This window comes from Lentzea californiensis (assembly GCF_024648825.1).
GTDB classification, from domain to species: domain Bacteria; phylum Actinomycetota; class Actinomycetes; order Mycobacteriales; family Pseudonocardiaceae; genus Lentzea; species Lentzea californiensis.
The window spans coordinates 57,209-112,940 of sequence record NZ_JANBBE010000006.1 but is presented as its reverse complement, the minus strand read 5'-3'; the positions used below and the strand labels follow the sequence as shown (position 1 = coordinate 112,940).

Here is a 55,732-nt window from a genome sequence, read left to right as displayed (position 1 = left end):
GTGTGCTGTCGTGCGGGCCAGTTCAGTGCCAGACCGGCGGCCACGGCTACTACGGAGCCGAGTGGGAGCCCACCGAGCTGTGGAGCAGCCATCACGTTCCTGGGCTGTGCGCTTTGTCCATGATGGCGGGCAACGCGGACGAGCTGCGGCGCAACGTGCGCGAGGCGTTCCGGCGCGGGGCGTCGTTCCTGAAGCTCTGCGTGACCGGCGGAGTCGTGGGCGGCGCGGACCGGCTGACCGACACCCAGTTCACCGTCGAGGAGATCGCCGTCGCCGTGCAGGAAGCCGCGGCGCGCGGCACCTACGTGACGGTGCACGCCCACAACAACGAAGGCATCCGGAACGCCGTCGAAGCCGGGGCGCGCTGCGTCGAGCACGGCACGGATCTGGACGACCCGACAGCCGCCCTGATGGCCTCTCACGGGGTTGCGCTCGTGCCCACGTTCGCCGTCGTCGAGCGGCTGCTGCACGACCCGGCCGCAGCCGGCCTGGACGAATCGGCACGCGATCGTGTGGCAGGGGTGCGGGAACGGATGGCCAGGGCGCTCGCCGTCGCCAAGGAGGCCGGCGTGCGCGTCGGGCTGGGTTCCGACCTCATCGGCCCGGCCCAGGACCGCCGCGGCGTGGAACTCGGACTGCGCGCACAGCTCGAGACACCGATGGAAGTTCTCGTGGCGGCCACGAAGACCAACGCCGAGATCCTCGGTCTGCCCGAGGCCGGCGTCATCGCTCCCGGTATGCAGGCAGATCTCGTGCTCTGGAACGGAAACCCGCTCGAAGACCCGAACATCTTCACCGACCCCGTCAACGCCGTACTAGTCGTCCAATCAGGACGTGTTGTGAAGGACCTCCGATGAGCACCATGTGGCACGGCTGCCTCGCCGACACCGACTACTTCGAGCTGCGTTCCAGCGGCGGACACGACTACGGCGTCTGGGTCACCAGGCCGCCGAACTACGACCCGGCCACAGCGCAGGCACCCGTCGTCTACGTGCTCGACGGCAACTGGGCGGTGGGCTTGACGGCCCCGCTCATCATCACCCAGCAGGACCCCATGCAAAGGATCAAGCCGTACATCCAGGTCAGCGTCGGCTACGCCGGCGAGGAAGCGGAACACTGGGCAAGGCTGCGCAACAGGGACCTCGTGCCCCCAGGCGAGCCCGTAGCCCAGGAGTTCCTAGACGCGGTGGAGATGGGAGTCCAGACGGGCACCACGACCCGCGAGCAGGCCGACGCCTACGTCGCCGAACTGCGAGACACCCAGGGCGACGCGTTCCTGAACTTCCTGACCTCCGAACTGCACCCCCGAATCGAACGCGACTACCGCACGGCGTCAAGCGGCCACGGCCTCTTCGGCTACTCCTACGGCGGCCTCTTCAGCCTCTACACCTGGCTCACCGGCACCACGCTCTTCGACACCATCGGAGCGGGCAGCCCAGGCGTCGCCAGCGAGAACAGCCAGGTCTTCGCACAAATCCAGGAACTGGGCGACCAGCCGGCCAAACTCCACCTGACCTTCAACGACCGGGAAATCCTCGGAAACGTGCCCATCTACCAGAACCTCACGAAGAACGCGGCCACCGTCCTGCACCGCCTGACCTCCCGCGGCGCGGCCGTCACCAGCGAGGTGCTGCGCGAAACGCACGTGACCGGCCTGCAGGCCTCGTTCCTCAGCTACCTCAGGACCTGCCGCGCCCTGTGACCGCCAGAACGGCTGAGCCACGGCGATCACGCATCGCCGTGACCGCGATGACGGCCTGATCCCGTTGGTCCAGCCGCGCAGCGCTGCTGTCCCAGCGCGCAACGCCGATGTCACCGACGTCGGCGAGTGGCCAAGCTGACCGCATGAGCAAGTTGAGCCCCGAGCAGATCGCCCAGCACGCCCGCGCCGCCGGGTTCGAAGGCCAGGGCCTCACAATCGCGATCGCCGTAGCTCTCGCGGAGTCCAGCGGGAACCCACGAGCGCACAACGACAGGCCCCCGGACGACTCCTACGGCCTCTGGCAGATCAACATGCTGGGCGCCATGGGACCCGAGCGCCGCAGGCAGTACGGGCTCGACTCGAACCGCGACCTGTTCGACCCGCGCGCCAACGCCGAGGTGGCGAACGCGCTCTCGAAAGACGGCAAGTCGTGGACTCCTTGGTCCACCTACACCAACGGTGCCTACCGGAAGTACCTCGACGTCGCGCGCCGGGCTGCACGGGGCGCCTCTGCCAAGCCACCGTCACGGCCGGGTGGTGTGCGGGGAGGCGACGGGTTCACGGCGGACCCGGCCGTGCTGGACCGATACGTCAGGCAGGGCAGGGACATCGCGGACGACCTCGCGTCGATCGGCACCAGGCACGTGCGGCAGGTCCGGGAGATCGCCGGCGACAGCTTCGGGCGGATCGGCAAGGAGACGGGCTTCGCCTCGGCGCTCGAAACGTTCGGAGCCGCGCTGCACCGGCAGGTGAACGGGGCCGGCCGCAACGCGGACCGCCTGGCGCGCTCGACCGGGCGCATGGCACGCGCCTATCGCGCGCAGGACGACGCGATCGCCGACGACTTCAAGCGAGGATGACGTGGACACACGAGCGATCGCGCTGCAGTTCGCCAAGAGGATGGTCGGGCACCGCAACGCGTTGGCAGGCAAAGCCGACGACGCGATGCGCGTGCAGTTCGCGTTGCACCAGGCGAGCAGCGCGCTGGGGGACCAGCAGGACGCCGTGCGCCAGGCCGCGGGCGAGGTACTCGGCCACTGGGACGGCGCGACCTCGGAGCAGTTCCAGCGACGCTCCGATCGGCTGGCCGATCAGATCCGGGTGACGGCGGCCATCAGCACGCAGGCCGAGAAGGTGGTGGCGGGAGCGAGCAGCGCGCTGGTCACCGGCCACACGGCCGCGCAACGACTGATCGACGAGTACGTCACCAAAGCCGCGGCATTGCTCGACGCAGGTGTCGCGAGTGGATCGCGGGCCGCGCTGATGAAGGCGGTCGCCGCCGCAGCCGATCTCGAGCCGCGGTACATGCGGGAGTCGGTCCGCAACGTGCGGCTGGTCAAGGCCGAGCTCGGTGAGGCGAAGCGGAAGCTCCGAGCGCTGGAAAGGGAGATCGAGGACGACGGGATCGCCGGCCCCCGCGTGGTTCGGCGCGAAGGTGGCGGTGGCGCGACCAGGCCGTCCGGTGCGAAGGCGCGCAAGATCGTCTCCGCCGCCCGCGGTGAGATCGGCACGCGGGAGAGCCCGCCGGGCAGCAACCGGAACCCTTACGGGCCGACGACCTACTGGTGCTCGTCGTTCGCCACGGCCATGTGGCGCAAGGCCGGTGTGGACATTCCCGTCCTGCCGTTCACCGGTGACGTCTACCGCTGGGGACAGCGGCACGGCAAGGCTTACGGGAACGGCGATCTGGTGCAGAACGTGCGGCCCGGCGACGTGCTGCTGTTCGGCACCGGGCCGCAGAGCCCGGCGACCAGCAAGCACATCGGCATCGTGGAGAAGGTCGACGGCGACACGGTCACGCTGATCGAGGGCAACTCCGGCGACCAGGTGCGCCGCAACACCCACCAGCTCAGCAGCACGAAGTTCTACGGAGGAGTGCACCCGTGATCACCGGACACGCGCATCACAGCACGGGCACCGCGGTCGAGGTCGGCGTAGGTGGCGGGATGCGCGCCATCACGCTGACCGAGCGGTCGATGCGGCTCGGGCGCGCGGCGCTGGCGGACGAGATCCTCACCCTGGTACGGATCGCGACCGCCCGGGCGAACGAGCGGGCCAGGCACGCGCTGGGCGACGAGCACCTGGAGGCGCTCGGCATCCGCCCCGACGCCGAACTCACCGAGGAGATCGAGTCCACCACACCCGAAAGCTGGATGGTCCGATGACGCTCGAGCCGCCGACCATCGAGGAAGTGCCGGCGGAGGACGAAGAACGCGGACCGCTCGAAGCGCGTGCGGCACTGGACGCGATCACCCGCACCGCGCGTGAGGACGACGTGGTGGTGACGGTCGACCTGCACGGCAAACTGGTCGGGCTCGAGCTCGGCCGGCGCGCGATGGCGTTGCGGCCCGCCGCGCTGGCGGCCTGCCTGGACCGCCTCACCGCCGTCGCCGCCGAGGCCGCGCTGGCCGCGGGCGCCGAGGTGCTGGCAGCGGTGCTGGACGAACCGGCCGCGGCGGAACTCGGCCTGTCCTAACCGGCCTCGGCCACCATGTCGGTGAGGCGTCGGGTGATCCAGGCCAGGTCGGCGGGGACCACCCGGACCCACTGCTCGTCGCGGACGTCCTCGGTCGTGATGACGTACCGGCCCGCCTTGGTGTCCGACCAGGTGAGCACCGGCGAACGCCCCCGGCTGCCGTTCACGGCCAGCTGCCCGGCACCGAGCCGGCCCGCCTCCGCGATGGTGATCAGCGGGCGCATCGCGCTGCCGCGAACCCCCGCGTCGGCCAGCGCCCGTTCCAGGGCGTCGTAGCCGATCTCCGCGTATCCCCGCAGTGCCGCCGAATACGCCGGCCGCGGCAGCCGCACCTGCTCACCGGGCCCGGCGGGGCGATCACCGAGCACCTTCACCACCGCGCGCACCAGATCGTCGCCGGAGATCGGTTCGAGCGCCAGCTCCTCGTCGTTGAGCACGGCGAGCACGCCCCGGCTGCCCCGGACCGCGGCGAGCACCCGCCACGGTTGTTCCCCGAAAACCAGCGCGTCGACGGACACCGTGTGGTGGTGGAGCATCCCGAGCAGTTCCTCCAGTTCGGGAACGACGTCGTCCTGGTCGTCGACCAGACCGGCACGCACCAGCGTCTCGAACACCTCGGCGCCCAGGCGATCCCGGTCAGCCTCCGTGGCGCCGTGGGACGGCACGTCGAGCGCCAGCGGAAGATCACCGAAACCGAGGTCCTCCCACACCAGGTCGAACTCCAGGTGGGACAGGACGACCGAGCCGGTCGCGGGTGAACGCCGTGCCATGAACACTCCCGTGGTTAATCTTGACCGCGTGCAGCACGACGCGGAGGTAGTGAGCGGTGTGCTGGTCGTGCGTGCTTCCGGGGCGGCAGCGGCGAAAGCCGCCCTGACCGGCTCGCCGTCCGGACGGACCCCCGAGTCCATCCAGTTGCTGATGCGGTGCCCGGTGCACCGCTCCCTGCCGGAGGACACCCACGTGTTCGGCGACTGCTCGCTGCACGTGCTGCCCGTCGGCGCGATCATGCTGACCGTGCCGGAAACCAGGCTCTCGACGGGTTTCAGCGACCTGCGCCCGCTGATGTTCCAGCCCGTCGAGGTGAGCGCCGGCCTGCGCAACGCGTTCTCCAGCGCGGTCGGCCACGCCATCGCCTCGCGTGACGTGCTGGATTCCGTCGGCGTGGCCCACCACCTGGTCGGACTGGCCGAGCTGGTGCTGCGCAGCACGTTGCGGGAGAAGCTGCGGCGCGCCGACATCGCCACCGAACACCGGCGCGCCGCACTCGAGCACATCCGCGCGCACCTCAGCGAGCCGTCCCTGACACCCGGCCAGGTCGCCAAGGCGCTGAACATCTCGCTCCGCCGCCTGTACCAGGTGTTCGAAGGGGAGCCGAACGTCGCCGAGCGCATCAAGACGTTGCGCATCGACCGCGCGAAAGCGCTGCTGGCGGATCCGGCGAAAGCCGGCCGCGGCGTCGGTGAGATCTCCCGCGACTGCGGGTTCGTCAGTGCGACGCACTTCTCCCGGGCCTTCCGTGCGCTGGTCGGGCAGCCGCCCACCGAGTACCGCCGCCACGCTCTGCCGAGGTGAACTCCACGCCGTTGACGAACCGCCCGGCGATGCCCGCCAGTTCCAGCCATCCACGCCCGGTGGGGGAGTGCAGGGTGAACACGGCGATCCTCGGGTGCGCGGGATCGGGCACGACGATCTGGAGCTGCGCCCCGACGCCGTCCGCCGGTATCCGCTCGACGATCACCACCGGGTAACCGTTGCCGGTCGTGCCGCTGGTCATCTCCTTGATGCCGGGGCCACCGGCGTCGGCGAGGTGGAAGCACAGCTCCCCGGCGGCTTCCGGGGTCAGCGCGCGCTCCACCGCGACCAGACCGGCCACCAGAACCGCCGGGTCGGCGTCGGGGTGCTCGACGATCGCCACGACGCCGGCGTCGTGGCGCCGGGCCAGTTCGGCGGCCTGGCTCGCCGCGATCTCCAGTCCGGGATCGCGCGCCCGGTCCGGGCCGCGCATCTGCCGCAGCACCGACAACAGCTCGGCGGACGTCGCCTCGGTCGAGCTCACCGAAACCGGGGTGACGCCCCGTACCGGAGTGAGTCTCACCGCTCACCGAGTTCCGCGGCGAAGGCAGCCGCCCCACCGGCGGGGGTGCTGGAGGTACGTGGTGCGGCGAGCAGCGTCCCGGCCAGTGCACTGCCCAACGCCGAAAAGTCGGTCAACGCGCGGACGACACCACCGAACATCTCCTCGCGGCTCGGCACCCGCCCGGCCGCTTCGACCCCGCCGGTGAGGAGCAGGCGCAACCGCTCCGCGGCCCGCCGCGCGGCGCTGCGGTGATCGGCTTCCAGGTCTCCGGCGGCTGCCAGCACACCGTCGAGCTCACGGCGCAGCCCGTCGAGCCGCGCCGAGGCCGCCACGTGCTCCGGCCCGCCCCGGAAGGACGCCAGAACCACGTCGTTGTCCGCGTCCTCGATCGCGTGCCGCAGTTCCCGTGCGCGTCTGTCGAGCTCGTCCGCCCTGCGCTGGTTCGCCAGCACCGTCCCCGCCCAGTCGTCCAACGTGTCCGCGGCCGCGCCCATGGTGCGCTGCGCCGTCTCGAGCTCACCGCGCATCTCCGCCAGCCGCGCCGCGAACGCCTCCGCCGCGGCACCTTCCCACCCGGCGGGCGGTGCTGGGATCTCCACCTGCGCCCGGCAGCGCTCGCTCGCCGCGGCGACGGCTCGCGCGTCACCCGGCACCGGATCGAAACCGAGGCCCCGGTGGTCACTCATGGCGCAACTCTTCGGCGTCGAGGTAGGCCGCACCGGCCGACCGGAGGTCGCCGGCTGCGTCCGCGAGCGTGGCACGAAGCGCGGCCATCCTGTCCGCCCACGACCGCAGGAGCTCGTCGGCAGCCGCCGTGACGCCCGGCCCCAGATCTCCGCCGCAGCCCTCACCGAGCGCGGCGGCCACCGCGTCGACCTCGGCGGCCGTGTCGTCCAACCGCTGCGCCGTCACGGACACGGCGGCGACGTCGACGACGTACCCGTCGCTCATCCGCCCAGCACGGGCGGCGCACCCGGTGGAATGTCGTCCAGGAGATCCATCTTCTCCGCGTACCGGTTGGGGTGGTGCCGTTCTTCGTCCGTGCCGCCACCTGCCGGCGGCGGCATCATGCCGTATCCCGGCGCACCGGGCACGGCTGTCGCGCCGCGGCCGCTCAGACCCGCCGACGTGCCACGTCCGGCCTGCTGGCCGAGCACACCGGTGGCACCACCCGGAGTTCCAGGGCCGGCGCTGCCCGGCAATCCCGCGGTGGTGCCGCCTGACATCCCCGGCATGGCGCCATGGAGGCCGCTGGTGCCACCCGGTCCGCCGAAGGTCGCCGAGCCGTTGGAGGCCCCTGCACCCGTGGGACCGAAGGCGGCAACCGTTGTGCTTTCGGTGTTCACCGGTTCCGGCGGTCGAACGCCGGGCACCGGTGACTGCTCCGGTGGCCGTGGCGCCGGTTCCGGTCCCGGTGGGGGAGCAGGGCTCGCTGCAAGCGGCGGTGGGGCAGCCGGACCCGGTTGCGGTTGCTGCGCGGTCGGCGGCGCCGTGTCGAACACCGGAAGGGTGCCGCGGGTGCTCCTGCTCTCGTTCTCGTAGACCTGCATGACGGCCACCGCCTCCGCCTTGGCGTTGCGCGCCTCGGCCTTGCTCGGCATGTGGTCGTCGATCAGCTGGTCGAGCAGGTTCACGCCCTGCGGCCCTTCGGCCACCTTGACGTCGTACCCCTCGTTGAAACGCCGTTCGGCCCAGTAGTGCACGGGTTCGGGCAGCCGCCGCTTGGTCTCCTGGAGCAGGGTCGTGTAGGTCTCGAGCCCGCTGGCGACCCTCTCGGCCGAGTCCCCGACCGTCTCACCCCACGAGGTCAGCGCCGACGCTGCCTGGGCTGCCAGCTCCGCCGACGGGCCGCGCCACGACGAGGTGAGTCTGTTGACGATGTCCTTCACCGAGCGCGACGTGCTGCGCAGCTGGGGCACGAGGTCCTGCCACTGGCCGCTCCGCACGGACATGCCCGGCAGATCCGCCGAGTGCACCATGTCCCACATCTGCTGGTGCGTGTACGCCTCCCAGCGGATGGTCCCGGAGTCGAACGCGTCCTCGCGCAGATTCGCGCGGCGTTGTTCCCTGAGCCTGCTCTGGCGTCTGACCTGCTTCGCGGTCGGCCGGTGCTCCTCGGAGAAGTAGCCTTTGTCCCGCCTGCTCATGCCTGCCTCTTGAAGGTCGCGGCAGCGGTCTCGTCCACGGCCACGTGCGTCGTCTTCACGTTCTCCAGCGCAGCGATCACCAGGTCGAGCTGCTGCACGTAGGACTGCAACGCGGCCCGGACGCCACCCTCGACATCCCTCGCCCGCAGGCCGAACGCCTTGCGCATCCGAACCGCGACCGGCCCCTTGCCGTCAGGCAGCGGCGCGGCCAGAACAGCGCTGTCCGCCAAGTGCCCCGCCAGTTCGTCGCGGCGCCGGTGGAGGTGCCGGATCGCCTGGTCGAAGTCATCGGGATCGACCTCGATGCGATCCGCGCCGGTCGCGGGAATGCCCACCAGTCCGACGCCGGTGACCGACCCCACCACTTCCACGGCGCGCCGGTCCCGCAGCGACTCCCTCAGGCGCTCGGCCTCGTCCATGCTGCCCACCCTGACCACGGGCGCACACTCCCTCGTTTCGGCGGCTCGCGAACATACTGGTCGGACATGGCCGTGAGATCCAGTGCCCTGTGCACGGACGGTCACGAAAGGTGCGCCCCCAGGCAAGGCCGGCCTTCCGCTGCCGTTCTCGTGCACCAGGCGCGAATCGGGCCGCCGCAGGAAAACGCAGCCGCCGTTGTCGCGCTTCGTCCAGAACTACACGCCGACATCGAAAATACTGTGCCGGGTCGTTGGTGGTCATACGACCGTCCTGGACCTCGATCAAGAATTGCAATACGTCCCGGTGAACGTGCCCGCAACGACAACGCGGTCTACACGCTGTTGCCGGAGGAACAGGTGAAGGTGGTCAACTCGTGCACCCGTGCGGATGGCGGTGTCGCATCGCTGGAGGTCAGGGCCCGTCAGGAGAGTCCTGGCTCAAAGCGGTCGCTGAGTCGGCGTGAGCGCGGTCAGGCCGGGTGCGTTCATCGTGACGACGCCCGGTCCCAGGCCGAAGACGAGCGTGCCGCGGCCACCGATGGCCAGACAGTTCACCGCTTCCGCGAGGCGCACCACGTCCGAGCGTTCCCGGGTTTCGAGGTCCCACAGCCGGATCGTCCGGTCCTTGCTGCCGGTGATGACGGCCGGCCTGCCGTGCAGGCTCGCCATGATCACGCCGGTGATCGCGTCCTCGTGCCCGGAGAGGCCGCGACCGTGTCCGCGTCCCGCGCTCAGGTTCGAGATCAGGACCGTGGAAATCGGCGGTGCCGTACCAGCCGAGGACCTCCAGGGTGCGCGGGTCCCGCACCCACAGCTGCTGGCCGTTCCAGCCGTCAGCGCTGTGCGTCGTCACGGCCACCTGGCGGTGCCCGTCGTCGGCGATGTCGATGAAGCTGACCCGTCAACTCCGTCTGGACCGGGGATCACCCCGACCACGCGGTCTTCGACCGGATCCCAGAGCCGCACGGCTCCGTCCTGACACCCGACAAGCGCGATCGGCACACCTTGGCGCACGGTTGCGGCGAGCGCCGGGAACACACCCTCGAACCTGCCCATCTGGCGCATGTCAGCCAGATGCCACGCCCGCACCCCGTCGTAGCCGGAGGAGAAGGCGGTCGCCTGCTCGTCCACGCCCACGACGACCAGCCGGCTGATCATGTCAGCATGGCCACCGTGGCAGGAGATACCCCGTGTCCGGTGGCGAACCGGACCTGCCATTGCGCTGTGGCCAGCGCGTTGAACTTTCCCAGCAGGTCGTCCACGCCGTATCTGGCCGCGTCGATCGCGAGCTGAAGACGCCTTGTGTCCGGATGCGCCTCCAGGTGCTGGGAGGCCCGGTAGACGGAGGACACCAGCTGTCCGTGCCGGGTTCTGTTGTGTCGCAAGGAAGTCAGCAGGCCGAACGGTTCGGCGTGGACGAGGAAACCCGCATCGTCGAGCAGGTCGTCCAGGACCCCGGCCGCCACGGCGTGCTCGGGCAGGTGCCGAAGCACGTACGGCGAGGCCCGCTGCCAGTTGCCGGTTTCCACGAACGCGGCGGTGATGGCGTGTTCCGGTGACCGGATGTGCTCCTGGAGGTGTTCGTTGAGCGCGTGGTGGTAGAGCCGGTAGTGGCCGTCGTGCCGTTCGACGAGGTAATTCGCGGCGCTTTGGAAGACCGTGTCCAGGTCGAGAAGTGTGTGCTTGTGTCCACTGTGGAGCGCGTCGGCGATGGTGAGCCAGGCGCTGTCGCGGGACAGGCCCTCGCCGCGGGCGAACGCGAGCGCGGTGAGCACTCGCCGCACCAGTGCTCGGTCGGGCCCGCAGGCGTCGAGGTACCTGTCCATGGCCTGGCCGGCGGTCTCGGGTAGATCGGAGACGTCGAACCGTGCTCACCGCGCGTCCTCGGCGTTGCGGGGCGGCGAGGTCGGCGCCGGCGTAGCGCGCCTGGAGGTTGGTCGCGCTGCCCGCGCCGTAGACGAACAACGCGACGAACAGCAGCACGGCGTTGTCGGTGGCGGCAGCGATGACGACGCCGAGCGCACCCACCGCACCGGTGAGGTAGCCGCCGGCGCGTCTGCCGCGCAGGCCGGAGACGCGGGCGATCAGCAGGGCCGCGAGAGCGGAGCCGATGGTGAACAGTGCCGCGGGTAAGCCTGCCGCGCTGGTGGCGCCGAGCATGTCCTGGGCGAGCAGCGGGCCGACGGTGATGCCCGCGGCCAGGCCGGCCCCGCTGAGGACCTGGGCTGCGGCCAGCACCGTCAGGATGCGTCGCTGGGCAGGGTGACGAGTGATCAGAGTGTCCGTTTCTCGGGCGTCAGACCGCGACGGGGAGTTCGGCGAGGCGCCACTCGAGCATGCCGTCGGCAAGGCGGCGGGCCGTTCGTCCCTGCGCGGTGAGCAGGCGGACGGCGTCGTGGGAGAGCACGCAGTAGGCGCCGCGGCAGTACGCCACGACCTCCTGGTCGGCCGGGAACTCGGCCAGCCGGTCCGCCAGCTCGTCCAGTGGAACGGACACGGCACCGGGGATGTGCCCGGCGGCGTACTCCTCGGCGGGCCGCACGTCGATCACCGTCGCACGTCCCGACCGGACGCGTTCGAGGAGCTCCTCGCGGCTGACTGCGTCCGTGTCGTCGCCGAGATAGGCCTCACGCGCCGTGCGAACGTCCGGCAACCGGTCATCCGCGACGGTGCGCAGCAGTGCGAACAACGCGGCGACGTCGTCCCCGGCCAGCCGGTAGAAGATCTTCGTGCCTTCACGCCGGGTGATCACGAGATTGGCCTGCTTGAGGGTCTGCAGATGCGCCGACGCGGTGGTCAGCCCCAGTCCCGACGACTTCGCGAGCGCGTCGACCGTGCGCTCACCCTGTGCGATCAGGTCGAGCAGTTCCAGCCGCTTGCCGCTCGCTAGGGCCTTGCCGACCCGAGCGAACTGGTCGAACAACGCGTTCTTGGCATCCCGGTCACCCATAGTTCTCCAATCATCCTTGGAATAGTGTAGAACACTGGATGTGGGAAGGAGACGATGGCCATGCCTGAGGTAGTCCCGCTTGTCGACGAGGGACTGGGAAATTCCGCGTATCTGGTCGACCTGGGAGACGGCCGGGCGCTGGTGGTCGACGTGAGCCTCGACCTGAGGGAAGTCAGCAGCGCCGCCCAGCGACGTGGGCTGAGGGTGGCGTTCGCCGCCGACACACACCTGCACGCCGACTTCCTGTCCGGAGCCCGTCAGCTTTCCGCGACCGAGGGCACCCGCGTGCTCGCCTCCGCGGCCGGACACCGCGAGTTCGCGCACAGCGGGCTGCGTGAGAGCGACGAGGTCGACCTCGGCGGCTTACGTCTGCGGGCGTTGGGCACGCCCGGTCACACCGACGAGCACCTGTCGTTCCTGCTGCTCGACGGCGACCGTCCGCTCGGGGTGTTCACCGGCGGCTCGCTGATCGTCGGCGCCGCCGCCCGCACCGACCTCGTCTCACCCGACCGGACCGAGGAACTCGCTCGCGCCCAGTACGCGTCGCTGCGCAGGCTCGCCGAGCTGCCCGACGACGTGACCGTCTGGCCCACGCACGGCGCCGGATCTTTCTGCTCCGCCCCACCCGGTGCGGATCGCACCAGCACGATCGGCCGGGAGAAGGCGACGAACCCGTTGCTGCGCGCGGCTGACGAAGACAGCTTCGTGAAGGAGCTGCTCGGCTCGCTGGGCAGCTATCCGCCGTACTTCCGTCGGCTCGGCGAGATCAACCGCCAGGGCGTTCTCACGGGAACACCTGAGCTGCGGCCGCTGGATGTCGGTGCGGTGCGGCGACTTCTGGCCGACGGCGCGCGGTTGATCGACGTCCGGCCGGTCGACGAGTTCGCTGCCGCGCACGTGCCTGGCGCGCTGTCGATTCCGCTGCGGCCGGTGTTCGCATCGTGGCTCGGCTGGCTGGCACCGCACAACCGGCCGCTGGTCGTGGTGCGCGGCGCCGACCAGGACCCCGCGGAGATCGCCTGGCAGGCAGCCAAGATCGGCTACCTCGACCTCGCGGGCGAACTCGACGGCGGAATGGATGCGTGGACTGCCGCCGAACTTCCCACGACCACAACCAAGTTGGTGCGCCCGGATCAGGTGAGCGGACCGGTGCTGGACATCCGGCAGGAACCGGAGTTCACCTCCGGGCACCTGCCGGGCGCGCAGCACGTCGAACTCGGCAACCTGCCCAGCCGCGTCGACGAAGTGCCTCAGGAGCCATTGATCGTGATGTGCGGACACGGCGAACGTGCCATGGGTGCCGCGAGCCTCCTCGAACAGGCAGGACACCGCGACGTCGCCGTACTCACCGGCGGACCTCAGGACTGGGCCGACGCGACCGGCGGACGCCTGGAGAGTGGCCGGTGAGCCTCCAACTCGGCCTGCGCGCCAACCTCGCCCAGTTCAGCCTGCTCATCGCGGTCAACGCACTGGTCGGCGGCGTGCTCGGACAGGAACGCGCGATCCTGCCGCTGCTGGCCAAGGACGAGTTCGGCCTCACCGGCTACACCTTCGTACTCACCTACGTGGTCGCCTTCGGCCTGACCAAGGCCGCCACCAACTACTTCGCCGGCACCTGGTCCGACCGCTTCGGCCGCCACCCGGTACTGCTGGCCGGCTGGCTGGCCGCGATCCCCGTCCCGCTGATGCTGATCTGGGCACCGTCATGGGGCTGGGTGATCGCGGCGAACGTGCTGCTCGGCATCAACCAGGGCCTGACCTGGTCCACCACCGTCATCATGAAGATCGACCTGGCCGGACCGTCCCGCCGCGGCCTCGCGATGGGCCTCAACGAAGCCGCCGGCTACATCGCCGTCGCGGTCACCGCCCTCGCCACCGGCTACCTCGCCGCCCGCTACGGGCTGCGCCCGGCACCGTTCCTGCTCGGGCTGTCCTATGTAGTCCTCGGGATCGGATTGACCGTCTTCGCAGTGCGAGAGACCCGAGAACACGCACGACTTGAAGCGACACAGCACCCCGCTGCCGCTGAGGGCATGCCGAGTGACCGGGAGATCTTCACCCGCACCAGCCTGCGAGAACCCGCGCTGTCCGCGGCCAGCCAGGCCGGGATGGTCAACAACCTCAACGACGGCCTGGCGTGGGGCCTGTTCCCGATCCTGTTCGCCACCGCCGGCCTCTCGATCGCCAAGATCGGCGTCCTGGCCGCCGTCTACCCGGCCGTGTGGGGTCTGGGGCAGCTGGTCACCGGTCCGCTGTCGGACCGCTGGGGCCGCAAACACCTGATCACCGCAGGCATGCTCGTCCAGGCCGCCGCGCTCGCACTCGTCGCGGTCGCGGACACCTTCACGGTGTGGCTGGTCGCGGCCGTGCTGCTGGGCGCGGGCACCGCCATGGTCTACCCGACCTTGCTGGCGACGATCGGCGACGTCGCGCACCCGGCGTGGCGCGCGCGAGCGGTCGGCGTCTACCGGCTCTGGCGCGACGGCGGCTTCGCGGTAGGTGCCCTGCTCGGCGGCGTCGTCGCCGACCTCTGGGGCCTGCGCGCCGCGGTGTGGGTGGTCGCCGCACTCACCGCGCTGTCCGGAATCGTGGTGGCCGCGCGCATGTATGAAACCCACTCGAACAGGAAGGTCAGCACGTGACCGTCCCACAGGGACTCCTCGATGGACCGATCTACCTCGACTACAACGCGACCACACCGATCGACCCAGTCGTGGCCGAGTCGATGCTGCCGTACCTGACCGCGGAGTTCGGCAACCCGTCCAGCACCCACCACTACGGCCGCGAGTCCCGCATCGCGCTGGACCATGCCCGTGAACAGATCGCAGGGCTCCTCGGCACCTCAGCTGAGCGGATCGTGTTCACCGGATCAGGCTCCGAGGCCGACAACCTCGCCATTCGCGGCATCGTGCTCGCCGCCGGTGTCGCCCGGCCGCACGTGATCACCCAACCCACCGAGCACCCCGCCGTGCTCCAGGCGTGCGAGTCGTTGCGCCGCTGGCACAACGCGGAGGTGACGTTCCTGCCCGTAGACAGCGACGGCCTGGTCGACCCGGCCGATCTCACCGCGGCGATCAGCCCACGCACCGTCCTCGTGTCCGTCATGGCGGCGAACAACGAAACCGGTGCCCTGCAACCGATCGACGAACTGGCCCGCGTCTCCCGCGAGTACGGCGTGGTGTTCCACACCGATGCCGCCCAGGCGATCGGCAAGATCCCGTTCGACACGACCGAGCTCGATCTCGTGACGGTGGTGGGGCACAAGATGTACGCCCCCAAGGGAATCGGCGCCCTGTGCAGCTGGCCCGGTGTACCGCTGGAACCGCTGGTGTACGGCGGCGGCCAGGAACACGGCCTGCGCGCGGGCACCGAGAACGTCGCGCTCGCTGTCGCACTCGGCACCGCCGCCGAACTCGCCGCTAAAGACCTCGCCTCGGGCGGCCACGACCGCATCCGCGAGCTGCGCGACCGCCTGCACCACCAGCTCACCACCGCGCTGCCCGGCCGAGTCCACCTCAACGGCCCCGAGACGGCCCGGCTGCCCAACACCCTCAACATCAGCATCGACGGCATCGCCGGACACGAACTGCTCGACGCCACAACGGCAATCGCCGCCTCCACCGGCTCGGCGTGTCACAGCGGCAACCACCAGCCCTCACCCGTGCTCACCGCCATGGGCATGCCCAGCAACCGCGCGATAGGCGCCCTGAGGTTGTCGCTAGGCCGCTGGAGCACCGCCGAGGAGATCGACCACGCCGCTCACCACATCGTCACCGCCGCCAGCTGACAGCACGGACTTGGAGGTTTCCGCGCGACCTCGTTCAGAGCGCCGAGCTGCTGAGGAGAGGATGCGTCACACCGCAAGCCCTGCTGGTCGCAGCGGAAGAACGGGACGCCGGGGGAGCTCGTACGACAAGGCGCGACCGTGCACGGCTTCGTGGAGCCGATCGGGGTCGGTGACATTTGGCCGCTGAAGGCCCACCGGTTCAGCAAGGACCTCGACTTGTTCTGCGATGTGGTTCAGGTGCCGCACGACCTTCGATTCCGGTGTCCGCGATGCGCCGAGTCCACAATTCTGAACCGCTCAATCGGGTCCGCAACGATTCGGCCCGCCGCGACGATTCATCCATGAGGGGGAACGCGGACGTGCGGAGGTACCCCCATGCATGCGACCAGACGGCTCACCGCGGCTGCGGCGGTCGTCCCTCTGATCTTCTTCAGCACCGTGACCGGGGCATCGGCGGCTCTCTTCTCCGCCGGACCCGACGTACTGGTCAGCGGCCCGTCGACGCTGACCGGCTGCCCCTTCGGCGCGTCGGCGGACTTCGCCACCGCCTACGACAACACCGAGGTCGAACCGCAGGTGGCGGTGAACCCGGCCAACCCGAGCGAGATGATCGGCGCGACCCAGCAGGACCGGTGGCCGGACGGAGGCGCGCGCGGCTTGTCCTCGTGGATCACCCACGATGGCGGCGCGAGCTGGACCAAGCTGCCGGACGTGCCGTGGAGCGGCTGCCAGGGTGGCCCGGCCCGGTTCGGCCGGGTCACCGACCCGTGGGTCACCTACGACAAAGCCGGTAACGCCTACTTCATCGGCCAGCCGATCGACTCGGCGGCGCTCGGCCTGTCCGCGATCGCGGTCACGAGTCTCGACCGGACGACCGGGGCCTGGCGGTCGCCGCAGATCATCCAGGAGGACGCCGGCGACCGGGGTGTCTTCAACGACAAGGTCTCCATCACCGGAGATCCGACCCGCCCCGGCTACGCCTACGCGACGTGGCTCCGCGGGACTTACCCCAACGACGGCCGACAGCACCCGATCGCGGACCTGCACTCGTTCGCCTATCGCGGGAAGGCGATGTTCTCCCGGACGACCGACGGTGGGCTGACGTGGTCCACTCCGGTGCCGATGCGCGACTCGAACACCTACTTCCAGGGCAACCAGATCGCGGTCGGCCCGGACGGAACGCTGTACAACGTCGCCGCGAACCTGTTCACCGGCGCTGGGTTCAACGACAAGGGCGTGTACATGGGCGTCATGACCTCCCGCGACGCCGGGCTGCACTGGTCGGCGCCGACGAAGATCGCGCCGATCACGTTCGGTCAGCTGTTCGTGACCGACGACAACTTCCCGATTCGAGCCGAGGACTACCTGCCCGACATCGCGGTCGACATGACCACCGGCGCGGTCTACGTCGTGTGGGCTGACGGGCTCGGCACCGCCCTGAACAAGGTCGTACTGGCCCGCTCCACCGACGGCGGCCGGCACTGGAGCGGGCCCACCGTGGTCGCCACCGGCGGCCCGGGCGTGCAGTCCTACAACCACGCGATCGACGTGTCGGACACCGGCATGGTCACCCTGACCTACTGGGACGACCGGAACAACGTGCCCGGTGACGGCATCGCCACCACCGACATCTGGGTCCGCCACTCGCACAACGGCACCCAGACCTGGGAGCCCGAACAGCACCTGCACGGACCGTTCAACCACTACACCGCCCCGGTTTCGTACTTCGCCCCAGGCGATCCGAGGGGACTGTTCCTCGGCGACTACATGGGACTCGAAACGATCTCGGGCAACAACACCATCGCGTTCTTCACCTCGACCAGCAACGACGGAGCCGACGTTCACGCCGTGCGCCTGAACCACAGCTGACGGTGTGACGGGTGCGGGCGGCCGAACGGTCCGCCCGCACCCGCGCTGCGCTGCGTGGACCCGGTCGCCGAACCACACGACCGTGCACGGTGGTCGAGGAAGCGATGTCGTCGTGTGCCCGTTGCCGGGGAAGTGCAGCTGCGCGGTCGGCTCCTCGTGGCCGGGAGCGAGGCGTCTGCTGCCCGAGTAGGTGACAGTTGTAGTCACGCAGTTTGACTGGCCGGCGTGCTCAGGATGCTTCGTACTCGATGGGGCTCAACCGACCGAGGGTGGCTTGGCATCTGCGGCGGATGCAGGTGCTTGTCACCGTCGAAGCCGCGCCGAACCCATCGGCCGCTTGCGGTGAGACCGTGTGCGTGGCTTGATCGAGCCTGGACCTGGACGCGCCCGGCTGGGTGCGCCTCTACCCGGTCAACTTCCGCGACCTGGAGTCCACTCAGCGGTTCAAGAAGTACGACATCGTGTCGATCAAGGTGAAGCCCGCCCGCAGCGACCCTCTGGAAACCGGACATGACCAGTCTCCAGGTGCAGGACTACCTCAAGCCGTGGAAGCGGCGGCGGCCGATGGTCGATCCATACATCGCGGAGTCGATGTGCGAAGTGCTGAATGCGGTGAGGGCCCGTCCGCCGGCGCGCTCGTTGGCCGCGGTTCGTCCGGCTTCGGTCCAGGGCATCGACCTCGAGCCCATCCGGGGTGGACGGCGGACGAGCAGGAGAAGATCAACAGGTATGTCGGCCAGATCGACATGTTCGGCACCGATCGCACTGCACTTGGCGAGTTCGACGAGTTGGTCCAGCGCGGCCTCTGCTGCCTCGTCGGTGAGCAGTGCCGCGTACCGGTCGCGGACTTCAGCGAGCTCCTGCAGGGTGCCCCCGAACCCTGCGCGGTTGGTTTTCGGGTTGCCCAGATCACGAAGGTGCAGGTAGCCGACATCGGCTGAGGTGACGGCGTTCGACAGCGTGGTCTTGCTGAAGCCCCGTTTGCGGGAGATCGGGGTCAAGCGGACGTCGACGAGGACGTCGATCCGCTCTTCACCGAGGCGCGTGAGGAACGCGTCGAGATCAACTCCTTCGTACCCGGTTCCGACGATGCCTGGTGCCGTTCCGCGCATGCGCGGAACTTCTCACAACCTGTATCCGCTTTGGCGGCGACATATCGATGGATGTTGAGATGACGCTCACCGAATCCTGTTCCAATGTATCAACGAACGTTAGGATGAGCGCGTGACTGACGAACGCCGGGACAGCTGTGACCTGTTGTGTCTGGACCTGCCGCACGCCGAGAAGATCCGGACGGGTCTGCCGGAGCTGACTGCGGTGGAGTCGGCCGCGGCGGCGGCACGAGCGCTGGGTGATCCGACGCGGTTGCGGATCGCGGTGGCGTTGCTGACGGGCGGGGAGTTGTGCGTGTGCGACGCCTCGTGGGTCGTGGGCGCGGCGCAGAACCTGACCTCGCATCACCTGCGGCAGCTCAAGATCGGTGGTCTGGTGTCGTCGCGTCGTGCCGGTCGGTTGGTGATGTACGCGCTGACCGGTCGTGGCCGGGCGTTGATCGCGGCAGTCCTGGTCGAGCACAACGAGGAGGCCGCGCCCGCAGTGGCAGGTGCGGCAGGCAGCGGAACACTGGAGGGGTGAGTCGTGGCTGACGAGTGCTGCGGACCGCAGGAGCCGCGTTCGAGGACGACGACGGTGCAAGGCGACCAGCAGGTCGACGACCACGGCGGTGATCACGGCTCCGAAGAGGGGTCCGGAAGCTTGTGGCAGGTTCGCGAGTTGCAGCTGGCTGCCGTTGCGGCCGTGTTGCTGGCGGCTGGCTGGTGGGTCGGTTCCGCGGGCCCGGAGCTGGTGGGCGACGGGCTGACGCTGGCCTCTGCGGTCGTGGGGGCGGCCTCCTTCGTGCCGGGAGCGGTGCGCGGCCTGCTGCGTCGCCGGGTCGGGGTGGCCACCCTGATGACGATCGCTGCGATCGGCGCGGTCGCGCTGGGGCAGCTCACCGAGGCGGCCATGCTCGGCGTTCTGTTCTCGATCGCCGAGGGTCTGGAGCACTACGCCATCGTCCGCACTCGCCGGGGCCTGCGTGCGTTGCTGGGGTTGGTCCCGCCCACCGCCTCTGTCCTGCGGGACGGGTCCGAGCTGCAGGTCGCGCCGGACGAGCTCGTGGTCGGCGACCGGATGGTGCTGCGGCCTGGTGAACGCGCCGCGACCGACGGGATCATCCGCTCCGGCCACACGAACCTGGACCTGTCCGCGATCACCGGTGAGTCGGTGCCGGTGGAGGCCGGACCTGGCGACACCGTGCACGCCGGCGCGATCAACGGCGGCGGTGCGATCGAGGTCGAGGTCGCCGCGCGGGCCTCGGACTCTTCGCTGGCTCGGATCGTGCACATCGTCGAGGAAGCCCAGGACCGCAAGGGCGTCGGGCAGCGTCTGGCCGACCGCATCGCCCGCCCGCTAGTTCCGGCGATCATGATCCTGGCCGTGCTCATCGCGGGCCTCGGAGCGCTGCTGGGCGACCCCGTGGTCTGGCTCGAACGCGCGCTGGTCGTGCTGGTGGCCGCCTCTCCGTGTGCGCTGGCGATCTCCATCCCGCTCACCGTCGTCGCCGCAGTCGGTGCGGCGAGCAGGCAGGGCGCGCTGGTCAAGGGCGGTGCCGCGCTGGAGGAACTGGGCCGCATCGGCACTGTCGCGCTGGACAAGACCGGCACGCTGACCCGCAACGCACCGCGCGTGGTGGACGTCCTGCCCAACGGGGACAACACCCGTGAGCTGGTGCTGGCCGTCGCCGCCGCCCTCGAGGCGCGCAGCGAGCACCCGCTGGCCCGCGCGATCCTGCAGGCTGCGGACACCGTGCCGGCCGCGGACGACGTCACCGCGGTACCTGGCCGCGGCCTGACCGGCGCCCTCGACGGCGTCCCCGTGCGGCTCGGCAAGCCCGGCTGGGTCGACGCAGGCGCGCTGCGCGGCGAGGTCGAACGGCTTCAGCAGGCAGGCGCCACCGTCGTGCTCCTCGAGCGGGACGGAACCCTGCTCGGCGCCGTCGCGGTCCGCGACGAACTGCGGGACGAAGCACCCGAGGTCATCAGCAGGCTGCGCGGCCTGAACATCGACACCGCGATGCTCACCGGCGACAACACCGCCACCGCAACGGCTCTGGCCGGCAAGGCGGGCATCACCACCGTCCACGCCGAACTGCTGCCCGAGGACAAGGCCGCGCTGGTGGACCGGCTGCGCAACGGTCGCAAGATCGCGATGGTCGGCGACGGCGTCAACGACGCACCAGCCCTGGCGACCGCCGATGTCGGTATCGCCATGGGTGCCATGGGGACCGACGTGGCGATCGAGACGGCTGACGTGGCGCTGATGGGGGAGGACCTGCGTCACCTGCCTCAGGTTCTGGCGCACGCCCGTCACGCGCGCCGGGTGATGTTGCAGAACGTCGGCCTGTCGCTGGCGATCATCGGTGTGCTGATCCCGTTGGCGGCCTTCGGTGTGATGGGTCTGGCCACCGTCGTGCTCGTGCACGAGTCCGCCGAGGTGCTGGTCATCCTCAACGCCATTCGTGCCGCGAAGAGCACTCCGCTTCCCGAGGTCACCGCCGTTGCTCCGAGCACGCCGCAGGCGTTGAACCTCACTGTGGCGAGCACGCCGAAGCAGGGCGACTCCGGCTGCTGCGACGCTTGCTGACGGCAGCGTGTTCGTGACCGCTAGCCTGGTGCGCGTGTCCGGCGCCGGCAGCATGCGGAAGATCGCGCGAGTGAGTCTCGTGCGGGTCTTCGCCGTGCTCGCATTGGTCGTCGGGATAGCGCTGCTGCAGGGAACGCCGTGCGAGCGGGACGTCGCCTGGTCCTCGCAGTGCACGACCGTCGGGACACAGGTGTTCGCGGACTTGCCGACCACCGGTGACGCCGCATCGGATCTGCTCGAAGACCTCGGCGGAGTGTGCGGTGCCTGCCTGGCGGTGCTGCTCGCCGTCCTGCTCGCGGTCGCGGGACTTCGCCGCCCAAGCCTGTTTCTCCTGAGTGCCGTGTCAGTGCCTGTGCCGTGGCAGGGCCCAGGTCGGCGTCCGGGAGTACGGCTCACGCAGCTCTGCGTGCTGAGGACCTAGACGACCTCTCGCCGCCCAGCCTCCGGCTGGGTGGCACGTGATCGTCCACATTCTTCGCACGGGTGCAGAGGTATGTCGTCATGACCAAGAACGCCAGGATTTCGTTGATCATCATCACGGTTGTCGTTGTGGTGGTCGGAGGCTTCATCCTGATCAGCAGGCTCACCGGGCCTTCGGTTCCGCAGCAAGCCGGCCCCACCAACGCCATCGGGCCCGTCCCGGCGCCGGCGACGGCCGCGCTTGTCCGGCCCGACAGCCACAAGCTCAACGACGTGCCCAACGCCAAGGTGACCGTCGTCGAGTTCCTCGACCTCGAATGCGAGGCCTGCCGCGCGGCCTACCCCGGTGTGGAGAAATTGCGAGGCGAGTACGGCGACCGCGTGACGTTCGTGATGCGCTACTTCCCGGTTCCCGCCCATCGCAACGCCGAGCTGGCGGCCACCGTCGTGGAGGCCGCGGGCAAGCAGGGCAAGCTCGAAGCGATGTACCACCGCATGTACGAGACCCAGGCGAGCTGGGGCGATCAGCAGGTGTCCCACCGCGAGACGTTCTTCGGGTTCGCTCGCGAGCTCGGGCTGGACATGGCGAAGTTCGAAGCCGACGTGAACGACCCGGCCACCTTGGAGCGCGTTCTCAAGGACCGCAAGGACGGCGTGACCGCGGGCGTGCAGGGCACTCCGACGTTCTTCGTCAACGGCACCAAGTTCCAGGGTCCGCCGAGCTACAGCGCGCTCAAGGCCGTGATCGACCGGGAACTGGCCGAGTGACCTCAACCGAGGTGCGGTTCGTGACCAGGCTGCTCCCGTGGCTGCTCGTCGCAGGCGGCGGGATCGGCCTGGTCGCGGCCTTCGTGCTGACCGTCGAGAAGATCGCGCTGCTCAAGGACACCGACTACGTCCCGGCGTGCAGCATCAACCCGGTGCTGAGCTGCGGCTCGATCATGAAGACCGAACAGGCGGAGGTGTTCGGCTTCCCGAACCCTCTTCTGGGCATAGCCGGTTTCGCGGCGCTCGTCACGATCGGCGTGGTGCTGGCTACCGGATCTGCGCTACCGCGCTGGTGCTGGCTCGGTCTGCAGACCGGTGTCACGTTCGGCGTCGTGTTCGTGCACTGGCTGATCTTCCAGAGCCTGTACGTGATCGGGGCGCTGTGCCCGTACTGCATGGCTGTGTGGGCCGTGATGATCCCGATCTTCTGGTACACGACGCTGCACAACCTGGAGCAAGGGCATCTGCCGTCACCACGCCGGGCAACGGCTGCGTTTGCCGGGTACCACAGCGTGGTGCTCATCCTGTGGTACCTGCTCATCGCCGGTGCGGTGCTACAGGCGTTCTGGTTCTACTGGACGACGTTGGTCGAGTAGCTCGCCGAGGTTGATCAGGTAGCTGGTTTTCGGGCGACGAGCCGTTTCGCCAGACCGAGCTTGCAGCGCTTCGCTGCTCGACACCCATGCCGCGAGCCCGGATCTGGCTGAGCGGCCGATGCAGGAAGTGCTCGCCGCCAACGGGATCGTGATCCGTTCCACGATCCACTGCACACCCCTGGCCAGTCGGGACGAGCTGGTGACGTGGTCGACGAGGATCAACTACCGCCAGGACGATGGCGACCTCGAGTACCTCCGCGGTGGCTCGAGAACACGCCCACCGGCGTGAGTCGCCGAAGAGCCGGCGGTTCAGGCGCCCTATCTCTTCGTCGTAGGTCTTCGACTTGCGGTCCCGGTACTGCTGGCATCGTGGTGGCATCGTCGGTTTGGTGTCCACTATGGAGTTTGGCTGATCAGGACGACGATGATGACGACCCAGCTGATCAGCACAGCCACCAGGACGACCCTGAGCACCTCGTTGCCGGACATGGAAACCCTTCAGGGAACTCGCTGGTTGAACGCCGGTGCGAGCGCCGCACCGGTCAGGGACAAGGCGGCGCCGAGTGTCATCCAGGGTTTGCTCGCGTCGACCTGCTTGGTCTCGTAGCCGACCTGGCTACCGATTCGGTCGTAGATCCGGCCCTGGATGTTGATCGTGACCCCGCGGTTCTCGGTGCCGAACGAGATGGTGTCGATCTCGACGCCGGCGTTGCGGCAGTCGTCGGCCGGTCCGTCGACCTCGCGGCCGGCGTTCTTGCGGCCGGCGTTCTTGCGGCCGTCGGGCAGCAGCACGATTCGGCTGGGAGGCGGTCCGTCAGCGCCGGCGAGCAGGACGTCGATCTGTTCCTGGGCGGCGAAGGCGGCGGCCAATGCCTCACCTGTCGCGGTCGACTCGCGCAGCGTGGGTCCGCACAACGTGGTCGGCATGACCTGGACGGTCGCTGTACCCGCGAAGGTGACGAGCCCGAGGTTGACGTGGGCGGGCAAGCCCTTGACGAAATCGGTGGCGGTGACCTTCATGGCATCGAGGCGGCTGGGGGCGGCGTCGGTTGCGCCCATGGACAGTGACTCGTCAAGTACGAGCATCACCGTGGCGCGGTCGCGCGGTACCCGCGCCTCGGCGGTCGGGCCGGCCAGCCCCACCGTGAAGATCGTCAGTGCCAGCAGCGTGAGCGCAGCGGGAAGGTGGCGGGCGCGAGCCGGGCGGTTGGGTGCGACGCGGTCGAGATAGCCGACCGCGAGCGCGGCCACGGCGGCGAGCAGCCCGAACCAGGCCGGGGTGGCGAACTCGTCGACGTGCACGGCTTCAGCAAACCTCAGGATCGTCGTGCGCAGAGAGATTTGGTTGTCGCGTGTTCGGCTGATTCTCGTCAGAGCCATCGATTGCGTTTGAACATCCGGTGGAGCATCAGGCATGCGGCCAGAGTGATCGACAGAATCATCGGACAGCCGTACCTCCAGCCCAGTTCCGGCATGTGGTCGAAGTTCATGCCGTACACGCCGACGATCATGGTCGGCACCGCGATGATCGCCACCCACGAAGAGATCTTGCGCATGTCGTTGTTCCGCTGCAGCGATACCTTGGCCAGCGTCGCGTCGACGAGCGTGGTCAGCAGTTCGTCGAAGCTGACGACCCGCTCGGTCACGGTGGTCAGATGATCGTTCACGTCGCGGAAGTAGGTGCGCAGCGAGTCCGGGATCAGCACACCGCAGTGCCCTTCACTGAGCTTGCGCAACGGGCCGGTGAGCGGCATGACCGCCCGGCGCAGTTCCATGAGTTCCCGCTTGACCAGGTACATCTGCTCAACGCCGATCTCGCTGCCCAGCGCGAACACCGCTGTCTCGACCGGATCGATGTCTCCTTCGAAGGCATCGACGACCTCGATGTACTCGTCGACGATGGCGTGCAACACCACCGCCGGCCCCACCGCCAGCTGCTCCGGGTCGGCTTCGAGGTCTTTGCGCAGGTGGCCGGGCGACGAGTGGTTGCCATGCCGGACGGTGATGACGTAGTCGCGGCCGAGGAACACCATGATCTCGCCGGACTCGACGATCTCGCGTCCTCCACGGCGAGCTCGTGCAGCGCGAACACCTCGGTCACATCGCGGATCTGTTCAGCGTCCGGCGCGAACAGCCCGATCCAGGCGAACCCAGCCCCGCGGTCGCGCACCTCGGCCGCCGCCGCTGCAGGCGGGTACTGCGCTTCGCCGACCTGGAGGTGCTGAAGCGGGTGATGCCGCGCCGCAGGCACCGCTGTTGCCTGTGATCACTCCCGTTGCCGGGTTGCGATGTCGACGGCGCGCTGCATCGCGATACTGAGGGACTGGCCTGTGCGCAGGGCTGTTCGTCCAGCCGCCAGGACAGCTCCGGTGACGGCGCCGACGATCGCGGCGGCGTCGACGTCGTCGATGTCGTCGGCGTAGGTCTGCCGGAGTGCGGTGGCCAGCTGCTGCTGGGCGTCGAATGCCCGCTGCAGCATCGTCGCCCGCAGCGCCGGTACCGAGGTGATCAGGTCAAGCCGGATCCTCTCCAGTTCGCCGGCCGGGTCGCGGAGTCCTTCTCCGGCCTCGGCCAGCATCCGGAACATCGCGCGCCGCAGGACGTCGAGTGCCGTCTCGCCGGACTGGCGTTCCGCGATCACGTTCAGCCCGGCGCGCAGGATCTGCTCGCCGTCATCGGTGAGGACCAGGTCCTCTTTCGTCGCGAAGTGGTTGAAGAACGTCGCGTGGGACACCTCGACGGCCGCGGCGATCTCGGCGGTGGTCGTCTGGTCGTAACCCTTCCGTGCGAAGAGCCGGTACGCCGTCTCGATCAGCGCCCTGCGGGTGCGCTGCTTCTTCCGTTCTCGTAGACCCGCCGGTTGCGTCATGCGCACAGACTACTAGAGTCACCATGATGTTAGAGCTACTCTAAAGTTAGAGCTTGTGTAGTTAGACGCGCGACGGGGAGGGGCAACCATGGTGATCGACACGTTCCTTGACCGGCTGGAGTACCGCGAGCCCGTCCGGGCCGATCTGGCCACGCTGCGAGGATTGCATCGGGCGTGGCGGCTGCGGGTTCCGTACGAGAACATCGACATCCAACTCGGCAGGCCGGTGCTTCTCACACCGGACGCGCTGGCAGCCAAGTTCGCGCGCCGCGGGCGCGGAGGCCTCTGCTACGAGATGAACGGCGCGCTCGCACTGCTGCTACGGGGGATCGGGTTCACCGTGACGGTCGTGGAGGCGGCGGTGCTTCGCGCTACCCGGGGCGATCGGCAATGGGGCAACCACATCGCCCTGCTGGTGGATGTCGAGGGAGAGCACTGGCTGGCCGACACGGGGATCGGAGACGCGTTCCTCGAACCGCTGCCGTTGCGGGAGGGCGCACACCGGCAGGGGAGGCTGATCTACCGGATGGAGCGCCTCGATATGGAAACGTGGCGGATGCATCATCATCCGCAGGGCACGATGTCCTCCTACGATTTTCGTACCCGGCCGCGCGAACTCGCCGAGTTCGCCGACCGGGCGCGGAACAAGTCGGCAGACTCCCCTTTCGTCAGGGTGCTCGTGGCTCAGCACCACCGCAACGACCACGAGCTGGCCCTCCGCGCACGCACAATCACCCGCACCGGGCCGCACGGCGCCGATCGACACACCTTGTCCACTCTGGACGAGTTCACCGAGGCGCTGACCGAGTTCCGGATACCGCTGGACGACATCGAACCCGAACAGCTGACACCGCTCTGGGAGAAGACCGCCCATCAGCACGAGGTCTGGCTGGCCATCCAGGAACGGGCAGTGCAGACCTGAGCATGAAGAGCCGGGGCCCGCACCACCGGAGATCGGTCTCCGCGTCACGAACACCGACGACGTCACGCACGTGTTCGGGGTCGAACGGTCCCGCGCCGAGCGCGTTCGCGACGGGCTCGCCGTCGAAGGCCTCGCGCGGGTGACGGACGCGCTGCGCCAAGCCAATGTGGACACACCGGTCGTGAACACCGGCGTACTCGCGGCCGTGACGGGCGCGAACGTTGTCGTCGGCGATGACGTCCAAGTTCTGCAGGGTGTCGGTGCGATTCTGCGCCACCGCCCGTAGCCGCGTCAGGACCACGGGATGTCGGCCAGGCGGATCCAGCGGAAGCCATACCCGTTGACCTGTAACGACAACAGGTCGACGTCGTTGTCGTAGGCGCCGTCCGCCACGACGTTCTGCGGCGGTTCCTCCTCGGCAGTCTGAGGAGGAACGGACACCTGGCATGGTTCAGGGCTCAGGTTGTGCACGAAGAGCATGACACCGCGGGGCCGGCGTGCCACGTGCACGAGCAGGTGCGGCGGGCCTACGTCGAGCACCTCGTGCTCACCGGTGGCGATCTCCTCGCACTCGCGGCGGGTGTGCAGGATGCGTTCGAACCAGGTGAGCAGGCTGTGCGGGTCACTGCGCTGTCTGGCCACGTTGACCTCGGCGCAGCCGCGTGGGCCGGTGCTGATCACCGGCCTGATCACCGAGTCCGCTCTGGAGAACCCGGCGTTCTTCGCGTCCGACCACTGCATCGGGGTGCGGATCGCCTCCCGTTCCGGCAGCGTCAGGTCCTCACCCATGCCGATCTCGTCGCCGTAGCGGAGCACCGGGGTGCCGGGCAGGGTGAGCTGCAGGCTGTACGCGAGCTCCACCCGGCGGCGGTCACCGTCGAGCATCGACACCAGCCGTCTCCGGATGCCGCGACCGTACAGCCGCATGTCCGGATCTGGACCGAACGCGGCGAACACGTCGTCGCGCTCGTCCTGCGGCAGCCGGCCGAGATCCACTTCGTCGTGGTTGCGCAGGAACGTGGCCCACTGGGCGTTGCGCGGCAGGTCCGGCAGCTCCTGCAGCACCGTCGCGATGGAGCCGGCATCGCCCCGTGCCAGCGCGAGCATCACCGCCTGGTTGAGCCGGAAGCTGAACAGCATCAGTGCTCTGCTGGCCCGGTTGTCGCTGTGCCCGAAGTACTCCAGCACCTCGTGGTCCTCGACGTTGGCCTCGGCGAGCACGACCGCGTCCCGCCGTTGCCACGATGCCGTCTCCCGGATGTCGCGCAACAGGCTGAAGTCCTGACCCGACGGCGACGAGATCAGGAACGGTGCCGCGTCCACCCGGAACCCGGACACCCCGAGCCGGGCCCAGAAGCTGACGATCTTGCGGATCTCCGCCCGCACCGCGGGGTGGTCCGTGTTGAGGTTGGGTTGGAAGCGGTAGAACCGGTGCTGGTACCACGCCTCCGCCTGCTCGTCGTAGGTCCACGTTTCTGTTTCCACGCCGGGGAACACTGAGCCTTCCCAGCGGTCTGCGGGCTCGTCGTCCGACCAGACGTACCAGTGGCGGAACGGCGAGTCCCGCGCAGCACGTGCGGCACGGAACCACGGGTGCTCGTCGCTGGTGTGGTTCACGACCAGGTCCATCATGACGCGCACGCCTCGTTCGTCGGCGTGGTCGAGCAACTCGGCGAAATCGCCGAGAGAGCCCAGTTTCGGGTCGACGGCGTAGTGGTCGGTGACGTCGTAGCCGCCGTCACGGCGCGGTGACGGGTGGAAGGGGTTGAGCCACACCGTGTCGACACCGAGCCGGGACAGGTAGTCCAGCCGGCTCATGAGTCCGCGCAGGTCGCCGACGCCGTCGCCGTCGGAGTCCTGGAACAGGCACACGTCCAGCGAGTAGATGACCCCGTTGCGATACCAGCGCTCCACCACGTCGACAGGATTCCCTTCACACGAAAGGTGAACCTCTTCTCCGGAGCAGGTGTGGGCGTACGTGCGCCGGGTACCTGAAGAGGTCGTGAATCCGGTCGGGAGGAGCTCTTCGTGGGTGGCGTCGATCAGCCGCAACCCTGGTGGCGCGACGCGGTCGTGTACCAGATCTATCCGCGTTCGTTCGCCGACGGCAACGGTGACGGCGTCGGTGATCTCAGTGGTGTGCAACGGCACCTGGACCATCTGTGCGAGCTGGGAGCGGACACCCTCTGGTTGTCGCCGGTGTACCGCTCGCCGATGGCGGACGCCGGCTACGACATCAGCGACCACACCGGCATCGATCCCGTCTTCGGCGACCTGGCGGAGTTCGACGCGTTGCTGTCCGCCGCGCACGAACGCGGCCTGCGGGTGCTGATGGACTTCGTGCCGAACCACACCTCGGACCAGCACCCGTGGTTCGTGGAGTCGAGGTCGTCGCGGGAGAACCCGAAGCGGGACTGGTACGTCTGGCGCGACGAGCCGAACAACTGGCGCGCCGCCCTCGGCGCGGGCAGCGCGTGGACCTGGGACGAGCACACCGGGCAGTACTACCTGCACCTCTTCCTGCCCGAGCAACCCGATCTGAACTGGCGCAACCCCGAGGTCGTCGACGCCATGCATGGAGTGCTGCGGTTCTGGCTCGACCGGGGCGTCGACGGGTTCCGGATCGACGTGGCGCACTGCGTCGGCAAGGATCCCGCGTTCGCCGACGACCAGCGCTGCGCGGCGGGTGCGCCGCTGTCGGACTTCAACGACCAGCCGCACAGCCACGAGGTGCTGCGCGGGATCCGGAAGCTGGTCGACTCCTACCCCGGTGACCGGGTGCTGGTCGGTGAGGTCAACATTCGCTCCACCGCCCGCGTGGCCGAGTACTACGGTGCGGGGGACGAACTGCACATGTCGTTCAACTTCCCGCCGCTGGACGCCCCGTGGGACCCGACGGTCTTCCGGATGTGCGTGCGGGAGGTCGAACGGGAGCTGGGCGCGATGGCGGCCTGGCCGACGTGGGTGCTGTCCAACCACGACAACGAGAGGCACCGCACCCGGTACGGCGGCTCGATGAGGCGTGCGAAAGCCGCCGCGGTGATGCTGCTGACCCTGCGCGGCACGCCGTTCCTGTTCCAAGGCGAGGAACTCGGGCTCGAGGACGCGACGGTGGCCGGGGACGACAGGGTGGATCCGGGCGGGCGCGACGGTGCGCGAGCTCCGGTGCCCTGGCTCGCCGCGGCGCCGCACGGGTGGGACGGTGCGCGGCCGTGGTTGCCGTTCCCGCCGGACGCCGCCGAGCTGTCCGCCGAGTCGGCGGCCGGCAACGCCGGCTCCCCGCTGCACCTGTACCGGCGGCTGATCGCCGAACGAGGCCGCAGCCCGGCGCTGCGGCGCGGTGACTGGGAGGAGCTGGACACTTCTCCGGAAGTGTTCGCCTACAGCCGGCGCTGCGACGGCGACGAACGGGTGACCGTGATCAACTTCGCCGACCGGGTCGTGGACGTGGCGCTGGACGGCCGTTGGCGCGTGCTCGTCGCCAGTGACCGCGAAGGCGAAGGCGAACCGTATTCCGGTGCGGTTCTCCCGGAGCAGGCCTTGTTGCTGCAACCGGACAGGAGCTGAACGAGCACCCCGGTGTGGACGCGTTCTGTCGCGCGATCCGGTCATGAAGGCGGGACAGCGGCTGCGCGCCGTGTCTGCAGTTGCTGATCGCCGGGCTGGAGGCGGGAGCGGACGACTACGTCACGAAACCGTTGACGGCGAGCGCGTCGAAGGTGCAACGCCACCATCGGCAGCCGAAACCGGGCAGTGCGGCCGGGTTGACGCTCAGAAGAGCGGGTAGGCCGTGTGCATGGCTTCTACTACGTTGACCGCGCTCGCGCTGACCTGTTCGCTCAAGCCCTCGCCCGAGCCGTCGAGCAGCGACAAGATCGCGCAGGAGGTGCTGGACGAGCTCGCCGTCCACGGCGTGCAGGGCGACCTGCTGCGGGTCGTGGACTTCGACGTGCGTCCCGGGGTGCAGACCGACATGGGCGAGGGCGACCAGTGGCCCTCCATCCGCGAGCGGATCCTGGCCGCGGACATCCTGCTGCTGGCCACGCCGACGTGGGTCGGCCACCCGTCCAGCGTCGCGCAGCGGGTGATGGAACGGCTGGACGCCGAGCTGTCCGAGACCGACGACCAGGGTCGCCCGTCGATGTACGGCAAGGTTGCGGTAGTGGCGGTGGTGGGCAACGAGGACGGCGCCCACAAGATCATCGCCGACTGCTTCCAGGCCCTGAACGACATCGGGTTCACCATTCCCGCGAGCGGCGGGACGTACTGGAACTCCGAAGCGATGAAGCCCAAGGACTACGTAGAACTCGACGAGACGCCGGACGCAGTTGCCTCGACGAACAAGAAACTGGCGAGCAACGCCGTGCACCTGGCGCGGTTCCTCCGGCAGGTCCAGTTCCCGCCGGTCCAGTGAGGAGTGTCCACATGAGCGAGCTGCGAGTGGTGCACGAGTTCACCGGTCCGATGCCCACCGGGGTGAGCGTGTCGCACACCGGCCGGGTCTTCGTGAACTTCCCGAAGTGGGGCGACGAGGTGCCGGCGACCGTCGTGGAGCTGCGCGACGGAGCCGAGGTGCCGTTCCCCGACCAGGAGTGGAACTCACCGGCGTCCGATGACGACGACGGTGCGTTCGTGTCGGTGCAGAGCGTCGTGGTCGACCCCGCTGACCGGCTGTGGGTGCTCGACACGGGCAGTCCCGAGTTCCGGCCGACCAAGCCAGGTGGACCGAAGCTGGTGTGCGTCGACCTGGTCACTGACACCGTCGCGAAGGTGATCACGTTCCCGCGCGAGGTGGCGCTGGAGACGACGTACCTCAACGACGTGCGGTTCGACCTGCGCCGCGGTGAGGCCGGGATCGCCTACATCACCGACTCGGCGGACTCCGGGCCGAACGGGATCATCGTGGTCGACCTGGACAGCGGCGAGTCGTGGCGCAGGTTGCACGACCACCCGTCGACCAAGGCCGAGTCGCTGGAGTCGTTCCGGCCAGTGGTGGAGGGCAGCCCGTTCCTGGAGCGTCCGGCCGATGGAGAGCCGAAGGCGGTGTCCATGGGTGCGGATGGCATCGCGATCAGCGCCGACGGATCGCGCCTGCACTACTGCGCGCCGGCCTCCCGCCGGTGGTACAGCGTGCCGACCCACGCCCTGCTGGACCGGTCGCTGCCTGATGACGAGGTGGGGGAGCAGGTGGTGGACGAGGGCGACAAGGGAGGCGGTTCGGACGGGCTGGAGACCGACGACGCCGGCCGGCTGTACCTGACCGACTTCGAGCACAACGCGGTGCTGCGCAGGCTGCCGGACGGCACGTTCGAGACCGTCGCGCACGACCCGCGCCTGCTCTGGCCGGACACGATGTCCATCGCCGGAGGCCACCTCTACGTCACGGCGAACCAGCTGCACCGGCAGGCGAAGTACCAGGGCGGGGAGGACCGCAGGCAGAAGCCGTACCACCTGTTCCGCGTGCCCATCGACGCCGGACCCGTCCAGCTCCGGACGTCAGGAGGAACTCCGTGAGCATGGCGCAGGACTACGACACCGACCTGGTCCGCGTGATCACCGCTTCGACGAACTCCTGTCGAAGCTGATGCGGGAACTCCGCCACCGCTGATCGACGCCTGGGACCGCGCTGTGTTCACGCGGTGCGGTCCCGGGTCACCGTGCTCAGTCACCGGTGGGGAACGTCTCCGGTTCCAAGGTGTCGATCTGCCGGGTGTGCAGCGGATGCAGGGCGCGGGTCTCGTCCAGCCACAGGAAGGCGTCGTAGCGTCCACCGAGCCTGGTGGGCACGTAGTTGCGCATGTGATCGTGCACGGGGTCGTACACGACGCCGATGGCGCGGTGGGGGAGTTCGGTGGTGAGCAGGTCGGGGCGGCCGCTGCGGGGAAACACCATCAGTGCCCGTTCAGGGGCGCTCGCGTGCAGCGCGTGTTCGAGCGAACCGGGCCGTGCTTCCGGGACGGGCATCTCGCGCAGTGGCGCGCCCCACGAGCTTCCCGCGACGACGGTGCCGTGGTGGCTGCCGAAGCCGATCAGCACCACCTGGTCGTCGCCGTGGCGTTCGCGGGCGAGCTGGCCGATGTTGATCGTGCCGGACACCGCCATGGTCGTGGCGCGGGCGTCCCCGACGTGGGTGTTGTGCGCCCACACCACCGCCTTGGAACCGATGCCGTAGTGCAGCAGCAGCCGGTGCAGCGTCTCGTCCATGTGGGTTTCGCGGATGTTCCAGGACCCCGGTCCGCCGGCCGTCATGGCCCGGTAGTAGCGCTCGGCTCCGGCCACGACCTCGGCGTTCTGCCACGCGCCGAAGGAGCCGGTGTCCTCGGTCGCGGCACGGTCACGCAGCCGCACCAGCAGGTCGACCACTTCGTTCTCGCAGCCGGCCGGGACGAGCCGGGTGGCCATCGCGTAGTCCCGGGCGCTTTCGCCGTAGGGCTCGAAGCAGTGGTAGGCGGCCAGCGCGGCGGGGACCTCGCCGGGGTCGTGCTCGCGGAGGTGGACCATGATCTCGCGCAGCGACTCCCACAGCGAATACACGTCCAGCCCGTGGAAGCCCACCCGCTCGCCGTCGTCCACCGCGGAGTTGTGGCGGCGCAGCCAGCGGGTGAAGTCGGCGACCTCCTCGTTGGCCCACATCCACGTCGGCCACCGGTCGTACGCCAGCAGCGCCGCACGTGGATCTTCGGGCGCGCCGGCGGAGCAGCGCACGGCGCGGTCGACCCGGTCGCAGTCCGGCCAGTCACCCTCCACAGCGACGAACGAGAAGGCCTTCTCGGTGATCAACCGCTGGGTCAGGGCGGCGCGCCACCGGTAGAACTCGTGGGTGCCGTGGCTGGCCTCGCCGATCATGACCACTCGAGCGTCACCGATGCGGTCCAGCAGCTCGTCGAGGTCACCGGGATCGGTCAACGGCGCGCAGAGCGCCGCGACCTCGTCGTCGAAGCGGTTGGTCACCGGTAGCGCGTCGGGTGCCACCCCGTCAGGCCGGTGACCGTTCATCGGGACCTCCATCGGCGGTTCGGCCTGATCAGGCCCGAGTACCCGTCCGCATCACCGGCAAACGGCTGGTCGCATCGGTACACGTGCGGTGGCACCGGGTGGCCCAGGAACATGACGACCACGCAGATCCGGGACACCGAGGCCGTCCACCGCTATCGCCGAGCCTGCGACTACGCGGCCGCGGCGATGATCTGCCTGAAGGACAACGTGCTGTTGCGAGAGCCGCTGCGCCGCGAACACCTGAAGCCACGGCTGGAGCTGGGCTACGCGCTGGCCACCGCGTTCGGCGCGGCCCTGGACAAGCCGGACCTGCTGGTCGCCTGCCTGGTCGGTGACGGCGAGGCGGAGACGGGACCCACCGCGGGCTCGTGGCACGCGAACAAGTACCTCGACCCGCGCACGGACGGCGCTGTGCTGCCGGTGCTGCACATCCTGGCCGCGATCCGTTCGAACGGGGCTCCGGACTGACGTCCGCGGAACACCCCTTGGCACGCGACGAGCTCGCGGGCCGGAATCCCGCCCACGTCCGGCAGACTCGCCGTGGCGGCCGCCGGCTGCGCACCGGGCTGATGTCCGCACCGCGGTCGCACCTCGTGATCGGTGCCGGCGCGGCCACCGACGTGATCTTGTGGCTCGCGGGTACCCGGCCGGTGGTGCGACCCGGACGAGCGGTCGCCGTCCGAGGGAGCGAGATGAACGCACGAGGTCAAAGCTCGCCGGCCAGCCGCAACCAAGCACTGGCCAGCATCCCGAGCGGCCTGAACGTCCTGGCGGGGATCTGGCTGATGGTCGCCGCGGTCGTGCTGGACCACGGTGGGACGGTGGCGGGACTGGACACGCGCTGGGTCGACCTGACGATCGGGTTCGCCATCGTGCTGGTGGCGTTGACGCGGGCGATCTCGCCGCGAGCGGTGGCCAGGACCGGGTGGGTGGTCAACGTCGTGCTGGGCGCGTGGCTGGTCGTCGCTCCGCTCGTGCTCGAGTACGGCAGCAGGGCGGTCGTCGTCAACGACGTCGTGGTCGGAGCCGTCGTGGTGGTGCTGACCTGTGCGAACCTCGCTCTCACGAAGCGGGCACGCCCGGACCTGGACATGAGCAGGCAAGTGGGCGACTCCGCCCGGTTCGAGTGACGATCACGGTGCGTCGGCAGGTGAAGGGGGACGTGACGGAACCGGATCCCGGCTGACGAGGGCTGACGTGACCACGACGACGCTGCTCTGGACAGCGCACCTGGGTGATCACGGAGGGGCACATCCCGGGTGCGAGTCGGCCGACGGCGCTTGGGCGACGTCCGCGTCAGCTCCGTGTTCAGCCACGGTCAGGTCGACCACGAGACAGGCGGATCGACCGATGCGCGAGGCTGAGCCGCGCGGCATGCTGTGCCCGTGGCCGTTGATCCCCGTGGTGCGGACTTGAAGCGACTGCTCGCCGAGGACTCCGGCGGGCCGGTGGTGATGCTGAACCTGCTCCGGTTCGCCGAGGGCGGCGCCGAGTCGTATCTGGAGTACGCGCGTCGCCTGAGCGAGACGTTCCTGCCCCGCTACGGAGGCGAGATCCTCTATGCCGGAACCGGGTCCACGGTGCTCGTGGCCGAGGAAGGGCAGAGCTGGGACGCGGTGATCGTCGTGCGCTACCCGGACCGGAGCGCGTTCAGCCGCATGGTGGCCGACCCGGAGTACCAGGAAGTGACCCGGTTGCGCACGGCCGCACTGACCGAGGCGGTGCTCCAGGCCACCACCCCCTGGAGCTGATCCGGCCCGGCTGGTGAGCGCGGTCGTCGGCTGTCCGCCGCGCCGGCCGGATCAGCGCAGGAAGTGGTCGAGGGTGAGCGGCAGGTCCCGTACGCGGACCCCGGTGGCGTGGTGGGCGGCGTTGGTGATGGCGGCGGCGGTGCCGACGATGCCGATCTCACCAATTCCTCTGGTGCCCATGGGGTTGGTGCCAGCTTCTCCCGATGGGGTCCGCAACGACACGACGTCGCACAACCGCTCGCCCCGCGTCGCCGAACCGTGGTGGCCAGGCGAACGGTGGACGCTGTTCCGCCTGCCCAAGCGGCCTGCAGCCGCGGTCCGCGGACGATGCCGCAGGCGGGCTGCTCAACCGGACGAGCCGGGAACAGGCGGCCAAGGCGCGTCGGAGACCAGGTCGTCGGTGGTCGCCGGGTCGCGGCCGGCCCACCAGCCGGCCGCGACGACGAGGACCACGCATCCCGCTGCGAGGATCAGACCGAGTTGGTCGACGGTCCCGCGTTCGGGAGGAAAGCCCAGGGTCCAGCCGAGGGAGGGGCCGAGGAACGCCAGACCGGTCAGCACGGCGGCGGCGTCCACCACCGCCACACGTGACCGGCGCACCGCTCCCTGCGCCATCGTGAGACCGATGCCGATGCCGATGAGGCTCAGCGCGAACACCAGTGCGGGAACGGTGGACGTCCCGGAGCTGGAGTAGGTGAACGCCATCAGGCCGGAGATCGGGACCACCGCCACGAGGAGGAAGACGAGTGGCAGCACGGCGACGAGCACGTGTCCGAGCCGGGCGCGGGCCCGGCAGACCGCGACCGACATCCCGATCAGCAGGGCGAGCAGGGTGATCGTTCCGGCTTCATCCACGTCGTGTCCGATCACCTGGCCGAACCCGGTGAGCGGCGCGGGACGCAGCTCCAGCCCGGTCGCCGCGACCACGACCGGCACGCGTCGCCACGCGCCGTCGGCGCCGCGAACCGCGAGCCCTTCGACGCCGTTGGCCACGATCACTTCGTGTCCACCCGGGACGGCACGGACCTGGACGTCCACACTGGCCAGTTTGGACACGCGTTCGATCCCGCCGGGGAACGGGTGCTGGCGCTTGACGAACAGCCACCGGGCGGCCGGCACCTCCCAGGCGGTGTGCCAGGTCCGACCGGCGTCGGTCGTCTCGTCGACGCCGAGCAGCCGGCCGCCGCGTGGTGTCGCTTCAACGACGCCGAGGTCGAGGCCACCACCGTGCACCCGGTAGCAGTGTGCGGTGTCATCAGGCACGCAAGCTTCGACCTGCTGGCGCTCCGGCAACTGTCCGTGCGGCGTTTCCGGCAGCAGCGTCCAGTCTCCGACACCGGAGCCGGAACCGTACAACCGCTCGTCCGCCTCGATGACCACCTGCCCGCCCACGACCTGCACGGAGTCCACCGACGGAATCCTCGTGGAGGGCGGGGAAGTCGCGGCGATCGCCAGCACCGCGAACGGCACCGCGAGCACCACCCGCAACCGGTGAGCCGGGCGGTCCGGCAGTGGCGGAGCCGCCGCCGACCGCCGCCAGGCCCACCACGCGAGGCCCAGCGCGGGCAGCGCGATCAGGTCGCTCGGGTCGGCCAGAACGACCGAAGGCCCGTTGACGACAGACCACGCCGCCGACGCCACCTCGGCTCCCGTGCTGGTCAGCTTGACCCAGGCGAATCCGGCTCCCGTCAGCAGCGTCGCCACCGCGGCGCCGATCTGGCCGGCGCGGAACAGGCCGGACAACAGCCCCAGCACCGCCGGCGCCACCACCAGTCCGGCGACGTCACTGAGCTTGCCGGTGACGAGGCCAGGCCACGCCTGTTTGAACACGTGGTCGTTGAGCAGCAGGACCGCGGTGGCACCGACGGTCAGCGGATGCGCCACCCAGCGCAGGAAAACCCCAGCTCGCATGAGGCCAGCCTGCGTTGCCGTGATCACGGCAACGACTCGGCCCGGCCCCAGATCGGCCTAGCAGGAGGCGAGGTCGCGCGCATCAACCGGCCACCCGAGCCGCTTCCAGGTGGCTCCGGAATGCGAACAACTTCGTTGCGGTGGTGCGACCTGGAGTCGCTGGCCGTCGCGTATCAGTCGGCGAGGCCGGGCAGGTGGTAACCGGTGTGGTCGTCCCACTCGATCTCGTAGTCGTCGAGGGTGAAGGTCCAGTCCGCGTCCGGCACCGCGCTGCGCAGCGCGGTGACCGCAGCCAGCCAGTGCACCAGCGACGGGACCGCCCGGTCGTCCGCGCCGGGCAGCTTGGTCGACCCGTCGAGCACCGTTCCCGGCTCCAGCCGGTCGTAGAGGTACAGGCCCTCTTCTTCCAGGGCGAACGGCGCGTTCGTGTTGCAGGTGTCGACGACCTGGCCGACCGCCGTGAGCTCGGCGTCGGTCAGAGGGGTCGCGCGGCGAGCTGTGTAGTAAAGGGAGACGCCCACGCGGGCCACCCTAGCGGGCTCCACTCAGGACAGGTGTGAAACGACAGATCCGCGCTCGAGAACACCGGCTGATCTATGGTTCCAGCCGCGTCAGCTGTTGCGCAGGATGCGGTAGGCGAGTCTGGGTGAGAGCCGCATGAGCGTTCGCAGCAGGCGGACCTTGCCGATGTGGATCTCATCGGAGCCTCGGCCGATGCCGGTGATCACCGCTGCGGCGGCGTCAGCGGGACTGATCTTGCCGCTGCCGCGCCCGAGGGTCATGTCGGTGTCGACCAGCGGCATCACCGCGTCGATCACCCGGACGTGGGGTGCGGAGTCCTGGCATTGGTAGCGCAGTGCGCGGCTGAAGGTGCGCACCGCGGCTTTCGTGGCGCAGTAGACCGGCGCCGAGCGTTTGGGTGCCAGCGCGAGGCCGCTCGTGATCGTGACGATCGCGGCGGACGGGTGTCGGCGCAGGTGGGGGAGCAGCCCGGTGGTGAGCGCGACGACGGCGTCGAGGTTGACGGCGATCTCGCGGCGAAGGACTGACCGCAGCGCCGTGGCGTCGTCGGCGAAGAAGTCGGTGAGCGTCTGCACGCCGGCGTTGTTGATCACCACGGAGACGTCGGGACGGCGTTCGGTGACGTCGTGGATGAAGGCGTCGACCGCTGTCGGGTCGGCGAGGTCGACGGGCCAGGCGTGGACGCGGTCGCCGTGTTCGGCCGCCAGTGACGTGAGGTGGTCGCGGTCGCGCCCGACCGCCACCACCCGCGCGCCGCGCGCGACCAGTTGGCGGGTGAGCTCGCGGCCGATGCCGCGTGTCGCGCCCGTGACGAGAGCCGTGGTTCCGGTGAGGTTCATGCACTTGTCTCCTTCGCCGGCTGCCGGGTGAACGCGGACCGGTAGGCCGCGGGTGTCATGGCGGTGCGGCGTTTGAACTCGCGGGTGAGGTGGGGCTGGTCGGTGTAGCCGCAGGCGAAGCCGACGATGCCGAGCGGGTGCGTGGTGTTCATGAGCAGGTCCGCGGCGGCGTCGGCACGGGCGGTGGCCAGCAGAGCGGTGAACCCACCGGCGGGCTGCAGGGTGCGCTGGAGGGTGCGTGCCGACGTGCCGAACCGGGCCGCCAGTTCGCGCAACGTCCAGCCGCGGGCGAGATCGCCGGCGAGTAGGTGGCGTGCGCGCGTGGCCACGTCGGTGCCGGTGACCTGCGCAGGCGCCTCTGGTGAGCTTCCAGACCAGGTGAAACGCCAGAGCGCGGTGCCGCGACCGGTCTCGGGAGGTGTGAGAACGCCGTCGGCGTAGACCACCTGGTGGTGTGGTTCGAGCGTGACGACGACCCCGCGGGTGCCGATTGCGGTCATCAGCGCCGCCAGCACCCCGAGTACGAGCACGTCCTCGGCGGGCTCCGGCCGGGTTCCGGATCGCCCGACGTGCTCGGCGACGAGCTGATCGGCACACGCCGCATGGACGACCACGCGATGACGGGAGTGGACGAAGCGCTCGAGCCGGCTCCACCGGTCGAACAGGTCGGAGGGCGTACCGGCGGCCGTGAGGGCTGAGATGGCCGGATCGGGCGGTAGCTGCGGGAGGTACCGCCCGACGCGCAGCAGCGGGAGCAGGCCGTGTTCCTGCGTGATCTCCGTCAGCAGCCGGCGCTTCGCGGCGAGCGGCACGAGCGCGCCGATCGGTGCGGGGGCCGGGACCGCGATTCCTTCCGCGGTGAGTGCGTGCTGCACCGCGGCGACCAGGACCGCGCTCGCGAATTCGTCCACCGCACTCCCTCAGTTCCGATTTGCCACGGGACAACGCTAAGACAGGTCGCGAACGTGTGTCTTGAAGGATCACGCCAGACTTCCCTGCCGCCGGCATGCGCACCGGAAGCGGCCGCAGGGGCGCGAAGAGAAGCCACGAAGTTCGCGCAGTCGTGGTGAGCCGCGTCGGTTTTGAGTCGATTTTGGCGGGTACTGCTGCTGTAGCAGTAGTGATCAGTGGGCCGAAGCGACGCAGACCAGGGGCTGCGTGAGGAGAACCGTCATCGTGAAGATCGTGATCACCGGGGCGTCGGGCAACATCGGCAGCGGCGTGCTGCGGGCGTTGGCCGCCGACGACGAAGACCACGAGGTCGTGGGCATCTGCCGCCGTCCACCTGCGGGCGGGCCGCCGTTCGACGCGGTGTCCTGGCAGGCGTGCGATTTGGGCGACGAGGACTGCCGCGGTGTGCTGGACGAGGCGATGGCAGGCGCGGACGCCGTGGTGCATCTGGCGTGGATGTTCCAGCCGACGCGGCGGCAGTTGCGGCTGCACCGCGCCAACGACCACGGCACCACGGCCGTGCTCGACGCCGCTCGCCGAGCCGGGGTCAAGCACGTGGTGCACATGTCGTCCATCGGCGCCTACCGTCCCGCGGGTGATCGTCCGGTCCCGGAGAAGTGGCCCACCACAGGTATACCGGGCTCGGTGTACGGCATCGGCAAAGCGCGGGCCGAGACCACCCTCACCGGGTTCGCCTCCGACAACCCCGACATCGCCGTGACCGTTCTGCGGCCCACCCTCGTGGCGCAGCGTGCGGCATCTGCCAGCTTTCTGGCCCTGTTCTTCGACCCCTTGGCGCCACGATGGTTGATTCGCCTGTTGCGTGACGGACGCATACCTTTGCTGCCCTTGCCGTCAGGCCTGCGGGTGCAACTCGTGCACGCCGACGACGTAGGCGACGCCGTCGTCCGCGTCCTGCGCACCCAGGCCACCGGAACGTTCAACCTCGCCGCCGAACCCCTGACCGCCGCGGACCTCGCGCAGGTGGTCGGGGCGCGCGCCGTACCCGTTCCGAGCGCGATCATGCGCGCCGCGGTGAACCTGCTGTGGCGGGCGCGAGCCATTCGCATGTCACCGGGCTGGTTCGACGTGGGCACACGCTCACCGCTGGTGGACACCACGCGCGCACGTACCGAGTTGGACTGGGTGCCGCGTACGTCCAGCGCCGACTGCGCGCGTGAACAGATCATCGGTCTCGCTGACGCCACCGCCGGCCCCAGCGCCGCACTCGCACGCGCCAAGCTTCGCGAGGACCACCGGGCGACGCCCGCTTCCTGATCGGGCACCGCGCTGACCTGGCGCCGTCAGAGGAACGAGGCGATGACTGAAGGTTCGCCACACAGGCCGGGCAACGCCGCCGAGACGCGACCGACTCCGTGCTGGGTAGACGGTGACCCTGGCGGCACGGTGGTGGTGTTCACTCACGGCACGTTCGACGACCATCACAGCTTCGACATCGTGCTGAGCTACTTCACCGACGCCGGCTATCGGACGGTCAGGTGGGACCTGCCCGGCCACGGCTGCGACCCGGCCGCCGCACAAGGCTTCACCATCGGTGGTGCGGCTCGCGATCTGCTGGGCCTGATCGATCAACTCGGTGCCGAACGCGCTGTCCTCATCGGACACTCACTGGGCGGCTACATCAGCCAGGAAGCCGCGATGCGGTCACCGCACCGGGTGCTGGCACTGGTCGTGATCGGCACGACCAGTCTCACCCACCGGCCCGGTGCCGCACCCATGACCGCTTTGCGCGCGTCGCTGCCGCTGCTACGGCTGTTGCCGTTGTGGCTGCTACGGCAGCGGGTCGCGCGCCACAGCGCCCACACGGCCGCTGCTCGCGCTCACACCCGCCGCGCCGCCGAGCACACCACCAAGAACGTGGTCGTCCGGACGTGGGCGGCGTTCGTCGACGCCATCCGCCACATCGATCCTCGCCGCCGCCTCCGCGTGCCGGCACTGGTCTGCCACGGGGAACAGGACCACACCGGCATCATCGCGACAGCCGCACCACGCTGGGCACGCCGCCACTCCAACATCACCTACCACGTCATTCCGGGCGCCGGACATCTCGCCCACCGCGACAACCCCCGTCACACCGCGCACGCGCTGCTCTCGTTCCTCGACGCTGCAGTCCACCGGAACGGATCGGCGCTGGACAGCGGAGGCCGCCGGTGATCGAACCGGATTGAATGGCCTCATAGCAGAGGGTCGGGCACCGTCAGACTCCAGCGTCCCGTGCGCTCGACCGTGCGCGGCGTGACCACGATCGGTCCAGCGTCATCGTTTAGCAGCAGCCGGAGCCGCTGGCCGGCGCGCCGGTAGAAACGCAGCTGAGTCCGCCGCCCGACCAGGCGCCACCCCCACCGCATCCACCACGGGGCTCGCGGGTGCAACTGGGAATGGCTGCGAGCGACGAACTCCACCGCTCCGGTGTCGTGGTGCTTGATCAGCTCGTAGTCCACCCGGCCACGCTCGAGATGGCCCTGCAGCGTCTGATAGCTCCATCCCCACAGGCTGTGCTGCTCGGACACCTCGTCCCGCACCTGTGTCACGCGCACACCCATCAGGAACCGCACGGCGGGAAGCCGCGCCTGCAGCACCATGTCGCGTCCCAGCAACTCCGAGGCGGCCTCGTAGAAGCCGCGCACGATCTCAGGCGGGGTGAACTCGTAGCTCTCCACCAACGGCCTCGCCCGCTGCCACACCCCGCCGTCGCACGGCGGGCCAGGCACCTCCCGCCCCAAGTCATGGCGGTGAACGTCGAACGTCCACTCAGGCGCACGCACCTCTCGCGGGTCGTAGTTGAGGTCCCGCTCACGCAAGGACCTCAAAAACGAACCGACGGCCACTCCACCCGACCAGAGCACTCGCACGCCCCACCTCCACGATCTCGTCGTCATGGACTACCCCGGATTCGCCGCTTTTCTCAACGTGTTGTGCCACCTGACGTCAACCGCGACCGCACATCCACTGACCAGTCAGCCCCAGGCATGAGAAACCGGCAGTCCGTCTCAACTGGACCGGGGCTGTGGAAGCGCTTTCACCCTTCTGCGATCATGTTGCGCCATGGATCGTTACGAACAGTTCCGCAGTGCGGCAATCGATCGAGGCATTCCCGAGGACGAGGTCGGCAGGTTCGCCGAGCACCTCCGGTTCGCGGTGTGGGCGTGGCCGGGCAAGGACGGGGAGGAATTAGTCGGCCAGATGGGCGGTCTTCCCCGCTTACCGGTGGGCGTGGAATGGCCGGGCGGCGAGTCTCCGTTGCCGTTCATCGGTTCCGTCGACTGCGCGGCCTTGCCACGGACCGAGGGGCTCGGTCTGCCGGCGGACGGATCGCTGTTGTTCTTCCTGCACCACGAGGAGGACATGGACGAACACCCGTCTTCCGCCTACTCGCAGGTCCTGTACGTTCCCGCGGGCACGGAGACGGAGGTGGCGGCACCGCCGCCCGACCACGATTCCAGGACGTTCTTCTGCGAGGACATCCCGTTCGTCATCCCCGAACAGCGGATCACCGCGCGGGTGCGGCCGGAACTGCCGGACTGGATCGAGGACCGCGACGTCCAGTTCAAAGCGGAAAGCGTGAAGCAGCTGGTCGACGAGCTGAAGCACATCGACCAGCTGTGCGAGGTCGTCGGCGAGCTCTGGCCGGAGAAGGGCAACCGGTACCTCAGCACGCTCCAGATCGGCGGGTACTGCCGCAACGTCGGCAGTTCGGACGACCCGCTCTTGCAGATGTCCTTCGACAGCGTCCAGAGCCGGCGGGCAGCGGGCTCGGAGCTGTCGGTCGACGAGCGGGGACGCCTGCAGCGCGAGGAGGAGCACCGGCTGGTCCTGGAATGGCTGCCGCTCGCCCAGTTCTCCACGCAGAGCGACGTCTACTACGGGTGCTTCCTGCTCCGCGCCGAAGACCTGGCCGCGAAGCGCTTCGACCAGATGCGTTCCTACACGATGTTCACCGAGTGAGCCCGGACGGCTGGGTCGCGTTCCCCGCCGGAGTCCGTTCCTAGTTCGGAACTGTGGTCACGCACGACCGTTAGACGGGCGTGCGTGACCACTGCTGGTTGGTGCCGGTGTTGCAGGTGTACTGCTTGAGGATCGCTCCGTCCACAGTGGAAGCGGCCGGCACGTCGACGCACTTGTTGCTGTGCCGTGCCCGGAGCTGGAAGTGGCTGCCGCCGGCGACCATCTGGAACTGCTGGTTGGCGCCGCTGCCGCAGGTGTACTGGACGAGCTCGGCGCCGTCGCTGGTGGACGCGCTCGTGACGTCGAGGCACTTGCCGCTGTGTCGGCTGACGATGCGCCAGTAACCGCTGCCGGCGTCCCGGAACTCCCACTGCTGCCAGGCGTTGCCGCTGTAGGTGTACTGGCCGACACGCGCGCTGTTGTCGGTGTTCGGCTGTTGGACGTCCATGGCCTTGCCGCTGTGGCGCGCGGTGATGCGGTAGAACGTCGCCACGGGCGGGTTCGTGCCGTCGCCCCAGGCGTACCGGAGCCGGTCGGCGCCGGAGGTGTTGCGGATGGTCAGGTCGAGGTTGGTGCCGCTGCCGCTCAAGGAGTACATCGAGTAGTAGTCGTAGCCGATGTTCCCGGGCTTGCCGCCGATGGCCGGCCAGTAGGTGCCGCCCATCCGGTTGTCGCGCATGACCTGGGCCATGGCGCGGATGTGGCGCACGAAGTTGTTGCCGCTGTTCGCGTCGCCGTAGTCGAGGCCGGTGGACATCGGCGCGCCGAACTCGGTGGCGACCGCGCGGGAGGCGCAGCTGCCCAGCCGCGTCTGGATGTGGCTGCGGAACTGGTCGTACGTCATCGCGTCGTAGAAGAAGGCGTAGTGGTGGAAGGACAGCAGCGTCGAGTTGAAGCGGCTGTCGCTGCAGACGTCCCGCAGGTCCTGGCTGTAGCCGATGCCGCCGATGAGCACCCGGGAAGGCACCGCGGAGGTGTGGTGGCCGAGCCAGTTCGCGGCTACGTTGCGCCAGTCCGCCGAGCTGTAGCCGACCGGCTCGTTCATCGGCTCGAAGTAGACGTTGCCGTTCGAGCCGTAGGTGTTGGTCACGCTGGACCACATGCTGTTCCACGCGGCCATGTTCGTGATCTTGCCGTTGGAGGCGGCGCCGTCCTCCCAGTAGGCGAGGATGACCTTGAACCCGCGTTCGGTGGCGGCGTCGATAGCGCCCCGGTAGGCGTTCCACCAGGTCGTGTTGGCCACGGTGTGGGTGTTGATGGGCAGTCGGACGGTGTTGACCCCCAAGGTGGAGGCCATGTCGTCGTAGAGGGCGTTGGCCTTGGCCCGCACGGTGGCGTTGCTGTCGGACTGGCTCAGGCCCTGCACGACGAGCGTGGTGGTGCTGAAGTTGTCGCCCAGCACGGCCCAGTTCACTCCGCGGAACTGGCTGGTGGCGGCGTCGGCCGGGGGAGTGGCGACGACCAGGCTCAGCGATGCGGCGAGCGCGGCCACCGCCAGGGTGATCAGTGATCGGCGCGACGACCGGGTGTTTCGCGATGGTCCTGGGTGATGACGGTCGTGCGCCATGATCACTGTCATGAGGTGTCCAATCGCCGTGCCATGCGCGCTGCCTGGATGAGGATCGCGGACCTCTAGTCAATCGTCCACCGCTGCCCTTCGAACCGTCGAAGCGTTCGACGGCGGAGGCGCGGGCCCGGCCCGGCCCCCGTGCCCGGAACAGCCGAGCTGATTCTCGGCCGGACCGTGTGCCGCGCGCCCTCCCGACGTGCGACGACGGAGATCTACTTGCTGCGCTGCAAGGTGGAAAGCGCTTACCGGCCGCAGTCGAATGAATCGTTTCAATCATTGACCGGTCCCGGTGCGCGGTGTTGTCATGGAGGCGCGACAGATCTGGGAGCGTTCCCAGAAAGCGAGCAAAAGGAGCAATGGTGCTCAGCAATGTTGGCGCGCGCGCACTCGCCGTGGGAACGGCGCTCTGCGTGGTTGCAGGTGGCTTCGCGGCCGGGGGGATGGCTGCGGCCGCTCCCGGCTGCGAGGTCGACTACCTGGTGCAGAACAAGTGGCAAGGCGGGTTCTCCGCCAACGTCACGATCAAGAACCTCGGTGATCCGGTCGACGGATGGAGGCTCGCGTGGACATTTCCGGGTTCTGAGCGTTATGGCGAGGGCTGGAACGCCACGTTCGTGCCGTCCGGTGCGGACGTGGTGGCGTCCAACGTGGACTGGAATCGAGCGATCCCGAGCGGTGGGAGCGTGTCGTTCGGGTTCAACGGAACGGTGTCCGGATCCGAAGTCGGTGAACCGCAGGCGTTCACGCTCAACGGGGTCCTGTGCACCGGCGGTGTGGAGCCGACCACCACGACCACGACGACCACGACCACGACGAGCCCGGATCCAGGGCCGGAACCGGGTGATCCGACCGGGCGCAAGCAGGTCGAGCGGCTGGACCGCGGTGTGGTCAGCGTGCGGTCGGGCAGCGGGAACCTGGTCAGCTGGCGGTTGCTGGCCGGGGACGCGCGGGACACCGGGTTCAACGTCTACCGGGGTGGGACGAAGCTCAACTCGGCACCGATCACGGCGTCCACGAACTACCTCGACTCCGGTGGTCCCTCCGGTGCGTCGTATACCGTGCGAGCGATCGTCAACGGTGCCGAGCAGCCGGCTTCCCCGGCGTCGTTGTCGTTCGGAGCCGGCTATCTCGACGTGCCGATCTCCCCGCCGGGTAGCGCTTACACCGCGAACGACGCGAGTGTGGGCGACGCGGACGGCGACGGGCAGTACGAGATCTTCCTGAAGTGGTATCCGAACAACGCCAAGGACAACGCGCAGGCCGGTGTCACCGACAACACCTTCATCGACGCCTACCGTCTCGACGGCACCCGGCTGTGGCGCATCGACCTCGGCCGCAACATCCGCTCCGGCGCGCACTACACCCAGTTCCAGGTCTACGACTACGACGGTGACGGCCGTGCCGAGATCGCGATGAAGACCGCCGACGGCACCCGCGACGGCCGGGGGACGGTCATCGGCAGCGCCTCGGCCGACCACCGCAACGGTGACGGCTACGTGCTGGCCGGGCCGGAGTTCCTGACGATGTTCAGCGGCCTCAACGGTGCCGCACTGTCCACTGTGAACTACGACCCGCCACGCGGGAACGTGGCGTCGTGGGGAGACGGCTACGGCAACCGCGTCGACCGGTTCCTCGCGGGTACCGCCTACCTCGACGGTGCTCGTCCGTCGCTGATCATGGCGCGCGGCTACTACACCCGCGCGGTGATCGCGGCGTGGGACTTCCGCGACGGCCGGCTGGTGAAGCGGTGGACGTTCGACTCGAACGCCTCCGGCAACGGAACCTATGCGGGACAGGGCAACCACTCGCTGACCATCGGTGACGTGGACGCGGACGGCCGCGATGAGATCGTCTACGGCGCGGCGGTCGTGGACGACAACGGCCGCGGCCTGTGGAACACCCGCTTCGGGCACGGTGACGCGGCCCACCTGGGTGATCTCGACCCGTCCCGGCCGGGCCTGGAGTACTACAAGGTGTCCGAGAACGGCAGCCAGCCCGGTTCGTGGTTCGCTGACGCGCGCACCGGTCAGGTCCTCTGGCGGACCGCGCCGGCGGGCGACAACGGCCGCGGTGTGTCCGGTGACGTCCACGCCGGCAGCCCCGGCGCCGAGTCGTGGTCGAGCGCGGACAGCCAGCTGCGCAACACCAGGGGGGAGACGGTCGGCCGCAAGCCGTCGTCGGCGAACTTCCTGATCTGGTGGGACGGCGACCCCAGCCGCGAACTGCTCGACGGCACCCACGTCGACAAGTACGGCACCGGCGGCGACACCCGCCTGCTCACCGGGTCGAACGTGCATTCCAACAACGGCACCAAGTCCACCCCGTCGCTGTCCGGCGACATCCTCGGCGACTGGCGCGAGGAGGTCATCTGGCCGACGAGCGACAACCGGGCGCTGCGCGTCTACAGCACTCCGAACCAGACCGACCGCCGCATCCCGACGCTGATGCACGACCCGATGTACCGGGCCGCGATCGCCTGGCAGAACACCGCCTACAACCAGCCGCCGCACCCGAGCTTCCACATCGGCGGCGGCATGGCCACTCCGCCGTGGCCGGACGTCCACTACGCGAAGTGACCGGTGCGTAGGTCGATGACATCCTCCTCCGCCGTGTCGATCTGACCCGGCTCGAACGAAGGGCCGGTTCGCGAGGTTCACCCTCCCGGACCGGCCCTTCCGTTCCACTGTCGAGCTTCGGGCTCAGGAGCGTGGCAGCATGCCCACGAGCAATGTCATGATGGCGCGCCGCAGGGCTGTCCGCAGGTCGATGCGGTGGACCGCCAGTGCCGGCTCGGACTCGTAGACGGCGAGCAGGCTCGGTGGCGGCGAGGTGTAGGCGGACAGCGCGCCGGCCGTCAGCAGGACGGTCAGGCAGAACTCTTCGGCGTGGTCGCCGACCTCGGGCAGGTACCGCCGGACGAGATCGGCCATCACCGCGAGGTTGCTCAGCGAGGCCATCTTGTGCCGGCGGACCACCTCTACCGAGACGTTGTGCTCGAGCACTCCGCCCTGCGCGCCGTAGAGGTCGCAGAGCGCCGTCTGGGCGGCCAGCGACCGGCCGAGCGCGTCAGCCGTCTGTTCGGCCCGTTCCACAGCGGCCCGGTCCAGGTCGACGGCGTGGGCGAGTTCCTGCTCCAGCTCGGCGAGCCAGGTCGCCGTCCGGTCGTCCATCAGGTCGAGCAGCACCGCCTCGCGGGACTCGAAGTAGCGCAGCACCGCTGTCTTGGCCAGGCCGACCCGCCGGCTCAGCTCGTTCAGGGTCACCTCGGCCACCGGCATCTCGTCGAGCATCGCCGAGGCCGTCTCCAGGATCGCCCGGCGCCGGACCTCCCGCTGCTCCTCGGTGCGCGCCCGCTGGAACGTCATGGCGTCGATCCTAGCTTGGGTACCGCCGGTACCTTGACAGTGTACCGGCGGTACATTAGCGTTCGAATCGTAAGTTACCGGCGGTACATTAGGAGTTCGCGATGAAGTGGACCGAGCAGCAGATTCCGCGCCAGGACGGCAGGGTGGCCGTGATCACCGGTGCCAACACCGGACTGGGCTTCGAGACCGCACGGGGGCTGGCCGAACGCGGCGCGGCGGTCGTGCTCGCCGTGCGCGACACCGAGAAGGGCGAGCTGGCCGCCGCCCGGATCAACGGCGACGTCTCCGTGCAGGAGCTCGACCTGACCTCGCTGGAATCGGTGCGCGCCGCCGCGACCGACCTGCGCGCCGCCCACCCGCGGATCGACCTGCTGATCAACAACGCCGGCGTGATGTACACCCCGAAGCAGACCACCCGCGACGGCTTCGAGATGCAGTTCGGCACCAACCACCTGGGCCACTTCGCACTCACCGGTCTGCTGCTCGACCGCCTGCTGCCGGTGCCCGGCTCCAGGGTGGTCACGGTCAGCAGCACCGGCCACCGCATCAACGCCGCCATCCACTTCGACGACCTGCAGTGGGAGCGTTCCTACAGCCGGTCCGCCGCCTACGGCCAGTCGAAGCTCGCCAACCTGATGTTCACCTACGAGCTGCAGCGCCGGCTGGCCGCGCACGGCACCACCGTCGCGGTGGCCGCACATCCCGGTATCTCCAACACCGAACTGGCCCGCAACACGCCGCCGGTCGCCCGCCGGGTGATCACCTGGCTCGCTCCGGTGATCACCCAGCCCGCGACGGCGGGCGCGCTGCCCACACTGCGGGCCGCGACCGACCCGTCCGTCCTCGGCGGGCAGTACTACGGGCCCGACGGCCTGGCCGAGCGGCGCGGCCACCCGAGGCTGGTCGCCTCCAGCTCCGACTCCTACGACCTGACCGCGCAGCAACGCCTCTGGGTCGTCTCGGAGGACCTCACCGGCGTGCGGTTCCCGGTGGGTCAGGCAGTCGCCACGGCGTGAGCCGTGAGCGGCGTCGAGAAGCCGCCAAGTGGAGGACGACCACGACGACGACCTGCACCGCCAGGACGAATGCCTGGGTGACGGGCGACTTCACGGTCAGCACCGCGACGGTCGCGTTGACCCCGAAGTGCACCGCGATCGCCGCGACGACCCCCGCCCGCTCGCAGGCGTGACCGGTCAGCAACGCCATCGGCAGCACGCTGAGGCTGAACAGCAACCCGCTCCAGCTGAACAGCCCCAGTTCGGACTGCACGGTGCCGCCGATGAAGAACAGCGGCAGGTGCCACACCGCCCAGGCGACACCCAGCAGCAGGCCGGCCCGGAGGCGGCTCATCGTCGCGAGCAGGCGCGGGTAGCCGTGCCACGCCAACCGGGCTCTTCGGCCAGCGGCCCCGCGATCACCATGCTGATCAGGAACGGCACCGGCCCGCCGATGGTCGCGATCAACTTCTGCCCTTCGGTGAGGCTCACGACGGGGCCACCCGGCAGATCGGCGAGCAGCGCGGCACCCACGACGGTCGCCGAGGCCAGCACCAGCAGGGGTAACGCCCACAGCAGCCGTGCGCTCAACCGGAGTGGCACGGTGTGCGCGGGAACCGGCTCGCGACGACGGCCGCGGCGCACTCGCACGACGATCGCCCCGAACACCGGCCCGAACCCGCCGAGCAGGTAGGGGAGGACGGTGGGGGAGCTGGTCGGCGATCCACCGAGGGTGATCGCGAGGAGCCAGAAGGCCCAGGTGGTCACGAACGTGACGGTCCAGAAGACGGCGAGGTCGCTCTTCTGGCGAACGGGGGTGGCGGTGGTCACGACTTCGTCCTTTTCGCGGGGTGCGCGGGCGCGCTGAGGAGAGCCGGTGGTCGGTCGGTTGACCACCGGCTGGTGCTTTCTTTCCTGTCAGGGGTGTTGCTCGACGCCGAGCCTGCGGGCGAGCCAGGAGGTCACCTGCGCGAGCAGGCCGGCGTCGACGGGCTTGCGCAGTTGCGCGGGTAGGAACGGAGGGACGGGCGGCCTGGATCGAGGCGCAGCAGGTGTGTCAGGTCCGGGATGCGGTGGGTCTCCACGTCGCCGGGCACGAGTTCGCGGATCCGGTCGAGGTCGGCCGGATCCACCTGGACGTCCTTGCCGCCGGTGATCGCCAAGGCTGTTGGTGTCACGACGTCCGTCGCGCTGGTGCACGGGTTTCCGCAGGCCACTGGACTAAATGGGACACCGTCCCATATCGTAACCGGGACAACGTCCCACTTAGTTCGGGAGAGACATGCCGGTGACTTACGTGCTGGTGCACGGTGCGTGGCACAGCGGTCAGAGCTGGGCACGGGTCGTGCCACGGCTGGGAGCGAGCGGCAGGCCGGTGTTCACCCCGACGCTGACCGGCTACGGCGAGACCCGGCACCTGCTGAGCCCGGACACGGGACTCGGCACGCACACGGCCGACGTCGTGCGGCTGCTGGTCGAGGAGGACCTCCGCGACGTCGTGCTGGTCGGGCACAGCTACGCGGGCATGGTGATCTCCGCGGTGGCCAACGAGGTTCCCGGGCGGATCGCGCGGCTGGTCTACCTCGACGCCATGGTGCCGGTCGACGGGGAGAGCGCGCTCGACGCCATGCCCGTCGTGCGCGGCATGATCGGCGCCGGCTGGCGGATGCCTCCGCCGCCCGCGCCGTTCGGGTTGTTCGGCATCACCGATCCCGCCGACATCGCCTGGCTCGGCACGATGGTCTCCGACCAGTCCACCCGGTGCCTGGAAGAGCCTGTCGCCATGGACAACCCTGCGCTCGACGCGATTCCCCGCACGCACATCCACTGCACGGTGAAACCGGAGGGCATCGAGTTCCGCCCCGTGCCTCCCGTGCAGCCGAACGGGGAACCCGCCGACGTGCGCGAGCTGGCGACGGGACACGACTGCATGATCACCATGCCCGCGGAGCTGGCCGAGGTGCTGCTCGACATCGGTGACCTGGCCGCCTCACGGCTGTCCTCAACGGCCGGTGCCGGTCGATAGGATGCGGTCATGAGCGACGTTCCCGGCGCCGCGGGCCCACCGCCGCGGCGCGCCGACGCGAGGCGCAACGCCGGGAACGTGCTCGAAGCCGCGGCCGCGGTGTTCGTCACCTCCGGCGTCGACGCGCCGATCCGCGAGATCGCCGCCCGCGCCGGGGTGGGAACCGCGACCATCTACCGCCACTACCCGACGCGGGCCGACCTGATCGTGGCCGTCTACCGGTCGCAGGTGCGGTCGCTCTCCGAGGAGGGCCCCGCCCTGCTCGCCGCCGAACCGGGCCCCCACCGGGCGCTGGCGAAGTGGATCGACCAGTTCGTCGACTTCGTCATCACCAAGCAGGGGCTCGCGTCCGTGCTGCAGTCCGGCGAGTCGTGCTACGACCCGCTGCACGACTACTTCCTCGAGCACCTGGTGCCGGTGTGCACGCGACTGCTGCAGGCGGCCGCGGAAGCCGGTGAGATCGCACCAGGCCAGGATCCCTACGAGCTGATGCGCGGTGTCGGCAGCATCTGCGCGGGCGCGCCGGCGGCCAAGGGCACCCGCTACGACGTGCGGCACCTCGTGCGGCTGCTGGTCAACGGCCTGCGGAGTGTCCCGGCGTTCGAAGCACCCTGATGTCCTGAACCGTGTGCCGCAGCCGCGCCGGATGGCCGGCCCGGCTCAGTCGGTGCCTGGCGGTCTGCGGCGCAGGGCGAGTACGCAGATGTCGTCGCGGCCCCGGTCGGGGGCGGCGGCGTTGATCACCGTCGGCACGAGGTGGTCGAGGCGCTCGGGCAGGTGCGGAGCTGTCACGGCGGCACACAAGGTCTGGATGCTCGTGTCGATGTCGGTGTCGTGGTGTTCGACCAGCCCGTCGGTGTAGACGAAGAGCACGTCGCCCGGCCTCAGTGATGTCTCGAACGCGAGGTACTCGGCATGCGGCGCGGCTCCCGTGATCAGCCCGTGCCGGTGCTCCAGGGGACGGGCTGTGCCGTCGTGGACCAGCAGCGGGTGGGGATGGCCCGCGTTGGCGTAGCGAAGAGTGCCGTCCCAGGGGGTGTAGACGCCGTAGAACACCGTGGTCATCGTCATGTCGGCGCACGAGCAGACGAGCCGGTTCAGTTCACCTAGAACGCGGTCGGGAGGCGGGTCCTGCATCGCGAAGGCGCGGATGGCGCTGCGGACGCTGCCCATGGTCACCGCGGCTTCCACGTCGTGCCCGATCACGTCGCCGACCGCGATCGCGAGCCTGCCGTCGGGCAGGGCGAACGCGTCGTAGAAGTCGCCGCCCACCCCGGCCGCGCTGTCCGCCGGCTGGTAGGCCGCGGACAGCTCCACGCCCTCGACGTCGGGGAGACTCGGCGGCAGCAGAGCTCGTTGCAACTGCAGCACGACCTGCCGCTCGTCCTTCAGTTGCGCGGTCACCTCGTCGGCCCGCACGACGGCCGCCTGCGCGGTGGCTTCGGCGGTGCGGCTGGCGGTGCGGTCGACGCACATGCCGCGCAGCGCCACGACTGTGCCGTTGACGTCCGCGACCGGTTCAGCGATCGACGTGACCACGACCATCCGTCCGTCGGGGGTGCACAACCGGTACTCCACGTCCACCACCGGTGATTGCATGGTGCGGCCGCTGAACGAAGCGCGAGCCACCTCGACGTCCTGCGGATGCACCAGCGAGAGGACTTCCTCAACGGTGTTCGGTGAATGCGTGACGCCGGCGATGCGGCAGAGGTTCACCGACCACGCGACGCGGCCGGTGCGCAGGTCGATCTCCCACGACCCGGTGCCGCCGGCCCGCTGCGCCCGGTCCAGCCGGTCGGTCCACTCGGCGTGCAGGCGCATTCCCTCGAGTTCGGCGACCTCGTGGGACTCGGTGACGTCCCGAACCGCGATCACGGCGGCGACCACCTGGTCGTCGCGGTCGCACAAGGGGAACAGGGTGAGCTGGAGGTGTTTGGCGGCATCGCCGGCGTCGTCGTGCGTCTCGACATCGCGGTGCACGGCGCCGGTGCTGAGCACGTCGGCGACGAGGGGTTCTACCGTTGCCCTGTAAGCAGGGGGAACGATCTCGCCGATCGTTCGCCCGGCGAACTGGCGCGAGGACGGGCCGTGCACCGCCACGAACGCCGGATTGACGTACAGGACCTGCATCTGGTCGCCCACGACGGCGAAGCCCACGGGCGCTCGTTCGAGCACCGACGTGATCTCCCGGAGCGATCCACCTGAACCTGCGAGACCACGGGCCAGTTCGATGCTGCCCACCGGCGCGCCGTCGAGGAACTTCGAGGCTTTCCCATCCACGGACCACATTGCTGCTCGTTCCTCCTGTCTCACCACACAGGCCTGACCCCAACTCCTTGTCATGGCACTAGTTCCGGACATTCCAGTACCCGGTTGAAGATCCGCGTAAACACAGATGTCCTCCGAGGACGGCAGCGATGCCGTCCTCGGAGGACTGGACTACTGGATCTCGAGAGCCGTCACCCAGGGCCACGGTCACCAGGTGACCGCGCAGTGGTCGTCACCCAGAACCGGAGCTCGACCGACCAGGTGCGAAGCCTTCCTAGCAGCTGCCGTCCGACTCCCTCAGACCCGTGCTGGCGCCCGCCGTGCGGCTCACGACGTTCGGCACGCAGCCGGCCTGGTCGAGGGTGAAGCTGTAGGGCACGGAGACGGTGGTGGTGGACTTGACGTCGGGACCGGCGGGCTTGTGGTCGCTGCTCGGGGCGGACCACGTCACGTTGTCGAAGACGTTGCCGCTGACCTGCCAGTAGCCGGCCTCGGTGGTGTAGAAGGTGCCGAGGACGTCGCGTGAGTTCTTGAAGTAGTTGTTGTCCACCTTGGCCTTGGCGCCGGCCCGGGAGTTGATGCCGGACTCGTTGAGGCTCACGTAGTGGTTGTTGTACATGTGGGCGATGCCGCCCCGCAGCAAAGGCGCCCGGGAGTCGATGTTCTCGTACAGGTTGTGGTGGTACGTGATGAACCCGTTCGAGCGGTCGCTTTCACTGGACCCGACCAGCCCGCCGCGACCGGAGTTGCGCAGGGTGCTGTAGGACAGGGTCACGTACTGGGTGTTGTTCTTCATGTCGAACAGGCCGTCGTAGCCTTCCGACTCACCGCCTGACGCCAGGAGGTTGACGTGGTCGACCCAGACGTTGCGGACGTTGTTCTCCATCCCGATGGCGTCGCCGCCGTTGGACGTGGGAGAACCCGACTTCTTGACGTTCCGGACGGTCACGTTCCGGATGATGATGTTGCGGGACTCGCGGATGTGGATGCCCAGCTGGTCGAAGACGGCTCCGCCGCCGACACCGATGATGGTGACGTTGCTGATCCGCTTGAGCTCGATCACGCCGGCGGCGGTCTCGCAGCTGTTGCCCGAGACCTTGGCGGTGTTGCCGTGGTTGATCGTGCCCGAGACCTCGATGATGATCGGCGTGCTGCTGCTCGCCCGGCCGCACAGGGCTTGGTGGATCTGGGTTCCGGTGGTGGCCCGGACCGTCGCCCCGCCCTGGCCGCCGGTGGTGCCGCCGTTCTGGGACGCGTAGCCGGTCGCGACGCCGGCCGCCGCCGACGCCGGTGACATCGCCAGCACCGCGCTGGTCGAGGTCGCGACGGCCAGCGCGGCCACGACCGCGGGGATCCGCCATGCGACTGATCGCTTCATTTCGTCTCCTGCGTCTTCGAAGGGGGGACGGGTGTAGCCGCGCTCGCCGGCGGCAATACCGGCGAATCGCTTTGTCGCGCGGTTGTCCGTACGCAGACTCTTGCGTCGCATCCTTGCGAGCAGGATTGTCTGACGTATTCCCAGCGACGCTGATCGCGATGGCGGCCGGAATCAGCTTTGCTGGGAACGCTCCCAGTGAGTATTGCGCAACATTGCTCGACTGGCAATAAAATTCACGGTTATGAACGCTGAACGACTTGATTGAGCGAGCGCGACTTGACTTCCCGGCGACCACCTCGCTGATTCACAGATATGAATAAGCGCGGAGTGACGGTGCCCGCGTTTGAATTTCCGAGCTTTCGCGTTCGAGTCGAATGGGCCACGCCGTTCGACTCACATTGTCGAATTTCGACGAGCACACCAAGGCCATGAAAGCAGGGCTTTTGATTCTGATCACGCGTCAGGCGCGCCTTGCGATCACGTCGCCGGCGGTGCCATTCCTGTG

General features: G+C 69.2%; 60 protein-coding genes and 4 pseudogenes (2 of these 64 cut by a window edge). 34 read left to right on the top strand and 30 right to left on the bottom strand.

All coding sequences use genetic code 11. The features are described from left to right. The 6 genes from LX88_RS22540 to LX88_RS22515 all read left to right on the top strand — a co-directional run. Positions 1-857 carry the 3' portion of a metal-dependent hydrolase family protein gene (locus tag LX88_RS22540; protein ID WP_258949783.1) on the top strand. Its footprint begins 370 nt before the window's first position, so the window shows 857 of its 1,227 coding nt (coding positions 371-1,227); the start codon falls outside the window, past its left edge; it ends in the stop codon at positions 855-857. Continuing rightward, positions 854-1,702 (top strand): alpha/beta hydrolase, encoded by an 849-nt coding sequence (locus LX88_RS22535; protein ID WP_258949782.1) that lies wholly within the window; start codon positions 854-856, stop codon positions 1,700-1,702. The genes LX88_RS22540 and LX88_RS22535 overlap by 4 nt, the downstream gene beginning before the upstream one ends. Positions 1,703-1,845: 143 nt before the next feature. Further along, the gene (locus LX88_RS22530; protein WP_258949781.1) at positions 1,846-2,562 is read left to right on the top strand and encodes a transglycosylase SLT domain-containing protein; all 717 of its coding nucleotides are present in this window, start codon (positions 1,846-1,848) and stop codon (positions 2,560-2,562) included. A 1-nt stretch (position 2,563) separates the two neighbouring features. Then, positions 2,564-3,589, top strand: coding sequence for a CHAP domain-containing protein (locus LX88_RS22525; protein WP_258949780.1), 1,026 nt, complete (start codon positions 2,564-2,566; stop codon positions 3,587-3,589). After that, positions 3,586-3,867, top strand: coding sequence for a YbaB/EbfC family DNA-binding protein (locus LX88_RS22520; protein ID WP_258949779.1), 282 nt, complete (start codon positions 3,586-3,588; stop codon positions 3,865-3,867). The genes LX88_RS22525 and LX88_RS22520 overlap by 4 nt, the downstream gene beginning before the upstream one ends. After that, positions 3,864-4,178 (top strand): hypothetical protein, encoded by a 315-nt coding sequence (locus LX88_RS22515; RefSeq protein ID WP_258949778.1) that lies wholly within the window; start codon positions 3,864-3,866, stop codon positions 4,176-4,178. Before LX88_RS22520 ends, LX88_RS22515 begins: the two co-directional genes overlap by 4 nt. Here LX88_RS22515 and LX88_RS22510 read toward each other — a convergent pair. Next, the gene (locus LX88_RS22510; RefSeq protein ID WP_258949777.1) at positions 4,175-4,948 is read right to left on the bottom strand and encodes an ESX secretion-associated protein EspG; all 774 of its coding nucleotides are present in this window, start codon (positions 4,946-4,948) and stop codon (positions 4,175-4,177) included. The genes LX88_RS22515 and LX88_RS22510 overlap by 4 nt on opposite strands. 28 nt (positions 4,949-4,976) lie before the next feature. On the opposite strand from LX88_RS22510, the gene LX88_RS22505 reads away from it, so the two are divergent. Further along, positions 4,977-5,753 (top strand): helix-turn-helix domain-containing protein, encoded by a 777-nt coding sequence (locus LX88_RS22505; RefSeq protein WP_258949776.1) that lies wholly within the window; start codon positions 4,977-4,979, stop codon positions 5,751-5,753. Here the strand turns inward: LX88_RS22505 and LX88_RS22500 are convergent. The 8 genes from LX88_RS22500 to LX88_RS22465 form a co-directional block, all read right to left on the bottom strand. Beyond that, complete coding sequence (locus LX88_RS22500) at positions 5,668-6,237, bottom strand: hypothetical protein (RefSeq protein ID WP_258949775.1); 570 nt, start codon at positions 6,235-6,237, stop codon at positions 5,668-5,670. The genes LX88_RS22505 and LX88_RS22500 overlap by 86 nt on opposite strands. 35 nt (positions 6,238-6,272) lie before the next feature. Further along, the gene (locus LX88_RS22495) at positions 6,273-6,944 is read right to left on the bottom strand and encodes a hypothetical protein (protein WP_258949774.1); all 672 of its coding nucleotides are present in this window, start codon (positions 6,942-6,944) and stop codon (positions 6,273-6,275) included. Further along, positions 6,937-7,209, bottom strand: a complete 273-nt coding sequence (locus LX88_RS22490; protein WP_258949773.1) for a hypothetical protein — start codon at positions 7,207-7,209, stop codon at positions 6,937-6,939. Before LX88_RS22490 ends, LX88_RS22495 begins: the two co-directional genes overlap by 8 nt. After that, positions 7,206-8,405, bottom strand: coding sequence for a PPE domain-containing protein (locus LX88_RS22485; RefSeq protein WP_258949772.1), 1,200 nt, complete (start codon positions 8,403-8,405; stop codon positions 7,206-7,208). Before LX88_RS22485 ends, LX88_RS22490 begins: the two co-directional genes overlap by 4 nt. Continuing rightward, positions 8,402-8,824, bottom strand: a complete 423-nt coding sequence (locus LX88_RS22480) for a hypothetical protein (protein WP_258949771.1) — start codon at positions 8,822-8,824, stop codon at positions 8,402-8,404. The genes LX88_RS22485 and LX88_RS22480 overlap by 4 nt, the downstream gene beginning before the upstream one ends. A gap of 438 nt (positions 8,825-9,262) precedes the next feature. After that, positions 9,263-9,559 carry a WD40 repeat domain-containing protein gene (locus LX88_RS22475; RefSeq protein WP_372511407.1) on the bottom strand — a complete coding sequence of 99 codons (297 nt, stop codon included), beginning with the start codon at positions 9,557-9,559 and terminating at the stop codon, positions 9,263-9,265. 114 nt (positions 9,560-9,673) lie between these two features. Then, positions 9,674-9,982, bottom strand: a complete 309-nt coding sequence (locus tag LX88_RS22470; RefSeq protein WP_258950171.1) for a hypothetical protein — start codon at positions 9,980-9,982, stop codon at positions 9,674-9,676. Beyond that, complete coding sequence (locus LX88_RS22465; RefSeq protein WP_258949769.1) at positions 9,979-10,608, bottom strand: hypothetical protein; 630 nt, start codon at positions 10,606-10,608, stop codon at positions 9,979-9,981. Before LX88_RS22465 ends, LX88_RS22470 begins: the two co-directional genes overlap by 4 nt. On the opposite strand from LX88_RS22465, the gene LX88_RS43820 reads away from it, so the two are divergent. Further along, the gene (locus LX88_RS43820; RefSeq protein ID WP_307790876.1) at positions 10,592-10,957 is read left to right on the top strand and encodes a hypothetical protein; all 366 of its coding nucleotides are present in this window, start codon (positions 10,592-10,594) and stop codon (positions 10,955-10,957) included. The genes LX88_RS22465 and LX88_RS43820 overlap by 17 nt on opposite strands. Before the next feature lie 163 nt (positions 10,958-11,120). On the opposite strand, the gene LX88_RS22455 is transcribed toward LX88_RS43820, so the two are convergent. Further along, the gene (locus tag LX88_RS22455) at positions 11,121-11,774 is read right to left on the bottom strand and encodes an ArsR/SmtB family transcription factor (RefSeq protein ID WP_258949768.1); all 654 of its coding nucleotides are present in this window, start codon (positions 11,772-11,774) and stop codon (positions 11,121-11,123) included. A gap of 60 nt (positions 11,775-11,834) precedes the next feature. On the opposite strand from LX88_RS22455, the gene LX88_RS22450 reads away from it, so the two are divergent. The 5 genes and pseudogenes from LX88_RS22450 to LX88_RS44835 all read left to right on the top strand — a co-directional run. Beyond that, positions 11,835-13,181 carry an MBL fold metallo-hydrolase gene (locus LX88_RS22450; protein WP_258949767.1) on the top strand — a complete coding sequence of 449 codons (1,347 nt, stop codon included), beginning with the start codon at positions 11,835-11,837 and terminating at the stop codon, positions 13,179-13,181. Beyond that, a complete protein-coding gene (locus LX88_RS22445; protein ID WP_258949766.1) occupies positions 13,178-14,416 on the top strand; it encodes an MFS transporter in 1,239 nt (412 codons plus the stop codon). Before LX88_RS22450 ends, LX88_RS22445 begins: the two co-directional genes overlap by 4 nt. Beyond that, entirely contained in the window at positions 14,413-15,561 is a 1,149-nt protein-coding gene (locus tag LX88_RS22440) for a cysteine desulfurase family protein (RefSeq protein WP_258949765.1), read from the top strand. The genes LX88_RS22445 and LX88_RS22440 overlap by 4 nt, the downstream gene beginning before the upstream one ends. 375 nt (positions 15,562-15,936) lie before the next feature. Beyond that, on the top strand, positions 15,937-17,430 hold the full coding sequence (locus tag LX88_RS22435; RefSeq protein WP_258949764.1) for a sialidase family protein: 1,494 nt from the start codon (positions 15,937-15,939) through the stop codon (positions 17,428-17,430). A 395-nt stretch (positions 17,431-17,825) separates the two neighbouring features. Next, positions 17,826-17,915: pseudogene (locus tag LX88_RS44835) on the top strand (DUF8758 domain-containing protein); the annotation flags it as partial. A gap of 48 nt (positions 17,916-17,963) precedes the next feature. On the opposite strand, the gene LX88_RS22430 reads toward LX88_RS44835, so the two are convergent. After that, positions 17,964-18,542, bottom strand: a complete 579-nt coding sequence (locus LX88_RS22430) for a DUF488 domain-containing protein (protein ID WP_258949763.1) — start codon at positions 18,540-18,542, stop codon at positions 17,964-17,966. A 112-nt stretch (positions 18,543-18,654) separates the two neighbouring features. Here LX88_RS22430 and LX88_RS22425 point away from each other — a divergent pair, with 112 nt between their 5' ends. The 6 genes from LX88_RS22425 to LX88_RS22400 all read left to right on the top strand — a co-directional run bounded on the left by LX88_RS22425 (position 18,655) and on the right by LX88_RS22400 (position 23,187). Continuing rightward, positions 18,655-19,065 carry an ArsR/SmtB family transcription factor gene (locus LX88_RS22425; RefSeq protein ID WP_258949762.1) on the top strand — a complete coding sequence of 137 codons (411 nt, stop codon included), beginning with the start codon at positions 18,655-18,657 and terminating at the stop codon, positions 19,063-19,065. Positions 19,066-19,068: 3 nt separating this feature from the next. After that, a complete protein-coding gene (locus LX88_RS22420; protein ID WP_308203455.1) occupies positions 19,069-21,114 on the top strand; it encodes a heavy metal translocating P-type ATPase in 2,046 nt (681 codons plus the stop codon). 13 nt (positions 21,115-21,127) lie between these two features. Further along, positions 21,128-21,535, top strand: coding sequence for a hypothetical protein (locus LX88_RS22415; RefSeq protein WP_258949761.1), 408 nt, complete (start codon positions 21,128-21,130; stop codon positions 21,533-21,535). A gap of 80 nt (positions 21,536-21,615) precedes the next feature. Further along, entirely contained in the window at positions 21,616-22,302 is a 687-nt protein-coding gene (locus LX88_RS22410) for a DsbA family protein (RefSeq protein WP_258949760.1), read from the top strand. Between the two features lie 20 nt (positions 22,303-22,322). Then, positions 22,323-22,898, top strand: a complete 576-nt coding sequence (locus LX88_RS22405; RefSeq protein WP_258949759.1) for a vitamin K epoxide reductase family protein — start codon at positions 22,323-22,325, stop codon at positions 22,896-22,898. A gap of 118 nt (positions 22,899-23,016) precedes the next feature. After that, the gene (locus LX88_RS22400) at positions 23,017-23,187 is read left to right on the top strand and encodes a hypothetical protein (RefSeq protein WP_258949758.1); all 171 of its coding nucleotides are present in this window, start codon (positions 23,017-23,019) and stop codon (positions 23,185-23,187) included. 209 nt (positions 23,188-23,396) lie between these two features. Here LX88_RS22400 and LX88_RS22395 read toward each other — a convergent pair whose 3' ends face one another. The 3 genes and pseudogenes from LX88_RS22395 to LX88_RS22385 all read right to left on the bottom strand — a co-directional run bounded on the left by LX88_RS22395 (position 23,397) and on the right by LX88_RS22385 (position 25,767). Beyond that, positions 23,397-24,200, bottom strand: coding sequence for a VWA domain-containing protein (locus LX88_RS22395; RefSeq protein ID WP_258949757.1), 804 nt, complete (start codon positions 24,198-24,200; stop codon positions 23,397-23,399). 68 nt (positions 24,201-24,268) lie between these two features. Continuing rightward, positions 24,269-25,080 (bottom strand): annotated as a pseudogene (locus LX88_RS22390) (magnesium and cobalt transport protein CorA); the annotation flags it as partial. 84 nt (positions 25,081-25,164) lie between these two features. Further along, positions 25,165-25,767 carry a TetR/AcrR family transcriptional regulator gene (locus tag LX88_RS22385; RefSeq protein WP_258949756.1) on the bottom strand — a complete coding sequence of 201 codons (603 nt, stop codon included), beginning with the start codon at positions 25,765-25,767 and terminating at the stop codon, positions 25,165-25,167. A gap of 88 nt (positions 25,768-25,855) precedes the next feature. Between LX88_RS22385 and LX88_RS22380 the strand changes: the two genes are divergently transcribed. Further along, on the top strand, positions 25,856-26,689 hold the full coding sequence (locus tag LX88_RS22380; protein ID WP_258949755.1) for an arylamine N-acetyltransferase family protein: 834 nt from the start codon (positions 25,856-25,858) through the stop codon (positions 26,687-26,689). Between the two features lie 70 nt (positions 26,690-26,759). Beyond that, positions 26,760-26,975, top strand: coding sequence for a hypothetical protein (locus LX88_RS22375; protein WP_258949754.1), 216 nt, complete (start codon positions 26,760-26,762; stop codon positions 26,973-26,975). Between the two features lie 5 nt (positions 26,976-26,980). On the opposite strand, the gene LX88_RS22370 is transcribed toward LX88_RS22375, so the two are convergent. Then, entirely contained in the window at positions 26,981-28,606 is a 1,626-nt protein-coding gene (locus LX88_RS22370; RefSeq protein ID WP_258949753.1) for an alpha-amylase family protein, read from the bottom strand. A gap of 111 nt (positions 28,607-28,717) precedes the next feature. Here LX88_RS22370 and LX88_RS44360 point away from each other — a divergent pair, with 111 nt between their 5' ends. From LX88_RS44360 to LX88_RS22355, 3 genes are all read left to right on the top strand, one after another. Then, positions 28,718-30,256 (top strand): alpha-amylase family glycosyl hydrolase, encoded by a 1,539-nt coding sequence (locus LX88_RS44360; protein WP_258949752.1) that lies wholly within the window; start codon positions 28,718-28,720, stop codon positions 30,254-30,256. Between the two features lie 229 nt (positions 30,257-30,485). Then, positions 30,486-31,103, top strand: coding sequence for a flavodoxin family protein (locus LX88_RS22360; protein WP_258949751.1), 618 nt, complete (start codon positions 30,486-30,488; stop codon positions 31,101-31,103). Between the two features lie 11 nt (positions 31,104-31,114). Continuing rightward, positions 31,115-32,203, top strand: a complete 1,089-nt coding sequence (locus tag LX88_RS22355) for an L-dopachrome tautomerase-related protein (protein WP_258949750.1) — start codon at positions 31,115-31,117, stop codon at positions 32,201-32,203. Positions 32,204-32,350: 147 nt separating this feature from the next. Here LX88_RS22355 and LX88_RS22350 read toward each other — a convergent pair whose 3' ends face one another. After that, positions 32,351-33,685, bottom strand: a complete 1,335-nt coding sequence (locus tag LX88_RS22350) for an erythromycin esterase family protein (RefSeq protein WP_258949749.1) — start codon at positions 33,683-33,685, stop codon at positions 32,351-32,353. A gap of 111 nt (positions 33,686-33,796) precedes the next feature. Between LX88_RS22350 and LX88_RS22345 the strand changes: the two are divergent. From LX88_RS22345 to LX88_RS22335, 3 genes and pseudogenes are all read left to right on the top strand, one after another. Further along, positions 33,797-34,117, top strand: a pseudogene (locus LX88_RS22345) (phosphoketolase family protein); the annotation flags it as partial. 53 nt (positions 34,118-34,170) lie between these two features. Beyond that, positions 34,171-34,815 carry an SPW repeat domain-containing protein gene (locus tag LX88_RS22340; RefSeq protein ID WP_258949748.1) on the top strand — a complete coding sequence of 215 codons (645 nt, stop codon included), beginning with the start codon at positions 34,171-34,173 and terminating at the stop codon, positions 34,813-34,815. A gap of 282 nt (positions 34,816-35,097) precedes the next feature. Then, positions 35,098-35,436 (top strand): DUF1330 domain-containing protein, encoded by a 339-nt coding sequence (locus LX88_RS22335; protein WP_258949747.1) that lies wholly within the window; start codon positions 35,098-35,100, stop codon positions 35,434-35,436. Between the two features lie 51 nt (positions 35,437-35,487). On the opposite strand, the pseudogene LX88_RS22330 reads toward LX88_RS22335, so the two are convergent. From LX88_RS22330 to LX88_RS44355, 5 genes and pseudogenes are all read right to left on the bottom strand, one after another. After that, positions 35,488-35,622 (bottom strand): annotated as a pseudogene (locus LX88_RS22330) (xanthine dehydrogenase family protein molybdopterin-binding subunit); the annotation flags it as partial. Between the two features lie 159 nt (positions 35,623-35,781). Next, positions 35,782-37,347 (bottom strand): hypothetical protein, encoded by a 1,566-nt coding sequence (locus LX88_RS22325; RefSeq protein WP_258949746.1) that lies wholly within the window; start codon positions 37,345-37,347, stop codon positions 35,782-35,784. A 173-nt stretch (positions 37,348-37,520) separates the two neighbouring features. Then, positions 37,521-37,868: a hypothetical protein gene (locus LX88_RS22320; protein WP_258949745.1), complete on the bottom strand. Its 348-nt coding sequence runs from the start codon at positions 37,866-37,868 to the stop codon at positions 37,521-37,523. Positions 37,869-37,958: 90 nt separating this feature from the next. Continuing rightward, positions 37,959-38,708, bottom strand: coding sequence for an SDR family oxidoreductase (locus tag LX88_RS22315; RefSeq protein WP_258949744.1), 750 nt, complete (start codon positions 38,706-38,708; stop codon positions 37,959-37,961). Continuing rightward, positions 38,705-39,619: a helix-turn-helix domain-containing protein gene (locus LX88_RS44355; protein WP_258949743.1), complete on the bottom strand. Its 915-nt coding sequence runs from the start codon at positions 39,617-39,619 to the stop codon at positions 38,705-38,707. Before LX88_RS44355 ends, LX88_RS22315 begins: the two co-directional genes overlap by 4 nt. A gap of 265 nt (positions 39,620-39,884) precedes the next feature. On the opposite strand from LX88_RS44355, the gene LX88_RS22305 reads away from it, so the two are divergent. Then, on the top strand, positions 39,885-40,937 hold the full coding sequence (locus LX88_RS22305; protein ID WP_258949742.1) for an NAD-dependent epimerase/dehydratase family protein: 1,053 nt from the start codon (positions 39,885-39,887) through the stop codon (positions 40,935-40,937). A gap of 129 nt (positions 40,938-41,066) precedes the next feature. Next, positions 41,067-41,834, top strand: coding sequence for an alpha/beta fold hydrolase (locus LX88_RS22300; protein ID WP_258949741.1), 768 nt, complete (start codon positions 41,067-41,069; stop codon positions 41,832-41,834). Positions 41,835-41,854: 20 nt separating this feature from the next. Here the strand turns inward: LX88_RS22300 and LX88_RS22295 are convergent, their stop codons facing one another. Continuing rightward, positions 41,855-42,559 carry a DUF1990 family protein gene (locus LX88_RS22295; protein ID WP_258949740.1) on the bottom strand — a complete coding sequence of 235 codons (705 nt, stop codon included), beginning with the start codon at positions 42,557-42,559 and terminating at the stop codon, positions 41,855-41,857. A 166-nt stretch (positions 42,560-42,725) separates the two neighbouring features. On the opposite strand from LX88_RS22295, the gene LX88_RS22290 reads away from it, so the two are divergent. After that, positions 42,726-43,625, top strand: coding sequence for a DUF1963 domain-containing protein (locus tag LX88_RS22290; RefSeq protein WP_258949739.1), 900 nt, complete (start codon positions 42,726-42,728; stop codon positions 43,623-43,625). 70 nt (positions 43,626-43,695) lie between these two features. Here the strand turns inward: LX88_RS22290 and LX88_RS22285 are convergent, their stop codons facing one another. Beyond that, complete coding sequence (locus tag LX88_RS22285; protein ID WP_258949738.1) at positions 43,696-45,204, bottom strand: RICIN domain-containing protein; 1,509 nt, start codon at positions 45,202-45,204, stop codon at positions 43,696-43,698. Positions 45,205-45,554: 350 nt separating this feature from the next. Here LX88_RS22285 and LX88_RS22280 point away from each other — a divergent pair, with 350 nt between their 5' ends. After that, entirely contained in the window at positions 45,555-47,771 is a 2,217-nt protein-coding gene (locus LX88_RS22280; protein WP_372511387.1) for a rhamnogalacturonan lyase family protein, read from the top strand. A gap of 123 nt (positions 47,772-47,894) precedes the next feature. Here LX88_RS22280 and LX88_RS22275 read toward each other — a convergent pair whose 3' ends face one another. Continuing rightward, positions 47,895-48,560, bottom strand: a complete 666-nt coding sequence (locus LX88_RS22275; RefSeq protein ID WP_258949736.1) for a TetR/AcrR family transcriptional regulator — start codon at positions 48,558-48,560, stop codon at positions 47,895-47,897. 101 nt (positions 48,561-48,661) lie between these two features. Here LX88_RS22275 and LX88_RS22270 point away from each other — a divergent pair, with 101 nt between their 5' ends. After that, entirely contained in the window at positions 48,662-49,576 is a 915-nt protein-coding gene (locus tag LX88_RS22270) for an SDR family NAD(P)-dependent oxidoreductase (protein ID WP_258949735.1), read from the top strand. Here the strand turns inward: LX88_RS22270 and LX88_RS22265 are convergent. The 3 genes from LX88_RS22265 to LX88_RS22255 all read right to left on the bottom strand — a co-directional run bounded on the left by LX88_RS22265 (position 49,530) and on the right by LX88_RS22255 (position 50,733). Beyond that, complete coding sequence (locus LX88_RS22265) at positions 49,530-49,910, bottom strand: hypothetical protein (protein WP_258949734.1); 381 nt, start codon at positions 49,908-49,910, stop codon at positions 49,530-49,532. The two genes, LX88_RS22270 and LX88_RS22265, sit on opposite strands and share 47 nt — an antisense overlap. Then, positions 49,907-50,386: a hypothetical protein gene (locus LX88_RS22260; RefSeq protein ID WP_258949733.1), complete on the bottom strand. Its 480-nt coding sequence runs from the start codon at positions 50,384-50,386 to the stop codon at positions 49,907-49,909. Before LX88_RS22260 ends, LX88_RS22265 begins: the two co-directional genes overlap by 4 nt. Positions 50,387-50,517: 131 nt before the next feature. Beyond that, a complete protein-coding gene (locus tag LX88_RS22255) occupies positions 50,518-50,733 on the bottom strand; it encodes an alpha/beta fold hydrolase (RefSeq protein WP_258949732.1) in 216 nt (71 codons plus the stop codon). 104 nt (positions 50,734-50,837) lie between these two features. Here LX88_RS22255 and LX88_RS22250 point away from each other — a divergent pair, with 104 nt between their 5' ends. Then, complete coding sequence (locus tag LX88_RS22250; protein WP_258949731.1) at positions 50,838-51,581, top strand: alpha/beta hydrolase; 744 nt, start codon at positions 50,838-50,840, stop codon at positions 51,579-51,581. Positions 51,582-51,590: 9 nt separating this feature from the next. Then, the gene (locus tag LX88_RS22245) at positions 51,591-52,196 is read left to right on the top strand and encodes a TetR/AcrR family transcriptional regulator (RefSeq protein WP_258949730.1); all 606 of its coding nucleotides are present in this window, start codon (positions 51,591-51,593) and stop codon (positions 52,194-52,196) included. A gap of 45 nt (positions 52,197-52,241) precedes the next feature. Here the strand turns inward: LX88_RS22245 and LX88_RS22240 are convergent, their stop codons facing one another. From LX88_RS22240 to LX88_RS43800, 3 genes are all read right to left on the bottom strand, one after another. Then, positions 52,242-53,870, bottom strand: coding sequence for a SpoIIE family protein phosphatase (locus LX88_RS22240; RefSeq protein ID WP_258949729.1), 1,629 nt, complete (start codon positions 53,868-53,870; stop codon positions 52,242-52,244). A gap of 253 nt (positions 53,871-54,123) precedes the next feature. Continuing rightward, positions 54,124-55,227 (bottom strand): pectate lyase family protein, encoded by a 1,104-nt coding sequence (locus LX88_RS22235; protein ID WP_258949728.1) that lies wholly within the window; start codon positions 55,225-55,227, stop codon positions 54,124-54,126. 460 nt (positions 55,228-55,687) lie between these two features. Continuing rightward, positions 55,688-55,732: the 3' portion of a sigma-70 family RNA polymerase sigma factor gene (locus LX88_RS43800; RefSeq protein WP_307790873.1), read on the bottom strand. It continues 687 nt past the right edge of the window; only the last 45 of its 732 coding nucleotides appear in the window; its start codon lies beyond the right edge, outside the window; the stop codon is at positions 55,688-55,690.

What these genes read in the sequence shown, in the direction of transcription:
- LX88_RS22245 (WP_258949730.1), top strand. Translation starts at nt 51,591, where the DNA reads ATGAGCGACGTTCCCGGCGCCGCGGGCCCACCGCCGCGGCGCGCCGAC.
- LX88_RS22240 (WP_258949729.1), bottom strand. Translation starts at nt 53,870, where the DNA reads ATGTGGTCCGTGGATGGGAAAGCCTCGAAGTTCCTCGACGGCGCGCCG.
- LX88_RS22470 (WP_258950171.1), bottom strand. Translation starts at nt 9,982, where the DNA reads ATGATCAGCCGGCTGGTCGTCGTGGGCGTGGACGAGCAGGCGACCGCC.
- LX88_RS22235 (WP_258949728.1), bottom strand. Translation starts at nt 55,227, where the DNA reads ATGAAGCGATCAGTCGCATGGCGGATCCCCGCGGTCGTGGCCGCGCTG.
- LX88_RS22535 (WP_258949782.1), top strand. Translation starts at nt 854, where the DNA reads ATGAGCACCATGTGGCACGGCTGCCTCGCCGACACCGACTACTTCGAG.
- LX88_RS22410 (WP_258949760.1), top strand. Translation starts at nt 21,616, where the DNA reads ATGACCAAGAACGCCAGGATTTCGTTGATCATCATCACGGTTGTCGTT.
- LX88_RS22290 (WP_258949739.1), top strand. Translation starts at nt 42,726, where the DNA reads ATGGATCGTTACGAACAGTTCCGCAGTGCGGCAATCGATCGAGGCATT.
- LX88_RS22355 (WP_258949750.1), top strand. Translation starts at nt 31,115, where the DNA reads ATGAGCGAGCTGCGAGTGGTGCACGAGTTCACCGGTCCGATGCCCACC.
- LX88_RS22400 (WP_258949758.1), top strand. Translation starts at nt 23,017, where the DNA reads ATGCAGGAAGTGCTCGCCGCCAACGGGATCGTGATCCGTTCCACGATC.
- LX88_RS22530 (WP_258949781.1), top strand. Translation starts at nt 1,846, where the DNA reads ATGAGCAAGTTGAGCCCCGAGCAGATCGCCCAGCACGCCCGCGCCGCC.
- LX88_RS22455 (WP_258949768.1), bottom strand. Translation starts at nt 11,774, where the DNA reads ATGGGTGACCGGGATGCCAAGAACGCGTTGTTCGACCAGTTCGCTCGG.
- LX88_RS22250 (WP_258949731.1), top strand. Translation starts at nt 50,838, where the DNA reads ATGCCGGTGACTTACGTGCTGGTGCACGGTGCGTGGCACAGCGGTCAG.
- LX88_RS22270 (WP_258949735.1), top strand. Translation starts at nt 48,662, where the DNA reads ATGAAGTGGACCGAGCAGCAGATTCCGCGCCAGGACGGCAGGGTGGCC.
- LX88_RS22265 (WP_258949734.1), bottom strand. Translation starts at nt 49,910, where the DNA reads ATGAGCCGCCTCCGGGCCGGCCTGCTGCTGGGTGTCGCCTGGGCGGTG.
- LX88_RS22515 (WP_258949778.1), top strand. Translation starts at nt 3,864, where the DNA reads ATGACGCTCGAGCCGCCGACCATCGAGGAAGTGCCGGCGGAGGACGAA.
- LX88_RS22380 (WP_258949755.1), top strand. Translation starts at nt 25,856, where the DNA reads ATGGTGATCGACACGTTCCTTGACCGGCTGGAGTACCGCGAGCCCGTC.
- LX88_RS22430 (WP_258949763.1), bottom strand. Translation starts at nt 18,542, where the DNA reads ATGCGCGGAACGGCACCAGGCATCGTCGGAACCGGGTACGAAGGAGTT.
- LX88_RS22450 (WP_258949767.1), top strand. Translation starts at nt 11,835, where the DNA reads ATGCCTGAGGTAGTCCCGCTTGTCGACGAGGGACTGGGAAATTCCGCG.
- LX88_RS22495 (WP_258949774.1), bottom strand. Translation starts at nt 6,944, where the DNA reads ATGAGTGACCACCGGGGCCTCGGTTTCGATCCGGTGCCGGGTGACGCG.
- LX88_RS22480 (WP_258949771.1), bottom strand. Translation starts at nt 8,824, where the DNA reads ATGGACGAGGCCGAGCGCCTGAGGGAGTCGCTGCGGGACCGGCGCGCC.
- LX88_RS22275 (WP_258949736.1), bottom strand. Translation starts at nt 48,560, where the DNA reads ATGACGTTCCAGCGGGCGCGCACCGAGGAGCAGCGGGAGGTCCGGCGC.
- LX88_RS22385 (WP_258949756.1), bottom strand. Translation starts at nt 25,767, where the DNA reads ATGACGCAACCGGCGGGTCTACGAGAACGGAAGAAGCAGCGCACCCGC.
- LX88_RS22295 (WP_258949740.1), bottom strand. Translation starts at nt 42,559, where the DNA reads ATGACGACGAGATCGTGGAGGTGGGGCGTGCGAGTGCTCTGGTCGGGT.
- LX88_RS22325 (WP_258949746.1), bottom strand. Translation starts at nt 37,347, where the DNA reads ATGCGAGCTGGGGTTTTCCTGCGCTGGGTGGCGCATCCGCTGACCGTC.
- LX88_RS22510 (WP_258949777.1), bottom strand. Translation starts at nt 4,948, where the DNA reads ATGGCACGGCGTTCACCCGCGACCGGCTCGGTCGTCCTGTCCCACCTG.
- LX88_RS22315 (WP_258949744.1), bottom strand. Translation starts at nt 38,708, where the DNA reads ATGAACCTCACCGGAACCACGGCTCTCGTCACGGGCGCGACACGCGGC.
- LX88_RS22485 (WP_258949772.1), bottom strand. Translation starts at nt 8,405, where the DNA reads ATGAGCAGGCGGGACAAAGGCTACTTCTCCGAGGAGCACCGGCCGACC.
- LX88_RS22285 (WP_258949738.1), bottom strand. Translation starts at nt 45,204, where the DNA reads ATGACAGTGATCATGGCGCACGACCGTCATCACCCAGGACCATCGCGA.
- LX88_RS22350 (WP_258949749.1), bottom strand. Translation starts at nt 33,685, where the DNA reads ATGAACGGTCACCGGCCTGACGGGGTGGCACCCGACGCGCTACCGGTG.
- LX88_RS22490 (WP_258949773.1), bottom strand. Translation starts at nt 7,209, where the DNA reads ATGAGCGACGGGTACGTCGTCGACGTCGCCGCCGTGTCCGTGACGGCG.
- LX88_RS22435 (WP_258949764.1), top strand. Translation starts at nt 15,937, where the DNA reads ATGCATGCGACCAGACGGCTCACCGCGGCTGCGGCGGTCGTCCCTCTG.
- LX88_RS22360 (WP_258949751.1), top strand. Translation starts at nt 30,486, where the DNA reads ATGGCTTCTACTACGTTGACCGCGCTCGCGCTGACCTGTTCGCTCAAG.